Below are 57,671 nucleotides of genomic sequence, written 5' to 3'. Positions count from 1 at the left end.
GCCGCCGCCGATTGCGCGTCGAAAATCAGGCCTTTCATTTCCGCGTCAGTAAAGCGAATCCACTGATCTGCAAAACGCGGCAACCGGAGCGATGGCAGGAACACGACGTCACCAGGCTGAAGCTTCTGGAGCATGTCCGCCAGTGCAACCTGGGTATTGGCTTTGCAGTTTGCGTCATTTTCGCGCCAGGGTTGCAGGCTGAGGAATGGGCAACCTCCGTTGTTATAGAGCGTAACCTGCGCCCCCGTCGCCATCGCGTAGCTTCGATAGAGGCCTTCATAGCCGACCGCGTGCGAATCGCCGATTGCGAAGACTCGCGGCCCCCTTACTGGTTCGGAGCAGTTTGCGCGCGCATAGGTCGCGAAATAGCCCGTGCCGATCGGAGTCATTGTCGTCGCGATCACACAGTTGGGATGGTCGGGGCTAATCGCATCGCCGTATGGATACCAGTCTGCAGCATTGCGCGTGACGGTACTCATGGAAATCCGGGGCTGATGCTTGTCGAGTGCCGACGAAGCTGCGCAACCTGAGGCGATCAGGGCGAGCCCGAAACCGATCGCTGCAATGCGGGGCAGCCTGCGCGCGGCGCGGCGCGGCGGCGTTTCGATGAAATAGTACGACGCGACGGACAACGCGGTCACGAGCACGACAGCACTGACAATCTGTACTGTGCTCTCAAGGCCCGTTGTCCATCGATACATTACGAATACCGGCCAGTGCCACAAGTAGAGTGAATATGAAATCTTGCCGATGAAGCGTGGTACTCGATGCGTCAGGATGGTGCGGGCGATGCCGCCCTTCCGTCCGTGCAGGCAGCCCAGTACCGCAGCCGTTGCAAGGACGGGCAGCACGCAGGTCGGGAAGGGCGCCCGTTGAGACTGGGCGATTGCCAGTCCGACAATGAGCGCAATGGTTGCGAGGTCGCCAACGAGTGCCAGGGGGCGTGAAGCTGCACTTTCCGTTGTGAAGGAGTGTCCGCGCAACGACATGAACTGGTAAAGCAGGACGCCAACGCCCAGTTCCCAGAATCGGCCCCAGGTCAGGTAGAACGCTTTTGTCTGGTCGACGTGTGCAAGCCAGATCGCGCACATAAACGAGGCGATCAGGCCAGCGACGAAAAGGAAGACCGAAATGCCCTTGCGGTTATGCAGCCACGCGAAGAACAGGACCGGAAACACTACATAGAACTGCTCCTCGACTGCGAGCGACCATGTATGCGTGAATGGATTGAATTCGGAAATCGGGGAGAAATATCCGCTTCCCTGTGCGAGTATGAAGTTCGATAGTCCGAAGAACGCGTAAAAACCCGTCTCCTGATTGGAATGGGAGAGCCAGGCTTCCGGCACCAGAATGGCAAGCGCTGCTGACGTTGCAATCAGGCACGCTACAAGCGCGGGCGTGATCCGCACCAAACGACGCGAGTAAAAATAAAGGAAGAACTTCGGCAGGCTGATACCTTGCAGCGAGCCTACCGACCCGGCAACGACGAATCCCGATATGACGAAAAAGACATCGACGCCGGCAAAGCCGCCTGGCAGCCAATGTGGATTCAAGTGGTAAACGATGACGGACAGCACGGCGATAGCCCTGAGTCCGTCAATATAGGGAGCGTAGAGAACCTTGTTATCCATGTGTGGGATATCGTTGGAGAGCCGCCGAATAATAGCGCATTAGGGAGCGTGCCAGGCCGGCAGGCTCCGGGCGAGGGCTCCTGGTGATGCTAACCAAAGACGTAGGCACATGTTCGTCGCGAAACCGCGGTGCGGTATCATGTCTGATTAAGGTCGTCGGCGACAACGCTCGTCTGGCGCTGGATTTTGTGCCTGACGTGCGTGTGCGAAAACGCCATGGTTGGCCGGAAACAGGGCTGTCGGTGGGGGCGAACCAAAGATGACATGGCCAAAGTCCTGTTGTCCGGGTTTCGGTGCGACTCTCGCTATACGCGCAAGGAAGCCAGCGGTCGAGCCACTGCTGCATAGGCCCCAACCCGAGCGGACGACCCGGTTGGCGCCTTGGACGATACCCCGGAAGCATGAAGCTCATGAACGTGATAGATACCGCTACGATGCACAAACCAAAAGTCGCAGTTCTTTTGCCTTGTTACAACGAGGAAAGCGCCATCGTCAAAGTCATCCGCGACTTTCGCGCGGCGCTTCCCGATGCGAGCATTTACGTCTATGACAATAACTCGCGCGATCGAACGGCGGAGCTTGCACGCGCAGAGGGTGTTATCGTTCGTACCGAAGTTCAGCAAGGCAAGGGTCACGTTGTGCGGCGCATGTTTCGCGACATCGAAGCAGATTTTTATGTCATGGCCGACGGGGACGACACCTACGAGGCGAGCATTGCTCCAGAGATGCTGCAACTTGCGATTGACGGCAATCACGATCTCATCAATTGCGTGCGTCGTGAAACCGAAGATGCTGCATATCGCGGCGGCCATCGCTTCGGCAATCTGATGCTGACCGGCGTTGTGCGCCGTATTTTTGGCGATCGCGTGCAAGACATGCTCTCCGGCTATAAGGTCTTTTCGCGTCGATTCGTCAAGTCGTTTCCTGCGCTCTCGCAAGGTTTCGATATAGAAACTGAATTGAGCGTGCACGCGCTTGAATTACTGATGCCGGTCGCGCATGTGGACGGGCCCTATCGAGGCCGCCCCGAGGGGTCCGAGAGTAAGCTCCGTACTTACCGGGACGGCTGGCGCATTCTTATGCTGATTTTCAAGCTGGTTCGCCACGAGCGCCCAATGTTCTTTTTCAGTCTTCTGGCAGGGTTGCTCGCCGTCATTTCGCTCGTGCTGATTGCTCCGATCGTCGAGCACTATCTGGCGACGGGTCTGGTGCCGCGCTTGCCGACCGCGGTGCTGTCCATGGGCGTCATGTTCATGGCAGGCCTGAGCGTAGCGACCGGCACGGTGCTTGATACTGTGACACGTGGTCGCCGCGAGGTACGTATGCTCGCATACCTGCAATGCCCGCGCTTTCCTGGGGTGATCGCCGAGGATCGCCACAGCCCGCACAACAAATTCAACGCCTCGGCCTGATCTCATGCCGACTCAGCAGGCCGCCAGCTATCGCATGCTTCAACAGTTCTTCCGGTTTTTTCTTGTCGGGTCGGCCGGTTTCGTCGTCAATGCTGTGCTTGTCGAGTTACTGGTGCATCTCACCAAGCCGGTGACCGCTCAGCTATTGGCGTTCCCGGTCGCGGTGACAGTGACGTGGTGGCTCAATCGTCGTTATACGTTCGGAGCGAGCCGCCATGCGTTGCATTACGAATGGCTGCGCTACGTGTTTGGCAATATTTTTGGCTGGATCATCAATAACGGTGTTTACATCTGGTTCGTTTTGCACGTGCCATTGACTGCCTTGCATCCGGCGATCGCTGTTGCGGTGGGATCCGTGGCAGGGATGTTTCTGAACTTCGCCATGTCGCGCTGGCTCGTTTTTCGTCAATGACACGGGACAGCCATTGACGGCACGCGTGAGCACATTTTTATTTATCAGTCGCCCGGGGAATGAGTGTGGAAATGATGCAAGGCCAAAAGGGCAGCCCTGGCAAGCTGTATTACTGCCTGGCACTGGTGGTGGGCGCGGCTGCGATCTACCTGTTCTTCTACAAACAGTTCAATACGGGCTTCGAATGGATTTTCGGAGAGGAATACGACGCTGTTATTTCTGCAATCCTGATTTCCCATTGGTATCACGTCTTCACGCTCCAGCATATCTGGAACGAACCGCTCTATTTCTATCCGTATAAGGACATCCTGGGCTACAACGACGGGTATTTTGTCTATGGTCTTATCGGCATTCCGTTCAGATTGATCGGCGTTAACCTGCTTGTGACGCAGGAACTCGTACACATTACAGTCAAGGTTATTGGTTTTGTTTCGATGGCGGCATTGCTTTCCCGATTCCAGAAGGCAAGTCCCGCGCATCTGCTGGGAGCGGCGCTGTTCACGCTGAGTATCAGTTCGTCGACTCAGGCAGCCCACGGCCAGTTGCTGGGTGTCGCCTTCGCTCCACTTCTCGGCCTTTTGCTGTGGGGATTCTTCTGCCATCTGCGGGCGGGGGATAAAAAGAGAACGCTGTTGTACGGGGTGTCCTTTTCAGTGCTCTATGGCGCCTTGTTGTTAACGGGCTTCTATATGGCATGGTTCTTTGGCCTATTCCTGATTGTCTATCTTGCAGTGTTCGGTTTGCTTGCGCTGGACCAGGTACTTCATTACTGGCGCGCTGCGGTGCGGTTGAAAATTCAGGTTGTCGTGACCATGCTGAGCTTTGTCCTTGCGGCATTGCCGTTCGGCATGGTGTATTTCCCCAAACTGAAAGAGACCGGTGGCCAGGATTTTGCGACACAGATGTTCTATAGCTTGCGCTATATTGACATCCTCAACTACGGCCCTGGCAGCTTGCTATGGGGCGATCTCTACCGAGCCGTACAGAGCCGCGCGCCTGATCTCATGCGGGCGGGCGAATTCGTCGTGGGCTTCACGCCGGATGTATTCGTTCTGTGCATCGCTGCATTGCTCATGGCATTCTCGGGGAAGACGAAGGCCCCGACTGGGGTTAAAGCGTTAGGTTGCGCAATAGTGGTTGGATTACTGTTGCCGCTGTCGATCTTCCGCCACTCGCCGTGGTTCTTTGTGAATGCGCTGATTCCTGGTGCCAAAGGCCTGCGTGTCATCGCCCGGTTTTATCTTTTTCTGGCTTTCCCGATCACGCTTTTCCTTAGCGTCTGGTTCGCTGATCTCTGGAGTAAGGTGCCATCAGCGCGTTGGCTGATTGCTTTCGTGCTTTGTGTGGCGTGTCTCGGACAAGTCAATGTTCACAAGATTGTCAATCTGAACACGCATACCGAAATGGCGATCGTCAATGACGCACCGCCCACTCCATCGGAATGCGAAGCGTTCTTTGTTCAGCATCCGCTGCCCGATCCGACCGACTACGTGTCTGCGCATTATCGTCAGAACATTCAGGCAATGTTGCTTGCTGACAAATTTGGCAAACCCACGTTGAATGGTATCGCGACATTCAATCCACCGGACTGGGTGTTCGGATACGATCCCGCCTATCTTGCTCTCGTCGGAAAATACATTGGGAAGTGGGGGTTGAACGGTGTGTGCAGATATGACGTAAAGGCCAAGCAGTGGTCGACGCCCAACCAAATCGATTTTGCTGCTCAACAATAACAAATAGCAACGCCCGGAATGCCAGTGGATCATTCCGGGCGTTGTCTATATTCGGTCGGGAGGTTTTTTACTTGGCCGGCGCCCGTCCATAAACATCCTCGAAGCGAACGATATCGTCCTCGCCGAGGTATTCGCCGCACTGCACCTCGATCAGCACGAGGTTCATCACACCCGGGTTGATCAGGCGATGTTTGTGACCCGCCGGAATATAAGTCGACTCGTTCGGTTGGAGAGAGATGGTCTGGTCGCCGTTGACGATTTCGGCGCAACCACTCACTACGATCCAGTGCTCGCTGCGGTGATGATGCATCTGCAATGACAGCGCGGCACCAGGCTTTACGACGATGCGCTTCATCTTGAAGCGTTCACCTTCTTCCAGAACCGTATACGTGCCCCACGGACGATGGACCGTGCGATGCAGGCGATAGGCGTCGTGGTTCGTACGCTTGAGGCTCGCGACGATCTGCTTGACATCCTGCGCACGATCGCGGGCGGCGATCAGCAGCGCATCAGCCGTATCGACGACAATCATGTCGCGCATGCCGACCACGCCGATAAACCGTTCGTCACCGCGCACGAAGCAGTTGTCGGCATCGAAGAGTTCAGCCTCGCCTTCAACGCGATTGCCGCGAGCATCTGCTTCAGTTAGTTCGCTGATTGCAAGCCAGGAGCCGATGTCGCTCCAGCCCAGTTCGCAGGGCACGACATTGACGTTCGACGAGCGCTCCATCACTGCATAGTCAATGGAGATATCCTCGGCTTTACGGAATTCCGCCGCGTCCAGTTCCACCGTGAATCCGTCTGCCGAATGGCTGACCTTCGCGGCTTCGACGGCCTTTTGGGCAGGCTGCGCAACGTTGGGCGAATACTGCTCGAGTTCCGCAACCAGCGTCGCGGCCGTGAAGCAGAAGATGCCTGCGTTCCACAGATGGCGGCCGTTGGCAACCAGACGCTGTGCGACCTCCAGTTGGGGTTTCTCGACGAAGCGCACGACGCGATGAACGGCTTGCGAACCCGTGATCGAAGCCTCATCGAATTCGATGTAGCCGTAACCTGTTTCAGGTGCCGTCGGTTTGATGCCGAATGTCACAATGCGGCCGTTTTGCGCCGCCGTCGCAGCATGCTGGACGGCTTGTGCGAAGGCCTGTTCGTCTTCGATCAACTGGTCAGCCGGCATGACAAGCATGATCGTGTCTTCGCCGTGTTCCTGCCGCACAACCTGAGCTGCGACGCCGATTGCAGCGGCTGTGTTGCGTGCGGCGGGTTCGAGTACAAACCCGAGACGCGTGATCTCACTTTCCACCTCGACGCATTCGTCTTTTGTAAGGAAGTACGTTTCCCTATTCGTTACTACGAGGACTTCCTGTTCTGTTGCGACGCGCGCCGCCCTCAGGAATGTTTTTTGCAACAGGCTTTGACCGTCGGCAAGTTTGAGGAGTGGTTTGGGAAATGCTTCGCGTGAGACGGGCCACAGACGGGTGCCTGCGCCACCGCAGATGATGACGGGAATGATCTTCATGTAGTCGTTTACAACGTAGCGCGTCTAATGGGAGGAGATTATTCTTACCGAAGTTGGGGGCGTTGTCATCGTTATGCGTACATCTCGTTACCAAACTTGCTCATCTCACGTAGTTTTTTGCTCGCGATCGGTGGCGGCATTCGGTATCTTTCCCGTTTCCCGAACGTTCCTGCCATTTTCCGATCTTTTGGCGCGAATATTGCGGGAATTTGCGGCCCACGGAGCACCAACGGCATAATGTGTGCTGTCCCATGGTTTCCAGCTACGTAGGTGATCGTGTTGCAACTACCACGTGTGTACGCTTCCGGGAGATTCGGGGCCAGACAGTCAACTTAATAGCCGGCTTGGCAGGAGGTATTGCATGTTCCGGTTGAAGTCGTCGTGGCTGTCATTTTGCGTGTTCTTGTTCGACACGTGTTCCGTGGTGGCCGCGTGGCTGGCCGCGTATGCCATTCGCTTCAACGCATCCGTCCCTCCAGAGTTCTGGCGGGGCGCCGTCACCGCGCTGTTCGTCGTGGTGCCTATCTACATCGCGATGTTCCGCATCTTCGGTCTTTACCGCGGCATGTGGGCATTTGCGAGCCTGCCGGATCTGCTTCGCATCTCGAAATCAGTGGCGGTTGGTGCGCTGCTGGTAATCATTGGATCGGTGATGATCCAACCCCAACCCATCGTGCCGCGCTCGGTGTTGCTTGTTTCGCCGATGTTGTTGCTGCTTACGATGGGGGGCTCGCGTGCGTTATATCGCGCGGCCAAGGAGTTCTATCGATACGGTGGTCTGGTCGGACAGGGCAAGCCTGTAATCGTACTGGGTGCGGGTTCCGCCGGGGCGACCCTTGCGCGCGAACTGTCTCGCTCCGCTGAGTGGCGCCTCGTCGGCCTGCTTGACGACGATTCGTCCAAGCACGGCCGTGAAATTTATGGCTACAAAATCCTGGGCGCTATTGAAGATTTGCCGCGCTTCGCGGCGCAGCTCAAGAGCGAGTACGCGATTATCTCGATTCCATCGGCGCCCGTAGAGGTGCAACGTCGTGTCGCGTCGGTGTGCGTGCGCGCCGGTGTGCGTGCGATGGTGCTTCCGGCTTTCACCCCGCTCACTCAAGGCGAGGTGTCGCTTGCGCGGGTGCGCCAGATTGACCTTGAGGATTTATTGGGGCGGGAGCCGGTGCGCATTGACGCCCCGCACGTGGAAGCGCTGCTAGGCGGTCGCATCGTTATGGTAACGGGCGCGGGTGGCTCAATCGGTTCCGAATTGTGTCGCCAGATCCTGCGATTTCATCCAGCGCAGCTAATCGCGTATGACGTATCCGAATATGCGATGTACCGGCTCACCGAGGAGCTTGCCGAAAAGTTTCCTGACCTCGACGTGATTCCGGTGGTTGGCGACGTGAAGGATTCTCTGCTGCTCGACCGCGTGCTCGCAACGCACACTCCGCATATTGTCTTTCATGCGGCGGCCTACAAACACGTTCCTCTGATGGAAGAACTGAACGCGTGGCAGGCCGTGCGCAACAATGTGCTCGGCACCTATCGGGTCGCGCGCGCAGCGATGCGTTACGACGTGAAGCATTTCGTCCTGATTTCGACGGACAAGGCGGTCAATCCGACCAATGTCATGGGCGCCAGCAAACGTCTAGCCGAGATGGCGTGTTCCGCGCTCCAGCAGACTAGCGCCCGGACGCAGTTTGAAACGGTTCGATTCGGCAACGTGCTTGGCAGCGCGGGCAGTGTGATTCCGAAGTTCCAGCAACAGATCGCGAAGGGCGGTCCGGTCACGGTGACGCACCCGGAAATCACGCGTTTTTTCATGACGATTCCGGAAGCGTCGCAGCTAGTGCTTCAGGCGTCCAGCATGGGCCACGGCGGCGAGATTTTTGTGCTCGATATGGGGCAACCTGTTCGTATCGTTGATCTCGCGCGTGACCTGATACGTCTTTACGGTTTCACCGAAGAACAGATACGAATTGTCTTTACCGGCTTGCGTCCCGGAGAGAAGCTCTACGAAGAACTGCTTGCGGACGACGAGGCCACGACGCGCACGCCGCATCCGAAACTACGCGTCGCGAAAGCGCGCGAGGTGCCGGACAATCTAATCGATGAACTGCTGCCGTGGCTCATGCAGCAGCGCATTCTGTCGGACGTCGAAGTACGCCGTGATCTGCGTCGCTGGGTACCTGAGTATCAGGGCGCCTCGCTCGCGCCGTTGCAAAGCGTGCCGAACAGTAATCGCGGCGCAATTGCCAGCTAAGCCGCCGCGTTGCGGTGTTGGTCCGGGTTCTGGCCGCTGCGAGTGGTATTGAGCAGCGGCCATTTTCATTGACTGCATGAAGCTTCTTTTCGATCTTAATTCCCTGCGTTTGCCACGGAGCGGCGTGGGTTACTACACGCAACATCTGCTCGAAGGCGTACTCGATGATCCAGATGTCACGGATGTGGCGGGCTGGATAGGGCGAACGGTGGTGCGCGGAGACGACTTGCGCGCCATGCTCGGTGCGCAGCCGCAACGCGGCTCTAGGGCGGTCGCGCGCGATGGTCGCGCGATGCAACTGCTCCAAAAAGCGCGTGCCTTACCGGGGCTTTATGCTGCACGCACGATGGCGCGTGGCCTGGCGTCCCATTCGATCCGCAACGCTTTTGCGCGCGAGGGCTATGTCTATCACGAAACAAACTCTGTCGCGTCCCGTTATCGTGGCCGCAAGGTCGTGACTATTCATGATCTTTCGCATCGTCGGTACCCGGCGTTTCACCCCCGCAGCGCCGTGAACTTCCTTGAGCGCGGCCTGCCGCGCTCGCTGAAACAAGCGGATATCGTTATTGCGGACAGTTTTTACACGAAGAAAGAGATCGTCGATATCTACGGTATCGACGCCGACAAGATCGTGCCGATCCATTTGGGTGTCGAGCCGGCCTTCCAGCCGCGCTCTCCCGAGGTCTGCGATCCAGCGTTGCGGGCGCTTGGTCTGAAGGCGAAAGGCTTCGTGCTCTCCGTATGCACGTTGCAACCGCGTAAAAATCTGCGGCGCCTCGTAGAAGGTTTTGCGCGCCTCACTCCCGATTTACGCGAGGCGTTTCCGTTGGTGCTCGTCGGCGCAGACGGTTGGGACAACAGCGAACTCAAGCGCATGATCGAGCCGATGGTAAGGGCGCGAGAAGTGATTCCAGCTGGTTACGTTTCACGAGCGGATCTGTTGCAGCTCTATTCGTCCGCAGCCGTGTTCGCGTATCCGTCACTCTACGAAGGCTTCGGATTGCCGGTCGCCGAGGCGATGGCAAGTGGTGTGCCGGTGCTGACGTCAACCGCGACGTCGATCCCGGAAGTATCGGCGGGCGCCGCCTGGGAAGTCGATCCGTTTTCCGTCGAGGCAATCACAGACGGTCTCGAGCGCCTCTTAACCGATCAATCGTTAAGAGCACAATTGATCGGGAAAGGTCTGCGCCGCGCGGCTGAACTCAGCTGGGGTGAGACCGTCCGCAAGACCTGCGAGGTCTATCGCAGGCTCGCGCCATAGTATTTTCACGGAACTTGCGCGGCAAGGCGCGCGGCACGTACACGAAATCATCATCTGATCAGGAACATATGCGAATCGCAATCAGCGGCGCCAACGGTTTTGTCGGAAGAGCCTTGTCGGCTGCACTCTGCGAAGCTGGCCATGAAGTGACGGGACTCGTGCGGCGTGCGAATGTATGCGAAGGGCGCGTGCGTGAGGTGGTCGTCGCCGATGATAATTTTCAGAGCCTTGCGACGGGAGCACCGGCGTTCGGTCCGTGCGACGTGCTCGTCCATCTTGCTGCGCGGGTGCATATGATGAAGGAGTCCTTAGATGATCCCCTGGCGGCCTATCGTGCCGTGAACGTCGATGGTGCGTTGAACGCTGCTGAAGCGGCGCGCCGGGCTGGCGCGCGCCGCGTGGTGTTTATGAGCAGCATCAAGGCGCTTGGCGAAACCGAACAGGGGCGGCCCTGGCGCGAAGACGATGAGCCGGCGCCGGTCGATCCCTATGGCATTTCCAAGCGGGAGGCGGAACTGGCACTCGATACGTGGGGGCGGGCTCATGGTGTCGAAGTGGCCAGCGTGCGCGCGCCGCTCGTCTATGGACCCGGCGTGCGCGCGAATTTCCTCGGGCTGATGAAGGCTGTCGAGCGCGGCATTCCCTTGCCGCTAGGTGCAATCGACGCGCGGCGCAGCATGGTCTACGTCAGAAACCTTGCGGACGCGCTTGCGGCTTTGTGCGTGTCGGCTCGCGCCGTGCACGGTGTCTATCACGTGAGCGACGGCGATGACCTGTCGGTTGGCGGCATCGTTCGAGCGCTCGCTACGGCGTCTGGACGCCGGCCGAGGCTCGTGCCGGTGCCCGTGTCGTGGTTGCGCGCGCTAGGCAGACTCACAGGAAAATCCGCGCAGATCCAGCGTCTCACGAGTCCGTTGCGGCTTGAGTGCGTCCGCTTGCGTGATGAACTCGGCTGGGCGCCGTCCTCAAGCGTGTCGGACGGCATCAAGGCGACAATGCTCGCGTTCCACGAGGGACGTTGATATGGCCGGATCTCTGCATTCGCTGATCGGATTAGGCGCCATGGCGGCACTCTTGAGCCTTGCAATCCTGCTCATGTTGCTGAAGACGGGGTGGGCGTGGTCGATCGCCATCGATATGCCCAATCACCGCTCGTTGCATGTGCGGCCGGTGCCGCGTGTGGGCGGCTGCGGCGTCATGCCCGTCGTGGTGGCCATGGTCCTGCTGGTCGCGCCGTCGCTGCATTGGCTTGCGATCGGCGCTGGCGTATTGGCGATTGTTTCGCAGATCGACGATCGACGCGGGCTATCGGTGCGGGTGCGCTTCGCCGTGCATATCGGCGTTGCCGTGCTGGCGGTATTGGGTGTGGGCCACGGTGTTGTGTGGCCGCTCGCGGTGCTGGCGGTGATTACACTCGTCTGGCTAACCAATCTCTATAACTTCATGGACGGAATCAACGGCATTGCGGGCGGGATGGCGGTTGCCGGATTCGCGGCCTTCGCACTTGCCGCCGTGAACGCGCACGCGTCGCTCGCGGCGGCGGCCGCAATCGTCTCGGGGGCGGCGCTGGGCTTTCTTGCACTTAACTTTCCCCACGCGAAAATCTTCCTGGGAGACGCCGGCTCGGTGCCTCTTGGCTTTCTTGCGGGTGCGCTAGGTTTCTGGGGATGGTGCGAAGGAGCGTGGCCAGTCTGGTTTCCTGCGCTGGTTTTCTCGCCATTCATCGTCGACGCGACCGTGACGTTGTCGCGTCGTGCATTGCGGGGCGAAAAAATCTGGCAGGCTCATCGTGAGCACTATTACCAGCGTCTCGCGCAGATGAACGGCTCGCATGTTAAGGCGTCGCTGATCTACTACACGGTGATGCTGGGCGCCGCAGTGCTTGCGCTAATCGCCTTGAGGCTGGATGGCGCACTGCAGTGGGTGGCCGTGGTGGCGTGGCTGGCTGTGCTGGCGTTAGCGGGGTGGATGATTGACCGACGTTGGCGAGAGCATCTGCGCAGTCAGCCTGCAGGTTGACGCGATTTCGTGTGCGTTGGCGTGAAAACGGGCTGCCATGCAGCCCGTCGATAATATTCCAGCTTGCCTCACTCAAACCCGCGCGGATTATTCTCCTGCCAACGCCAGTGATCGACGCACATGCGCTCGATGCCAAACTGGGCCTTCCAGCCGATCAGCTTCTCCGCCGTCGCCGGGTTCGCATAGCATTCAGCGATATCACCGGGGCGACGCGCCACGATCTCATACGGCACCGGCTTACCCGAAGCCGCTTCAAACGCTTTCACCACTTCCAGCACGCTATAGCCGCGACCCGTGCCGAGATTCACCGTGAAACCCGCATCGTGCTTGACCAGCGCATCAAGCGCCTTGAGATGGCCTTGCGCCAGATCGACGACGTGGATGTAATCGCGCACGCCCGTGCCGTCCGGGGTCGGGTAATCGCCGCCGAACACGCGCAGCTTCTCCAGCTTGCCCACCGCGACCTGCGCGACGAACGGCATGAGGTTGTTCGGAATGCCAGCCGGATCTTCGCCGATCAACCCGCTTTCATGCGCACCCACCGGATTGAAATAACGCAGCACGGCAATACGCCACGACGGATCCGAAATCACGACATCGCGCAGAATCTGTTCGGCGATCAGCTTGGACTGGCCATACGGATTCGTCGCGGAAAGCGGGAACGTCTCGTCGATAGGCGAGCGCTTGGGCACGCCATACACCGTCGCCGACGAGCTGAACACGAACTGCTTGACACCGTGCTGGCGCATCACGTCGAGCACGACGAGCAGACCGTCCAGATTATTGCGGTAATACTCGATGGGCTTGGCCACCGATTCGCCCACGGCCTTGAGCGCCGCGAAGTGAATCACACCGGTGATCTTGTGCGCTTCGAAAATGCGCGTGAGCGCCTGCGCGTCGCGCACATCCGCGTTGTAGAACGTGACCGGCTTGCCCGTGATGCGTTCGACGCGGGCCAGCGACTCCTCACGGCTATTGACGAGATTGTCGACAGCGACCACGTCATAGCCGCCATTGAGCAACTCGACGCAGGTGTGCGAGCCGATAAAGCCCGCGCCGCCCGTGACGAGGATCGTGCCTTTGGAGTGAGTCGCTGCCATGCTGTATTCCCTATGCTCTCAATCTAGTTAGAAGGTCGATCCGGCAATGCCCTGGATCAAGTCCCGGTAGCGTTGTACCACAACCCGTTCATCGAATTCTTTCTCGATTTTTTTCCGGCCGCGCTGCGCCATGGCCGCGCGCGCAATGGGTTCCATATCGAGCATTCTTGACAGCGCCGCCGTAAGCGAAGCGGCGTCGCGCGCTTCGCAAAGCAGGCCGTTTTCGCCATCGGCGACGACTTCGCGGCAGCCAGGTACATCGGTGGCGACGATCGGGCGGCCCATTGCGCTGGCTTCCATCAGCGTGCGCGGGACGCCTTCGCGATAAGAGGGCAGGACCACGCAATCGGCGTCGGCGATATAGGGACGCACGTCGGCGGTTTCGCCCAGATATTCGATCATGCCTTCGCGCTCCCACGCGGCGACTTCTTCGCGCGTGATGGCGCTGGGGTTGTCTACGCCTACCGGGCCGAGCAGTTTGAAACGCGCTTGCGGATAGCGCGCGCGCAGTTGACGCGCGGCTTCGACATATTCGCCCACGCCCTTGTCCCACAGCAGACGGCCGATCAGCACGAAGGCGAATTCGTTGCGCTCCGGCAGCGGCGTGACAGCGAAGTCTTCGAGGTCGACGCCTTCGCCGTGCAGCAGGCGCGCGCGCTCGGGGTGCGCGAGCAGGTTTTCTTCGCGGAAGGCGGTTTCGTCGTCGCGATTCAAAAACCAGACTTCGCGCGGGAAGCGGAACGCAAAGCGATAAAGGCGCTTCGCGACCTGCGCGGCACGGCTCTTCTGGATGAAGACGTAGCCAAGACCCGTGGTGACCGCCACCGACGGCACGCGCGCGAGCCACGCCGCGACCGAGCCATAGATGTTCGGCTTGATCGTGTAGTGGAAGACGACGTCGGGTTTGAGCGCGCGATAGTGCTTGAAGAGGGCGAGAAGCGTGCGCAGATCGTGCAGCGGATTCGTGCCTTTCGAAGCGACCGGCAAATCGATGCACTCGCAACCCATTTGCTGGAGCGGCTCGAAGGTGCGGTCGCGTGGCGCGATGATGCTCACGCGCGCGCCGCTTTGGGTGAGCGCGCGTAAAAGCCCGCGGCGATAGGTGTAAATCGCCCACGCGGTGTTGCAGACGAGGGCGACGTGGAGAGCGTTGTCTTTGGCGCGGAAATTCACAGGCGGGACGATCCGAAGGCGTGGCAGAGTGCGTGCGATACGCGCAAACACGCTGTGAAAGGCGGGTCTGCTGCGGCGTGCAGCATTCTAACCGACGGTGCGGCGTGATCGAGACGCTGGACGTCCTATGTCAGGCGTGGGGGAACGGCCGCCTTTCGTTCACCGCAACGATTGCGCTTTTAGTCGAATGCCATGGCGGGGGCAATACCCGATTGAGCATCTGTTTTGGTGCGCCGGGCAAAGCCTTAGAAGTTAAATCGGGCCGTATATTGCGGCGCGAATCGTTCGGATAGAATGCAGAGCGTCACGCCCGACGCTGGGCACGGGGAGCCCCGGGGCGTTCGCGAAACAGGCTGTCCGTCACCTTGAGTCATCCAGACGGCAGCGCCATCCGTCGCACCACGAACGAATATCGGCGGCGCCACTTGGTCAGCCGCACTTCGCGATCCAATCGATAATGACCATCCATCCGGTAATTCTTTGCGGCGGAAGCGGCACCCGCCTGTGGCCGCTCTCGCGCGGCGGTTATCCCAAACAGTTCCTGAGCCTTGCCGGCGAACGCACGCTCGTTCAGCAAACCGCGCTGCGCGTACGCGATATCGATCGCATGGCGGCGCCGATCATCATCGCGAACAATGACCAGCGCTTCCTGGTCGCGGAGCAACTACGCGAAGCCGATGTGAAGCCTGCGGCCATCGTGCTCGAACCTGTCGGTCGCAATACCGCGCCGGCCATTGCCGTGGCGGCGCTGATCGCGCTCGGCCACTCGCCCGACGCGCTGCTGCTGGTGCTGCCGTCCGACCACGCGATCGGCAATGACGCGGCTTTTGCGCAAGCGGTGCAAGCCGCCGCACACGCTGCGAGTGACCACTATCTCGTCACATTCGGCATCGAGCCGACCGAGCCGCACACCGGATATGGTTACATCCGCCGCGGCGAATCGCTTGGTTACGACGCGCCCGCCTGGCGCGTCGACGCTTTTGTCGAAAAGCCCGATGCGCAGACCGCGCAAACGTTCCTCGCCGATGGCGGCTACCGCTGGAACAGCGGCATGTTCATGCTCAAGGCGTCCACCTTCATGGAGGAATTGCGCCGGCATCAACCGCAGGTTGCCGAACACGCCGAACAATCGCTGAAGCTCGCACGCGCCGACCACGATTTCCTGCGCCTCGACGAAACGGCGTTCGCGGCCTGCCCGAGCATTTCGGTCGACTATGCTGTGATGGAAAAAACCGACCGCGCCGCTGTGATTACCGCGAACGATCTGGGTTGGAGCGATATCGGCTCATGGTCCGCGCTCGCCGAACTCGCAGAAACCGACGATGCCGGCAACGCCGCGCTGGGCGATGTCTTCCTTAATGACGTCTCGAACAGCTATGTGCGTGCGGAGCATCGTCTGGTCGCGGCGATCGGTGTGGCCGATCTCGTCATCGTCGAAACTGCCGATGCCGTGCTTGTGGCGCATCGCGACAGTACGCAGGACGTGCGCAAGGTTGTCGAGCATCTGACGAAGGCCAGGCGCAGCGAATCGGTCACGCATCCGCGCGTCGTGCGGCCTTGGGGCTCGTATGAAGGCGTCGATCAAGGCGAGCGCTTCCAGGTCAAGCGCATAGTCGTCAATCCAGGTGCGCAACTGAGCCTGCAGATGCACCATCACCGCGCTGAGCACTGGATCGTCGTGAAGGGTACTGCGCTGGTGACGAATGGCGATCAGCAGGTCCTGCTCAGCGAAAACCAGTCGACCTATATACCGCTTGGCGTCACGCACCGGCTCGCGAATCCCGGCAGGATTCCGCTAGAGCTGATTGAAGTGCAGTCCGGCGCTTATCTCGGCGAAGACGACATAGTGCGGTTTGAAGACAACTATGGCCGGACGGGTTTGTAATTTCTTCCAAGGGCGTTTCATAAACGCCATTTTTTACGTCGATACGTAAACGGATTGTATGTTTCAAACCACACTCGCTCTAGTGCAAACGTTTTGCATGTTATCTTTGTAAAATTATGTAACATAATTGCGGAGAAATCATTTACGAAACCTTACAGCCGCTTCTAAAATATTTCGGGCAAGAAACTATCGCCCAATTGAAGAGGCGTTTGTGCCAGCTTAAGCGATTCGAGTTCATTGCTGGCTTTGCAAGATCGGATCTCAGCGAGTGCGAAGGTGCAGACGTGGGCAGGTGTAAGAACTACGAGACCAGATGAAGCGAGAGCCAATGCAGACCATCGTGCAAAGCCCGATTCGCATCCAGCCATCGGATTGTGTGCCCCCTGGGGGCGGGCACGTGTTCGTCGTCTGGTTGGCAAGCGTGTTGAATGTGAGCCAAGCTCTGATCGAGCAAATCATCCCGAGCGAACCCAGTTGCGGCTTCTGCGCTGGCGAGAATAGCCTGCGTCTCGACGGACGCAAAAGTCTCGAATTCGCCACCAGGCCGGTAGCGCGCGCAAACAATCGCCGTGCGCGAGCTTGTGTGTCGGCAATGCGCCCCACTGGCCCATCAGAATTCCCGCAAGACCCAATATCGTCAATTCCGCGAGGAGCATGCTTGAACCGGATTACTGTGTCGGCTGGGACTGCACCTCAGCATTTAAGTTTATTTCATGTTAACTGAGAGTGTGCGAGGTATTAATCCCGCATATGTTTAGCCCATATTTTAAATAATAGCTCGATTGAATCGCAGGGTATGTCTAATATTTTCAAGGTTGGCATCGGTCAACTGACGGGGACGACGACCGTTCCGCAAGGAAGGCTCGCTGGGAGCGGTGACCCGAAGATCCAAAAGCCCAGGATCATGAGCATCGGTGGTTGTGTAACGGATGTGATATGTAACCGACTGGCGAGGCTGGCGGACACCTCACATATCTGGCGCATTACCGTGCCGTGCTTGATGTCCCCTGCGATTGAGGGGCGGAGCTATTATCGATCCGATAATCCTCACGTATCTGAACGGCTCAATCTGGAACTGACAAAGCAGACTCTGAAGAAATTAGAGACTGGCGGGTTCGATCTGCTTGTCTTCGACCCGACAAGTGACTTCAATAACGAATACTACGAGAAAGACGGATGCATCATTAATGATGTGGCATCCGGTAGATTTGGAAATGATTGGCACTGGCCTGAGGGCTTTCTGGGTGATGGGTGGACGCACCTGGATCCGTGCACACACCGCTATATTGATCTCTACATACATTACCTCAAGGAACTTATTGAGGTATCTGAACGAATCGGCGTACCAATCATCATTTTGAGGCGGACGCTTTGCACGAATCGACTTGATTGCCACGGTTTGCACAGTCTTGGTGATCCCGTTTCGACTGAAGCTAATTGGTGGATCGACCTGCTGTGGAGCAAGATCTCAGGCATAAAAGGGCTGAATGTTCTGGAGTTGGATGGGCGTTACTCCATTACTAGCTTTGATGCGCCTTGGGGCGAGAATCGATTTCATCCGATCGACGAATTCTACGACTACGCCATATTCAAGCTCATGTATATGATGGGTCTGGGCGATGATCTGGTTTCTGACGTGATGGTCGATGTCTACAAAGGACGAGCCATCCGCCGGCATGCGATGCACGTCGAGCGCGATAACCTGGTAGGTGAGCGAGATGGTCTACGGACAACCCTCGCTCAAATGACTTCGGAACGGGATGCAGTTGCCGGAGAGCGCGATGGCCTGCGAGACTCCCTCTTTCACGCTACCTCGGAACGGGATGGTGTGATCGGTGAGCGGGATGGTTTGCATGCATCGCTCTCGTATGTGGTCTCGGAGCGAGATGCCGTGATTTGCGAGCGGGATGCCGTGATTCGTGAGCGAGAGGCCCTGATTCGCGAGCGCGAGACCCTGGAGGAAACGATAAACAGGCTCACCGCGGAGCGCGATGCTTCGTTCCACGAGCGTGAAGTTTTCAAAAACGCCAGCGAACAGCTTTCGGCTGAGCGGGATGCTCAGCAAATGAAATTGGCTGAAGTGTCGGCTTCTAATGCTTTGGGCGCGTCATCGTTGAATGAGATATTGCGCCTGGATGATCGAGGGCTGATTCGTGCCGTTTTCAGGGAATTTATCTGTCGAGAGCCACTCAAGGTAGATATGGATCGTTACCTGGCTCTTTTGCTCAAGAACCGTCCGCGGTTAGTTGTGGTCGGTGCGATCCTGCGGGAATGTGGGAGCGAAGCGAATGTCCGCGATGATGCCAGTTCCAGCGACGCGCAAATAGCCATACAAGCGCATCATCGCTGGAAGAGCGTCCCGTACTCGTATTTGGGCTACAGGGTCGGCTGGCAGCGCAACCGTGCTTGACCGGTTCTGCTGAATGGCGAGATCGCTAACGGGCAAAAAGGTGCGAGTTTATGATTAAAGCGCCCCAGATTGTATGGGGCGTTGAACTTTTCCCGTATTCAAACACGGCCTATTTGTCGAGGCTTTTCCCGATTAGCAGTCGATAATGTGCGTATTGCGTTAGCGGGCGAGAGGACATATCTGAGGCTTTACTTGCGTCGCCTTTCGTTCACTCGCCAAACAAGATGCAATAGTGCGTTGCGAGTCCAGCGAAAGATTTTGCGTGTTAGGCGCATCGGGCCGCTTCTCACAGGCGCAAGCGGACGCCCCGCATGCGGAGCGAGATCGTGAACGACTCGTTCGGGCGTCGTGAATAGCCGCAGCTTCCAGTCCCAGTACAGCGGATAACGCAGCAGTACGCCTGCGATCAGCATGTCGAGGGTCAAAGTGCGTTCACGCCATGGCATAGGCTCGATGGCATCGTGTGTGAGACCCCAGCCCGCGTAAAACGGCAAGCCGTAGGTGAAAACGGCTTTGCCTCGCAGCAAGGCTTCGAAACCCGATAGCGACGAAAGAGTATGCACTTCGTCAGCGGCTTCGATCAGTGAAATCAAGTCAGCTTCGATGTCGACCACGTTTGCCAGTGCTTTGGCGTGGACCAGTCCCTGCCTGTTTCCCGACAGCACGTCAGGGTGAGGCTTATAAACGATCCACGCGTCTGGTCGTGCTGCGCGCACTTCTCGAAGCAAGGCGTCGGCAGTGGTGATTGCGCGTGTGCCGAGTCTGATCGATGCGTCGTCGGCTACCTGGCCGGGAACGAGAATCACGCGTGCGGCCGCAGGCGCCTTCCATCGCGGGCGCTGGCGGCCCAGGTTGTACTTCGTGAGACCTCGCTTGACGATCGAGTCGCGCAGGGTCACGGCGCGACTCAATTCGTCCGGCTGAAACGTTGCCTCATTCAGGAGAACGGAGAGGTCACTGGGTCGGCTGGCGTCGAAATAGAGTCCGCGTGTATCGATGACCTGGCTGTGAGGCGCAACCATGTCCGAGCCGAGACCGAGCGAATGAAGGAATCCGTCTTCGATACGAATTCGGCGCCTGTCGTCAGGAAGATTTGGCGCGCTGCGGCCTCCCCAGATCACTGCACATTCATCTGCGCGGATAGAGGCCACATCGTCCGTCCAGCGCAGCGTCTCGCCGCACGCACTCAAGAACGGTGTCGCGAACGGACGTTTCCACCACTGAAAACCTATGGATGCCAGCGGACCCGTATTGGCGAATCGGCGGGCGACTTGCCGTTGCAGCGCAATCGCGTCGAGCAGCGCGCCCAGATCGCCGGGCCTGTGCGTGGCTGGATCGAGATAGCGCGTGATGCGCAGAAAAAAAACATCGAAAAATGTCGCCAGTGACGGACGGGCGCAGCGATGGGGAAATCGGTGGGCATCGTGCGTCAATCCCCAGCCTGCGTAATACGGGGCACCGAACACGTGAAGCGGGATACCGGCGAGTAAGGCGTGCATGCCCTCGGGCGCGCAAACTGTATAGACATAATCGACGTGATCGATGCTCGCACTGAGCGTTTCTCGATCCCGCAACCGCCTGATGGACGGCGGTATCAGATCAGCAGCGTACGTTGACAGCCACTTCCCGCTTCCACCGTGAGTCGAGTCGCCAATCCAGAAGGTCGCGCTAGGATGCGCGGCAATGGCTTGCCGAACCATGGTGCGAAACGCTTGTTGGCGTTCTGTGCGCGTCAGCGAAGAAAATGGGTTGCGCTCACGTTCGTTGATAATCAGGACGTGCGGACCATGGCTTTGCTCGCGCAGCTCGTCGGGACAAGCGGGCAACCGGTGCAGTGGATCGAGTGCATGCTGCTCACGCATTCTTCGCATCAGCGAAGTAACGTCGCAAGCAATGCTTGTTTGAGCGTCATGCGAATACTCCGCGAGTGAGCGATCGAGAAACTCGGAAAACGATTGCGGAGAACACGCTGCGATGGGAACCACGGACCAGCTGAGTGCTGGCGTTCCGGTCGGCCGGCAATTTGCGATCGGACCGGGCCATGACGCCTGCGTATTGATCCTCAACGCCGCAGCAATGCGCGCGGCCGCTCTTCCGATGCTCGAGTCGAGCCAGACGCATTGTATATCGCCGCGCAGTGAGTAAAGCGAACGCCAGCCAGGTTTGAGCGATCGTAAGTCGAAAGTAGTTTGCCGATTGTCGAGCGTTGTGCTGCCAGAATCGTCGCTCATTGCGCCAAAGCTTCCACGAAGGGATCGACACGGGCGAAATGCTCTTCCCATGTCGGTTCCCTGAAGCCTTCGATGCGCTTGATCTGCGCATCGCGTTCCGGTGACCTAGCTTCGGCGTAGGCACGAATGCGCCCGATCCATGCGGGCCCATCCAAGGGATCAAGATAGTCCGGGATATCGCCGGCAATTTCCTCGAAAACTTCCAGATTGCTGGCAAGAACGGGCGTCTTCAAGGCAAGCGCCTCGACCAGTGGCATGCCGTAACCTTCCACGAACGCAGGGAAGAGCAGGGCGCGGGCATGCTGTATCCATCCGTGCAGTTCATCATCGCTGCAATCGGAGCGTTCGATGACATGCGTGCGAAGCAAATGGCAGCGCTCGAGCATATCAATGACGTTTTCGCATTCCCAGCCGCGGCGGCCAACAATAACCAGTTTGGGCGCAGATTCGCCCAGTAATTCGATGATGCGGCGCCAGACATGCAGCATGAACCAATGGTTCTTGCGCGGCTCGATAGTGCCCAACATCAGAAAATATGGGGCGGTGAGAGGCGCAGGCATCGGAGCGTGCGCAATCACTCCAGAGGCGAGGTGTGCAACGACAGACGCCGGCATGGGCAGGCCTGCGAGAGCGGCTTCCGATTCGAGTGCGCGAAGCGTGTCTTCCGAATTAGCGATCAACCCGTGTGCATGGGACAACGCGGTGCGGATACGTTTGCGGTGCTGAACGTCCACGGCGGGGCGACAGTACTCGGCGTGAGTAAGCGGAATCAGATCGTGGATCATGAAGACGCCGCGAACATTTCGACGCCTCATCGATTCGTGATAGCGCGCATATTCGATGCCGTTGTGGCTCGTATGCAACAGAACGCCCGAAACGCCATCGCTTTTCCTGGGCGTGTTCAGCCAATGACGGGCGATGACCTTACACAATGTGATCCGGTCGAATTTGCCAGAAAGCAGCATTTCAAATATGCGCTGTGAATCGCGCTCGCAAAGCGCGATCGAATGGCCTCGCTCACTAAGAACCGCGCGTGCTTGCCTGCTGTAGCGCTTCAGATAGGCCAATCCCACACGATCGACGCCTGTGGGCAACAGGCCGTCATGAAGTCGCGTCAACAGGCGACTGACGTCCAAAAGGATTCTCGACACAACTTGATTTTATCTGCGGTGGTGGTCTGAGTCGGCGCGTGTGGCCCGACGTACTTAGAGTCGCTTTTTATAGCATCGCATTCTATTTCATTTCATGTAACATCGTGCGACAATTGGTAAGTTTTTTTGACTGGATAAGTGTTCTACCGTCGTCAATTTTGCTTTCACTAACCCTTCGCCTTTGTGGCGATTGTGTAATCCCTAAGAATGTGTTCGGGGGGGGGGCTGGGGAAATTGCGTTGCAACAGTTGTTGATCAATCACGGGCTTCGAGCCGTGCGTACGCGGAACGGCGGCTCGGTCGAGGACGGTCCGTCCGCCTGATCGTCGGCGGCCACTCGGGGTTGCGCGGGCAGCATCTATAGCTTGTGGTGTCGTTCTTTACGCGGTGGCAATGGTGCGCGCAGGGGTACACGTCACCCGAAAACAGGGGGAGGCGTTGATTCTATCTGCGGCAATACATTCATAAGCTCGATCTGACCAGTATCGTACGTGAGAAAAAATGCCCAAGGTGACGCATGTCGCCTGAGCGAAGAGGCCATTTGCGTCAATTGTGCCGTGTTTTTATCCGGCAATGACGTCAAATTTCAAGTTAATTTTTCGTGAACACTTATTCTCTGGAAATGTCGCGCTTTTCTTGTCGTTCAATTATTTTTTCGATAGCCGGACTAACGGCAAGTTTGACAGGATGTTCGTGGGTCCCCAACTCGGGTCCAAGCACCGCGCAGATCGAACGGGCGGCGGCAAACTCATCTCAGGGCGCAGGTTCGGCCTCCGGAGTCCAGATCGTCGATGTTACGGATGATATCGCCCGCAAGCTCTTTGCTGAACGCAGCAGTGGTGACTTTTACGAGAGTCTCGGCGGTGGCGAAATTTTCCAGCAGAAGCTCGGTGTGGGCGATACGATTCAGATTTCTATCTGGGAAGCGCCACCGGCGACGCTGTTCAGCGCGGCGACCCTCGACTCGAAATCGGGCGTCAGCGGTTCGCACGTCACGGTATTGCCTGATCAGACCATCGACGGTGATGGCAATGTCAGCGTCCCATTCATCGGTGCGGTTACGGCCGGGGGGCGCACACCAATAGAGTTGCAGCGCGAAATTGCGGGCCGACTCAAGAACATGGCGCACGATCCGCAAGTTCTCGTGAAACTCTCGAGTAATGCGACTTCCTACGTGACGATTGTTGGCGATGTCGTCAATACGAACCGTATGCAACTTAGCGCGCGGGGAGAGCGACTTCTCGATGCACTGGCGAACGCCGGTGGCGTGCGTGAGCCCGTAGACAAGGTCACCATTCAGCTTACCCGCGGCAATCAAATCGTATCCATGCCGCTTTCGAGCGTCATTCGAGATCCGCGGCAGAACATCGCACTGCATGCCGGTGACGTCGTGACGGCACTCTTTCAGCCGTTTAGCTTCACTGCGCTCGGCGCCACTGGCAAGAACCAGGAAGTCAATTTTGAGGCGCAGGGAATTACGCTCGCTCAGGCGCTGGCTCGTTCGGGTGGTCTGGATGATTCGCGTGCCGACGCGCGCGGTGTATTCATTTTCCGCTTTGAAGATCCCAAGGCTTTGAACTGGCCAAATGTGCCTGTGAAGACGACGGTCGACGGCAAGGTGCCGGTCATCTACCGCGTGAACTTACGTGATCCCGATGCCTTGTTTGTCACTCAGGGTTTCATGATGGACAACAAGGACATGCTTTACGTCTCCAACGCGCCGATTTCGGACGTCCAGAAGGTGCTGAATCTCGTCTTCTCCGTTGCCTATCCGGTCGTGACTGGAGTCCAGACGTTCAAGTAAGCCGTGCCGCTTTCTACCTGGATCGCGATCGCGCTTTGATACGAATCGGTATCAGCGCGATCAACGTCGCGGGATGGCCTGAGTTCATTCTCGAGGGGCGCTCAGTTGAGCTCGTCGCCACTGGTGAGAGTGCAGGAGCAAGTGGTCGCAATATATATCGGTCCAATTTGTTGCGTCGTAGTTAGACCGCGGATTAGGGCAATAAACAATGGTGTTATATAGAAATGCTTGAGAATCAGGGGTTAGTGATTGACAAGCCGAAGTCTGGCTTGATTACTCGTTTGAAAAAGATTAATCGTCTGTTCCTGGCCACAGTCGTTATACCCACCGCGGTATCAGTGCTGTACTTTGGCGCGATCGCTTCAGACGTCTATATCTCTGAGTCTCGCTTTGTTGTGCGCAATGCGCAGAAGCAGCAGCAGAGTAGTTCCTTGGGAGCGCTATTGGCGGGAGCAGGTGTTTCCGCAGGATCTGGTGACGCATTTCCGGTCATCGACTACATCAAGTCGCGCGACGCATTGGCGGCGTTGAATAAGGGTGGCTATATTCTATCGGCCTTCGGCCGTCGAGGTGACATCTTTAATCGTTTTCCTGGCATCCTGCGGGACGATAGTTTCGAAAGCCTCTATCGATACTACGACAAACGCATCGTGGACGTCGAGCAGGACGCGGCTTCGGGAATCGTCACGCTCGAGGTTCGGGGTTTTGATGCCGATCATGCCAAGGCGCTTAATGAGCATTTGCTGGGTTTGAGCGAACAATTGGTTAACCAGATGAATAGCCGGGCTGCGGAGGACGCGGTCAAGCTGTCCGAGCAGCAGGTGGATCAAGCGACATCCAGAGCGAAAGATGCGATGGTTGCCTTGTCGGATTACCGCAATACTCACGCGGTATTCGATCCTGATAAACAATCAGCGTTGCAGTTGCAGCAAGTCGCAGCGCTTCAGGAAAAACTGTTCTCAGCGCAAAACCAGCTGGTGCAAGTCGAAACCGTTTCACCAGCGAATCCGCAGGTCGCTTCGCTTAAGTCTGAGATTGCGGTCCTGCAGAAGCAGATCGATCTTTCAGTCGGAGGGGTCGTCGGCAATAAGAGTTCCCTATCCGGGAAGGCGGTGGACTACGAACGACTGCAACTGGACGCACAGTTTGCGGAGAAGCAACTCGCCTCGGCCACGAGCACGCTTGAACTTGCGCGCGTTGAGGCACAGCGGCAGCAGCTTTATCTTGAGCGAATTGTTCAACCTAACGCTCCGGATATGGCGCTGGAACCCCACCGAATCAGGAATATCTTCGCGACGTTCATCCTGGGGTTGATTGCTTGGGGGATTCTTTCCTTGTTTATCGCGGGCGTAAAAGAGCACCGAGACTAAGATGGTAACGAGTACATCCCTGGGAAGGTCGTTCCAGATTCAGCGCAGAGTGCTTGGCGCATTGTTGATGCGTGAAATCTTGACGCGGTACGGCAGGCACAATATCGGGTTTATGTGGCTCTTCTTTGAGCCCATGACTTTTACGTTGGGGATCACGGCCCTGTGGTCGATGCTGAAAGTCGAGCACGTAACGAGTGTTCCGATCACAGGTTTCGCGTTGACCGGTTACTCTTCGGTCCTTGTTTGGCGAAATGCCGTGAATCGCTGTTTGTTAGCCATCGAACCTAATCAGAGTCTCCTGTATCACCGCAATGTACGCGTTCTCGATATTTTTCTGGCTCGTGTGTTGCTTGAGATATCAGGAGCGACAATCTCATTCATTGTCCTGACCTTTATTTTTGTCGCGGTTGGTTGGTGCAATATGCCATATGATGTTTTGATCGCTATGGAAGGTTGGTTCTTGCTCGTCGGATATGCCTTGGGACTGGGCCTATTGATGGGATCTCTCTCGGATTTGTCGGAAACAATCGACCGGGTATGGCACACGATTACGTATCTAACCTTTCCTCTGTCGGGGGCTGCCTACCTGGTTGACTGGTTGCCCCAGAAATTTCAAAAATATGCGCTCTATTTGCCTATGGTTAACGGTGTTGAAATGGTACGAGAAGGTTTTTTTGGTCCTCCTCTGAAGTTTCACTACAACTGGCCATATTTTTTGATCTTTGATGCCTTTCTCATTCTGTTTGGACTTTTTATGGTGGGAGAGACCGGCAAGAGGGTGGAGCCAGAATGATTGTTCTTGATAACGTCCGAAAGACGTACCAAACCAGAAATGGCCCGCGCGAGGTTTTAAAGGGCCTCAATCTGGAAGTGGCACCTGGCCAAAAAATCGGCATCTTGGGACGAAACGGTGCGGGGAAATCTACGCTGATCCGTCTTGTGAGCGGAGCGGAATTGCCGACATCGGGCAACGTGCAGCGGAGTATGTCAATTTCGTGGCCCCTCGCATTCGGTGGCGCTTTTCAGGGGAGTCTGACCGGATTGGATAATCTGCGATTCGTGTGTCGAATCTATGGAGTGTCTGTTCAGAGAGCAATCCCGTTTGTCGAAGAGTTTTCCGAACTTGGCGCTTATTTAAGAGAGCCGGTCAAGAAATATTCATCGGGGATGCGGGCGCGCCTTGCTTTTGCTATATCAATGGCTGTCGAATTCGATTGCTTCTTGATCGACGAGATTATTGCGGTCGGCGATAGACGATTTCATGAAAAGTGCCATCGCGAACTGTTTGAGAAAAGGGCCGATCGCGCGATGATCATCGTCTCACACGACCCGGGTTATATACGGGAGCATTGTGACACTGCGGCTTTGCTTGTCGATGGGCAGTTGACGTCGTACGCCAATGTAGACGATGCATTTCATGTCTATGACGCAGCGGTATAAAATTCGCGAAACGTTGGATAGAGTCACGTATTTTAATAAGTTGCCACTAGAGAATTGGAAGCCTCGGTTGCGATCAGGGAAAATGGATTGAATTCAGCAAATATCAGTCCACTACTTTGTGATGGTGTATGTTTGGAGTGTCGGTGAAAAAACGTCGACGTTTCATTGAGGTAACTGCGTTAATCGGACGGCCAATATATTGTCCCGTTTGCATTCGATGTTGCGATTGAATCGAGATGAGCTACGTTTATGGAATTTAAAAATCTGTCTGTTGTCCTTCAGGGGCCTGTAGTGCCGCTTGGTTCTGGCGAGCGATTTGATACTGCCGACAACATCAAGAAGATTCGAGAAATATTTGGCGGATGTGAAATCGTATTGGCGACTTGGGAGAATTCCGACCTAAGAGGCATTGAAGTCGATCGATTGCTGCTCCTTAAAGATCCAGGGGCGTCCTTGTTTATTGATGGTAAGGGTAAATTAAACAACATCAATAGGATGATTCATTCGGCAAAGATGGGGGTTGCCGCGGCGACGAAGCCTTTTGTTCTGAAAATACGGACAGATTTGATGCCAATGTCGGCAGATTTCATCAAAATATGGGAACGATTGGCCGTTTCACCCAGAGAGTTCGGTATTTTCAAACGGCAGGTAATGGCTTATCCGATATATTCACTCCTCTTTGAAATGGCTGATGGGCAAAAGATGCGAAAGCCATTCCATGTTTCTGATTGGGCGTTCTTTGGGCTGGCAGAAGATATTGAGCGACTTTTCGATGTTCCGTTAGTTGATGAGCCTGTTTATTCGGATTATTTTAACGCAAACAAATCTGATGCATTTGATGTGCATTCGGATGTTAAATGTCAATATGATCCGGAGCAATATTTGATATATATGGCATTGAAGAAGGCTCATCCTGGAATACCCGAGTTTAAAGATAAACATGACTATCGACGGGAAGTGCAGCACGTGTCTGATGTAGCTACATTTCACAATTTCTTATTTGCTGATGTTGAGATGTGGGGATTGCGACATAATAAGAAAGAATATGATCGACCTATTTGGAAGTATGATCCAGTTTGTTTTCCTGGTCTAATAGGATTCGGTAAGTGCATGAGATATAGAAGAAAGATGGGTTTGAAATTTTATTATCGCGATTTGATTTATTCTGCTGTCAGGGATTTTTTCAATGAGAGAAAATTCAGAAAGTTTTGGAAGGGCGAGTGGCATGATTTTTTTAAATAATTGAGTCGATATTTCGTGTGAAATTGTAGTTTGCATGTTGAGTATGGGTTTTGCGGTTTTTTTGCTGCTCGCGACTATTTAATTTGCTAATTGGTGATGTGCCGAATTTGAGGCGCAAGATTTAAATTAATATGATTATGAAGAATTCAAATTTCAGAGAAGATCTTGCTGCTCATGGGGCTTTGAGTATTGTTGTGCAAGGTGGGGTTTTTGAGGGTAATGTGACGGATGTGGCTAACATATGTGCTCATTGGCGCACGCTTTTCCCTCAATCGGAAATTATTTGCTCTATCTCCAGCAGTGACGTATTTTTGTCTGGAGGAAATCCGATCGGGTTGACAAAGAAAGGGCAAAATAACTGGTCCGTAGGTGTTGCATTAAATAAGCTGCAGGCCTCGTGCAATAAAATAGTGTTCGCTGAGGCGATGTTGCCACTCCCGGCGATTAAACTCAATGATCCTCCTTGTAACGGTAATTTGCAGATCGCCGCGGCACGGAAGGGCTTGGAAGTGGCTACTGGGAAGTACGTATTGAGAATGCGAAACGATGCATTTTTCGCAAATGATTCATTTGTCGATGAATACGTCGATTCGTTGGCGTATGAGCGGCGCGAAAATTCATTTTTCGAGTCTCGGGTTTTGATCTCTGATTATTTTACGCTGAATCCATATGGAAATTACGAGCGTCTTCCATTTCATTTTAGCGATTGGTTTCATTTTGGATTGAAGGTCGATGTTGAGAAAATTTGGGGGGCTCAATATCTGACGTTGCAGGACATCACTTATTATAAAAGTCATTGTCATGTGCCAGGCTCCACAGAGAATGAGAGAAGATTTTTTACCCGGATCGCTGTTGAGCAACACATCATCTTCGAGTGTTTTAGAAAGAATAATTCATCTATTAAATTGGATTATGTGAATGATCTCTCCTCTCGAGAGGGAAGTATCCAAATTCTATTGGATAATTTTTCGATTTGCGATACCAAGAGGTGTGGTTTGGTTTTTGATAAGTACCGGAAAGTCCACGAAGAACACATTACGAGATTTAAGATTATTACGGCTAGTGATTTTGCCGATCTGGCCAGAAATAGAGATGTGAATCCAGAGAAGCTTCTGAGGCGGACATTTGCGGGTCTGACGGCAATTGGAGAAAACGATTTTCCGAAGGTATTTCAGTATGACTGGCTCCATTCAAAGGTAGGGTATCGAAATAGCGATGGCCAGATTGTCCTGGAGCATCCGATGGTAAATGGTGTCCTGGTTTTTGGGCCATTTATTTCGCTGCCAATTGGTGACTATGCGGCAGACGTATATGTGACGACGCTAGAGGGAAGCAAGCGAGGTAGGGTCACTTTGCGAGCGACGTTGTCTCACGGCCGGACGCATCTCGCCGAAAGAAAAATCGATGTGATCGACTATGCGGAAGAACCTATGACGATTCTGTTCTCGAACTCGATGAAAGATGCTCATGATTTTGAGGTCGTCGTCGAGGTTGAAGGGGTTACCGAAATGGCAGTAGAAAAAATAATAATCAGAAAGCGGTAATACTTCGAGCGAGTGTCTCAGGAAGAAACGTCACGACCGCGTTGCCTGGACGTGGCGCTACGCACGGGTAATCTGGTTTCCGGGAGAGTGTAGTGGGAACCAGATTGCTATGCGGAAGTGCATCAGTGAGAATGGGAGTACCATGCAGAGATTCTGCGACACGAAATTCGACGGCCCAATTGTTTGGGCGTGCGGCGATGTGAGCGAATACGACCGCGGGTGAACCTGGGCGAACTGTTCTGAGTTTAGATTTATTAGCCGAGTTGCAAATTACAACAGCACGTTTGCGACTGCGCAGACATCCGTGACTGGAAAACTCTGTTGCCTAATTGGCCTTACGCAGAACGCGCGATCGATTGCAGTAGTGAATGAACGACTGTCGTGCTCAAGTGCGTTCAGGGGGCTTTGGGGCGCTGAAGACGGTCATGCGCGGTCTGTTGCGCGCCAGATAGGAGCTATGTGGCGAGAGTCGTCAAGGCTCGCAGGGATGAAGTCGATCTCGCTCGTTTGCCCGGCGGCCGCAGGTGGCGAACTGCTGTAGCAATGCGTTCCAGCACAAGTGCGTGACCGGATTGCCTGCCAGACGCGGTTCAGGGGGCATTGACTGCATCGGCGTATCGCGCCTCGTGCTCGAACTATTCTGGCGGGAGTTCTGCAACCGTCAGCAACTCGGTGTCTGCGTACGTAGGCCTGTTGCCCCATGCGTATGGCAGTGGGCAGTCCCGTGAACATAATCGATCGGCGATTCGTTCACTTATCCACAGGAAATGCGACTACCTATCGGTTTCGATTTTTCGCTTGACAAAGTAGCGAAGATCGCCAAAAGGCGAAAGGAATGGAAGAAGGTGCGAATAATATTGCTGAACAATGGTACCCGAGAACTATTTGATCGACGCAACATCAGGCTTGAGCCATATTTCGATCGTCAGCACTGGCGCGGCCGGGTAAGCATCGAGGAATATGCTTCGTTCAAAACGGATTTTCTGCACACGAGCGGGGCGTTCAGCTACTCGTTCTCCACCCTTCCCGCCGATACCGTCGTCGGTCGCTACTGCTCTATTGCGCATGAGGTGAGGGGATTCGCCGACTCCCACCCGACAAACTACATCAGCACGCACCCGTTCCTGACGGACGGCGGCGAGTGGCACGATAAAGCGCATCAGAATGGTTCAGATTGGGCCGAAAGACTGCACCACACGCGCGACTATGGGCCAATCGAAATTGGTCATGACGTCTGGATCGGACGCGGTGCCCAGATTAAGGGGGGGGCGTCAAGATCGGAACTGGTGCCGTGATTGCAGCCGGGGCCTTTGTCACTAAGGATGTCGCGCCGTATACGGTCGTCGTCGGCGTGCCGGCAAAGATAATTCGAGGTCGGTTCGATAATCACACGATCGAGCTGATGCTTGAAACCGAATGATGGAATTACGCGTATTGGGATCTGAAGGGCCTTCCGTTCGATGATCTGGCCCGGTTCGCGCGGCAGTTCCTCGGCGAGATAAAGCTGACGCTTAAGCCACTCGCTCCGCACATCTGGAGTGTGTCGGAAATTCTTTCCGCGTAACGCGCTCAGACAGGAGTCACCGCCCGCGAGCCGCTCGACTCGTCTACCACCGAGGACGAAGTTTGATGTCGCGTTGAGCCCTCCGACTCCACATCGCCAATTTCAAAAGTCGGCTACCAATCGGATCAAATTTCTTCGAAAAAATAATCGCTGCGATCGGGTTCAGAAGTCTGTTGCCGAGGCCAACGCGTATCTTTTGATGATATCGTTTCTTTGCGGCGGCCGAGAGTTCAGGATCGAAATCTCTTTCAGGATGTAGCTTCGCGCAGAATCGATACCAATCGAGGAACATGATGCAATTCATCGATTGCATGTTCGACTTATACGCCCAGTTATACTTCGGTAGCCTGAACCCCGCCTGCCAAGGGTCCAGAATCATGAAGTGATTCGCGAGGAAGTGCTGGAAATCCTTGAGCACTTCTTTCCTGCAATCGTTATGAAACGCCGGCGTGTCGTATCCAAACCGCTTTGCATAGGCGCCACACAGATATTGCTCCACGGCCAGCATCGTGCGGAATTTCTTGTCCAGATACGAGGAATGCCGAGCGTGGCGATTGTTCTCGTAGAACGTCGCCTCCTCCAGCGTCACAAGCGGTCTCGACCAATAGTTGATCAATGCGCTGGTCGTCGAAAACTGAAACCAATCGCTCGTGTGAAACGGCATGTGCTCGAACACGAACGGATCGATCGTAAAAAACGAGCTCGTCAGGATGCGATCCGATTTGCTCCGAAACTGCTCGTTGAACTTGACGTAGTTCTTCAGAAATCCGTCGTGCTCCAAGAAAGAGTCAGTTCGGAGCTTGATCGCATATTGTGTTTTGACTTTCTGCAGTCCGGCCAGCGTGCTGACGATCTGCCGATTGATGTTGTTGGACCCCACGTCATCGAATTTGATCGGGGGGAGGGTGCCCGGATCTTCGGAGCGCACCACTTCATCAACGTCGATCGATTTCGGGATCTTGGTATCTTGCCACGTGGACAGGATGACGCGCGCGCCTGGCAGCGCGGCGCGAGTGATCTCAAGGCAATTGCGGAAGGAATCCCCATCCGTGCTGGCTGAAACATTTCCTTGGAAGACAATCGTGATTTCGGACGGGGAGATCATGGTTTCTAGCTGGTTTTGCGGATCAACTTGAGAACTTCTTCTTGAGCGCCTCGAACTCGTCCGGAGTTCCGCAGAAGTCGATTTCGGAGAGCGCGATTTCTTCGTATTTGATCGAGGCACCGGATTTGATCAACGTGTTGTAGAGCGGCGCTATGTAGAATTCGCCCTTGGTGGTCTCGTTCTTCGCTCGTGCTTCGCTCAAGGCTGTCTCGAAGAGATCGCGCGTCTTGAAGTAGTAGAGACCGTCGCTGCACAAAGACGAAATGCGCTCCTTCTCCGTGGTACGCAGCACGCTGTTTTCAGCGCCGGGCTCGACGAAAGACCAATGATCGCCCTCGCCGGAGAAGACCTCCAGATACCCATCGCACGTATCGATAAAATCGGGCTTCCGATAGTCATACCGGAAGGTATCGATATTGAAAATGAGCAGCGGTTCGCTACCCGCCGTGTCCTTCAGGCCGAGCGACACCGTTTCAGCCTGTCCTTGAGTGTCGTGAGCAATCGTCGTCACGGACGCGTTGGCGATGCCGAGCCGCTCAAGCTCGGAGCTCACGAACGCCGGCGTGTCGTAATCCGGGCGCGTGATGAACAGAAATCGCTCGCTGTCGAAGTAGTGTTCGAAGCTGCGGACCGCGCGTGAGAAGACGGTTTCGCCCGAAAGCTCGAGCTGGAATTTCGGTTTCGTGAAGCCTGCTTTGAAGAAGCGGCTGCTCAGACCGACCATCGGGATAATGATCAAGATTAAGGCTCCAAATCTTACAGATATTTGCTGTATAGGCGCAGTGCATTCGCAAACAACGCCTTTTGTCTCTGCGGATGGTCCGCGTGCAGCGGCAGCATCGAGAGAAACAGCAGAACTGTGAGCGGAATGATGTCCGAAAACGTGACGCCCGGAATCAGTTCAGTCTTTTCGAAGAGTTGCTGAATGGACTTCAGGCGGTCGTCGAGGTCGAAGCTGAGATGGAAGCCGTTGCTGTCTTCGGTGAGATTGTAGCGACCGGAGATGATGAAGTCGTACAAACCAATGAAGGAGTGGCAAAGTTTCGCGAGGTCGTACTTCTGATCGCCGACGATCGTCAGTTCCTGGTCCTGGTTCAGCCCCCGGGGGTCAATCACCTTGATATGACCGCCGCGCGAGTCAAACAGGACATTGCTGAAGCACAGGTCACCATGCGCGATGGCGGGTGTGCAAGCCGACTTCGTCGCCAGTTCGATGCATCGCTCCGCGATTGCCATGGTGGAAGGCAGCGCCCGGCCATCGAATCGCAGCTTTTTCTTGAGGTCGAAATCGTTGGCCTCCGAAAATGCCTGAAGGCGGGCGATCGTTTTGTCCTTGTACAGCGAAATCGCGTCTTCGGAGATTTTCTCGATGTCCGTGTCGGGCGGCAGATTGTTGCGAGATGCCTGCAGGTAATCCTGAAACAACTTCAGGATTCGCCCCCAGAAGAAAGGTGGGTTATGGCCGTGAACGAACAACTCGTTCAGGGGACTCATCGGCAAATATTCGAGGGAGTAGTACGGTTTCCCGTCCGCACCGGAACCCGAATCGATCAGTTGCGGCGTGAAGCGGCGCATGGAAATCGGCAGATTCTTAAACCACTGCGCTTCCGCTTCAATCTTGATGCTCGGTTCGCCGCGCTTGGTCAGAACGCCGGACTGAATATCGAGAGAATTGAACGAACGCTGTGTCGTGATGCTTGCACGCGACTTGAAATACGTATTGACGTGGCCGAGATCGTGCCAGGTCGGGATGACGCGTCGCTGCAGGTCGCGGACTTCGGAGTATTGGCGTACCGCACTGGGGAAATCGCCTTCCGAGAGCGTGAGCGCGCGAATCAACGTACGCACGTTGGAGAACGAGAAATAGCCGCACCAGACCATCTGGCTATTGTCGGGCATGAGTTCCCGCTCCCACCGATAGTCGTCGTCGGTTTCCGCGATGCCGATGACGTCGAGATCCTGGGGCAGTTCGTCGATCAGCGTGTCGCCGTGCAGCAGGACGACGCGATCGTCTTCGGTCTCGCGAATGTTCAGCGCGTAGAGAATGGAGTCGGTGAGGCGGAAGTTCGGCGGCACGGGGATGCACTGCACGCCGAGGGCGTTCAGCAATGCCTTTTCGTTGATCGCCGGCGTGAACGTGCTGGGAAGCGTCAGAAAAATGTCTCGCCCCGGAAGCGCCGCTTTGAGGCGCTGAACCTGGTGTTCGATCAGCTTCTTGTTCCCGATAGGAAGCATGCAGGGCGGAATCTTGCCGAACTCAGCCTGAAACTCCGGTGTGACGTAGGCGCCCGAGTTAATGATCAGCATTTTCGATTCCTACCAGCTTTTTGATTTCGTTGTAGCTGAGCTTGGCGAACTCGTCGGGACGAATCGCCTTGTCGTCGACGTAGAAGCCTTCTTTCCCGCACCACGGCTTGCCCGTATAGATCTCGTCGTAGGGGACTTCGTGCTTTGCAAGCCACTCGAGGATGATCGGCAGCGTGTTCGCGTTGATCTTCCCGACATTCCCTTCGTAAGTCCGCATGTTGCGGCTCGTCGAGATGACGATCTGAAACCCCATTTCGCGATACTGACGCAACTTCTCAATGACCTGGCCGTTTGGAGTTGACTCTGCATAATTTCCATTACTCGTCGAGCAAATGGTCTCATCCAGATCCATAATGATTCGTTTCATGAGCTTGTTTAGTTAGAGCTTGTCAACTTGGCAGGCATTCGCCAGCAGGCTGAATCGTGTTATGAATGCGCGAATAGTCCCGGGATGCTGCGATGCGCCGTCGGAGCCATTTATGCTGTTTTGGATATTGGAGCGACGGGCTGATCCAATTAGCGGCCTGTATTGGCAGCGCAAACGTTTTTCTGGGAATTGTCGAACATCCGGTCGAAAGAGCATTCGTCCCGGGGGAGTCAGCGTAGTGACAGGTGGTCGCTTGATGGTGGGGAAAAAATACCACTCGACAATACGTGCGGGATCTGGCACACAAGGCTTGATTTGTTACGAAGTTCTTACAAGGCAATTGTCGTGACGCCCGCCATAAATTTCCGATGTAACATCGAGCCAGGCATCAACCCTCGGCATGCGTCCTTTTAGGGCGCTGGGACGCGATTGTAACGGGGTTCGTGTAACAATGCGCGAAAATATGTAAGAATGTGTGCGTTTTGCAACGTGCACTTAACGGGATTTATGCCGATGTCCCGAATGTCGTATCATCGCTTAATTCGTTGCAGCGCACGGTAAAAATTGCTGTATTTTTTGTCGATTTTGTGACAAGTCGCGCGGCTTTTTCATTTCTCCTCGATGCCCCGATCATTCCTGGCCTTGCAAGGCACGGCCTCGCATTTTTTTTCGCGGCTCTCGACGGGCTTGATCGAAAATGGCCACTCAGCTCACCGCATTAATTTTTGCGGTGGCGATCTGCTCTATTCCGGTTCAGCGCACTGTTGGAACTACGATGGTCAGGTTTCCGGCCTCGATGGTTGGTATTCTGAAACGCTTAAATCCGGCGATTTCACCGATATCCTGTTGTTTGGCGATTGCCGGGCTGTCCATCAGCCTGTACACGCGCTCGCAGAGCAATTCGGCGTCCAGGTGCATGTATTCGAAGAGGGCTATGTTCGCCCCCATTGGCTCACGCTCGAAAAGCACGGCGTCAATGGTCGATCGCGGCTCCCTCGCGATCCCGCCTGGTATCTCGAGCATCGTACTTCGGCGCCTTCTCCCGCATTAGCTACCGGCTACAACCTGTACGAACGCGCATGGCATGACATCCGCTATCGCATGGGTAATGCACTGTACGCGTCGCGGTTTCCCGGCTACCGGAGTCACAGGCCATTCAATGGGGCGAAGGAATACGCGGCGCTCGCGAAGCGCTTCGCGCAGCAAAAGCGCCATCGCGATGAAGCTGCGCGAGCGACCTCGCAGGTATTGAAGTCGCGCCGTTCTTACTATCTATTCCCGCTGCAACTGAATTCTGACTCGCAGATCATCGTTCATTCGCCGTTTAGCGGCGTGCGCGAGGCAATCGAGCGAGTGATGCGTTCTTTTGCGAAAAATGCGCCGCGCGACGCCTCGCTCGTGATCAAGAATCATCCGCTCGACACGGGCATCGTCGAATATCGGCAGTTCTCGCGGGAACTAGCAAAAACACTGGATCTGGACGATCGCCTGGTTTTTCTTGAGGACGGTCACCTGCCTACTTTGCTGGAGCACTCTCGCGGCGTCGTCGTTGTGAACAGTACGGTTGGGCTGTCGGCGTTGCATCACCGGCGCCCGCTGATTGCATTGGGTCACGCGATCTATGACATGGAAGGCATGACCTGGCAAGGTGGTCTGGACGACTTCTGGACTCAGGCCAGCAGGCCAGACATGAATCTCTATTACGCGTTTCTCGACTACGTGATTCATCACACCCAGATTAACGGCGATTTCTACACACGGACCGGCATCGAGATGGCGGTGCAAGGTGCCATTCGCCGACTGGAACAAACGGATGATTAAGTCGCGCCCGAGCCACGTCGTCATCACCGGAGCCAGCACCGGCATTGGCCGCGCGCTTGCGCTTGCCTTTGCGGCGCCCGGTGTGACGCTCGGTCTCGCCGCCCGCAACGTGGAGCGCCTCGACGTTTGTGCTCAAGCCTGCCGTGAAAGGGGGGCGCAAGTGATCACGGCCACACTCGACGTTCGCGACGCCGCTGCCGTGGAGCACTGGCTCAACGATTTCGACGAAAAGCACCCAATCGACCTCCTGATCGCCAACGCGGGCGTCGCGAGCACGCTCGCGCACGCCAACGACTGGGAAGGGCGCGAGCGCACCGCGAGCATCGTCGACACTAACTTCTACGGCGCGCTCAACGCGGCACTGCCGGTCATCGAGCGCATGCGCACGCGTCGCCGCGGCCACATCGCGCTCATCAGCTCGATCGCCGCGCTACGCGGCATGGCGATCTCCCCAGCCTACTGCGCAAGCAAGGCCGCGCTTAAAGCCTGGGGCGATTCAGTGCGCCCCGTCCTCGCACGCGACAACATCCGCGTCTCGATCGTGCTGCCGGGCTTCGTCAAAACGGCGATGAGCGACGTATTCCCCGGCGAGAAGCCTTTCATGTGGACCGCCGAAAAAGCCGCGACCCACATCCAGCGCAAACTCGCCGCCGGCCGTGCCGAAATCGCCTTCCCCAGCCTGCTCGCCTTCGGCATGCGTCTGCTCACGCTGATGCCGGCCGCGCTCGCCGACGCCATTCTCAGCCGCATGTCCTATCTGCCGCGCGAGGAACGTTAGCGTGGTGTCACCGGTTTCGATCCCGCTAGCGTTTGTGTGTGCCGCTGCGCTGTCTTTCGCGGCCGATGCAATCGCATTTCCGCGTGTCGGCTTGCGCCGCACGCCGGGTGCGCTCGCGCTGCATATCGTGAGCGTGGTATTCGTTGCCTGTCTGATCTGCGCGCTCACGCGTCGCCCGTTCTTTTCGGCGTTCATCGCCGTGGCGGTCGTCGGCCTGATGAGCGGCGTTAGCAATGCGAAATACGCTTCGTTGCGCGAGCCTTTCGTTTTCACCGATCTAAGCCTTTTCAGCCAGCTATTCGCGCATCCGCGGCTTTATTTGCCATTCCTGAGCGTGCAGACGGTGATTGCCATCGTCGCTGGCGTGCTTCTGCTTGCGGGCGGTTTTTTCCTCGACGCAGCCGCGCCCGCACACGTCGCGGCATTTTGCGCGCTCGCCGCCGCCGCCTTTCTGATCGTCGGATACGCACTCGCTGCACGTCTGCACCTCACGCTCGATCCAATCGAAGACCAACGCCGTCACGGTTTCTTCGCGGTTTTCGTCGCCTATTTGCTCAACGGCATGCGCCGCGCGACGTTCCGCGGCTTTGAAAGCGCGATGTCGGTCAGCCCATTCGCGCAAGCATCCGAGTCGCATTCGCGTCCCGACATCATCGTCATCCAGAGCGAATCCTTCTTCGACGCGCGTGAGTCAAGCAGCGCAATCGAGTCTTCGCTCTACACACATTTCGACACCGCGCTGCGAGAATCGACGGCACACGGCCAGCTCGACGTTCCTGCGTGGGGCGCCAACACGATGCGCTCGGAATTCGCGCTCCTTAGCGGGATTTCGTCTGCAAAACTAGGCTACGCGCGTTTCTACCCCTACGCCTTCGTGCGCCGCGCCTGCGCCTCGCTGGTAAGCTGGTTCCACCGCGCCGGTTATGAAACGCTTGCGATCCATCCGTACTACGCCGACTTCTTCGGCCGCGATCGCGTTTTCCCGCTGCTCGGTTTCGACCGGTTTCTCGACATCCGGGCCTTCGCCAATGCCCATCGCGCCGGCCCGTATATTTCAGACGAAAGTGTTACCGATCGCATCGTCAAGGAACTCGATTCGTCGCGCTCGAAACCCGCATTCATCTTCGCGATGACGATGGAAAATCACGGTCCGCTGCATCTGGAAACTGTAGAAAAGGGCGAATCCAGCCGTTATCACAATCTTGGGGAAGATCCCGCATTTGACGATCTCACCGCGTATCTGCGGCACATCGCGAACGCGGACGCCATGATCGGCCGTCTGCTCGCGCATTTGCGCGCGCGCCGGCGCGACACCGTGCTGTGTTTCTACGGCGATCATGTGCCCGCGTTACCGCATGTATTCGAACGGCTCGGCACTGTACCGAGCCGCAGTCATTACTTCATCTGGCGGAATTTCGGAGATCGGCCGGCCAGGAAGCAAGACAGAGCCGTCGAGGATCTCGGCGCCGCGCTGCTCCACACAATGGAGTCGGCGGACCGGCGCGAGGTCGCGACAGGCGAGTCCGAGAGAACAGAGCAGCTATGAAGAACAGCAAGATCGCAATCGTGGGTATGTCGTGCCGTTTTCCGGGTGGGGTCACCGGGCCGGACGAATTCTGGAGTCTGCTCGAAAACGAGAAAGACGCTGTCACGCAGATTCCCGCCGATCGATTCGGCACGGAGTTCTATCAGCATCCTTCGAAGCGTGAGCCCGGCAAGAGCTACACGTTCGCCGCAGGCGTGCTCGACGATGTCGCGGGCTTCGACGCGGCCTTCTTCGGCATTTCGCCGCGCGAAGCGACGCAGATGGACCCGCAGCAGCGTCTGCTGCTCGAACTCACCTGGGAAGCGTTCGAGGATGCGGGCGTGCGTCCCGAGGCGCTGCGCGGCAGCGATTGCGCGGTCTATGTGGGCGTGGCCAGCACGGACTACGGCAACCGCAATATGGATGACCTGAATACGGTCGATCCGTATTCGGCCACCGGCAACACGCTTTCCATCGCATCGAACCGCATTTCGTGGGTCTACGACCTGCGCGGCCCGAGCATGTCGATCGATACGGCGTGCTCGTCGTCGCTCGTCGCGCTGCATCAGGCCGTCAAGGCGCTGCAAACCGGCGACGCCAGCATGGCGCTCGCAGGCGGCGTCAACCTGCTGCTGCATCCTTACGGTTTCGTCGGCTTCTCGAAGGCGTCGATGCTGTCGCCGCGCGGTCGTTGCCGCGCGTTCGACGCAACGGGCGACGGCTATGTGCGCGCCGAAGGCGGCGCGGTCGTGGTGCTGAAAACGCTTGAGCGCGCGCTCGCGGACGGCGACACGATCCACGCGGTCATCGCAGGCAGCGGCGTCAATTCGGACGGTTTCACGCAAGGCGGCATCAGCGTGCCGGGCACGCCCACGCAGGCCGCGCTGCTGCGCGAGGTCTACGCGCGCGCGCAAATCGATCCGCGTACCGTCGATTATCTGGAAGCGCACGGCACGGGCACAGCGGTGGGCGACCCGATCGAAACGCGCGCGCTCGCCGATGTTGTCGGCGCGGGCCGCGATGCGGAGACGCCGCTGCTGATCGGCTCGGTCAAGACCAATATCGGCCACCTGGAAACCGGTTCGGGCATGGCGGGTCTGCTCAAGGCCGTGCTGTGCCTGAAGCATCGCGCCGTGCCGCGCTCGCTGCACTTCGAAAAGCCGAATCCCAATATCGATTTCACGGGCGGTCATCTGCGCGTGGTCGAGCGCATGACGCCGATCGGCGGACATGGCCGCGAGTTGGTGGTGGGCGTCAATTCGTTCGGCTTCGGCGGCACGAATGCGCACGTTGTGCTGACCGAAGCGCCCGCGCTTCAAGTCGAAGCCGGTAAGACCGCGCAAACTGCACAAGCGCAAGAATTCGCGCCGCTCGTGCTCACCGCGCGTTCGGAGCGCGCGCTGGCGACGCTCGCCGCGCGCTATCTCGCGCGTCTCGACGGGGGGCAGCCGTGGGATTCGCTCGCCGCTGCCGCCGCGCATCGCCGCCAGTGGCTCGAACATCGCGCGATCATTGCGCCCGCAACGTTCGACGAAGCGCACGCGGCGCTCGTCGCCCTGGCGCGTCCGGAGGAGGTCGCGGCGCAAGGCGATATCGCGCCCGCTGCGCTCGTCCATGCGCAGGTGGTCGCGGAGGACGCGCCCGTCGCGCTGGTGTTCTCGGGCAACGGCTCGCAATGGGCGGGCATGGGCCGGCAACTGCTCGCCGAAGACGCCGTGTTCCGCGCGGCCGTGGAAGAAGTGGACGCGCTCTGGTGCGCCGATGGCAGTCCGTCGCTTCACGCGATGATCGCAACCGGCGCGGACGCCGACACGCTCTCCGCCACCGAACACGGACAACCGCTGCTGTTCGCGATTCAGGTCGGCATCGTGCGCGTGATCGAAGCGCATGGCGTGGCCTATGACGCCTGCGTCGGCCACAGCGTCGGCGAAGTCGCGGCCGCGTGGGCTTCGGGCGCACTCACGCTTGCGGATGCCGTGCAGGTCGTCAAGATCCGCAGCCGCGCCCAGGCGCTCACGCGCGGCACGGGCCGCATGGCCGCCGCCGGGATCGGCGAGGCCGAAGCGCGCGAAATGATTCTCCAGCAGGGCCTGACCGGCGATGTCGAAGTCGCCGGCATCAACAGTGTGCAGTCGGTCACGCTGGCCGGTTCGCTCGCGGGTCTCGACGTGATCGGCACGGCGCTCAAGGCGACGGGCCGTTTCTACCAGTTGCTCGATCTCGACTACGCGTTCCACAGCCGTCACATGAACGGCATCGAAGCGCCGGTGCGCGAGGGTCTCGCCGATATCGCGCCGCAAGCCGCGACGCATCGTTACGTCTCGACGGTCACGGGCGGCCCGCTCGATGGCAGCGCGCTCGACGCGCAGTACTGGTGGCGCAATATCCGCGAGCCGGTGCGTTTTGGCGATGCGATTGCGCATCTGGTGGGCGAGGGCGTGCGCCTTTTTGTCGAAGTCGGCCCGCACTCGATCCTGCGCACGTATGTGAAGCAGACGCTCGCCGCACTCAAGGAAAGCGGCGCGCCGCTGCCGACGCTCAAGCGCCAGCACGATAGCGCCGCGACGCTGCATCGCGCGGTGCTCGCCGCCGTGGCGCATGGCGCGCGCGTCGATCGCGAGCGCCTCGTGCCGCGCGCCGCCGATACCGATGCCGTCACGCTGCCGGTCTATCCGTGGCAGCACGAGCGCTACTGGCTGGTGCCGACGATCGAAGGCTACGGCCTCGCGAACCGTCATCGCGTGCATCCGTTGCTCGGCTATCGCCTGCATGAGCACGCGTTCGGCTGGGAAAACCATATCGATCCGGCGCGTTTGCCGTATCTCGCCGATCACGTCGTCGATGGCGGCGTGACGTTTCCGGCAGCGGGCTTCGTGGAAATGGCGCTGGCAGCAGCGCGCGTGTTCTTCGCGACCGAAACCTGCGCGCTCGAAAACGTCGAGATCCGTCAACCCGTCGTGTTCCAGGCGAATCACGCCAAGCTATTCCGCCTCGTCATCGACGTGCGCACGGCCGCGTTCACGATCGAAACCCGCGAGCGCATGAGCGACGACGCGTGGTCGGTCAACGTCGTGGGCCGCTTGCTGTCGAGCGGCAATACGCTCGACGCGAACAGCACGATCGATGCGAGCATGTTGCAATCGTTGTCCGCGCAACTGGCCGTCGATGCGCCCACGCTCTACGCCGCGACCGAATCGATCGGCCTGACTTACGGCCCGCAATTTCGCCGCGTGCAATGCGTGCGTGCCTCGGGCGAAGCGGTGCTGGCAGACCTGGCCGCCCCGCAACTCGCTGACGACGCCGATCTCGCGCGCTACAGCCTGCATCCTTCGCTGCTCGACGCGGGTTTCCATCCGCTCTTTGCGCTTACGGCCGCTAACAACGGCGATCGCGCCGCCTGGCTGCCGGTGCAGTTCGGCCGTATCGACTATCTGCGCGGCGACACGATCCGCCAGGTGCTGGCCGTGGTCGAGCGCCGCAGCCCGCATTCGGTGGTGGTCTCGTTCCACTTCCTGGACGGCGCCGCGCGCGTGGTCGCGCGTCTCGCGCAATGCCGCTTCCGCCGCGTCGATCTGCAGGCGCGCCGCCATGCCGCGCCGTCGCGCTATACGTATCACCTGGAAGCGCGTCCGCTTGCGGGCGGCTTCGACGCGTCGGCGCTGCCCGCGCCCGCCGCGCTGCTCGAAGAAGCGCAGCGCGTGCTCGCCAGTCACGAAGGGCCGGAGGCGCAAAAGCGCCGCGCGATGCACCTGACCGAAGTGCTGCCGCTCGTCGATGTGCTCGCCAGCGGCTATGCGCTGCGCGCCTTCGAAAAGATCGGCGCGTTCCGCACGCCGGGTCTGGCCTTTGGCCCGCTGCCGGAACTGGCCGCGCGTCTGGCCGCAATGCTCGTCGAGGACGGCCTCGCGCGTCATGAAGGCGATCTGCTCGTGCGCGAGCCGGAAGCCTGCGAGGCGATGCCGGGCGTCGATGAACTCTGGCACAGCCTGCTCGAACAATCGCCCGCGCACGTCGCGGAACTGACGCTGCTCGCGCATTGCGGCGCGGCGCTCCCGGCGCTGCTCGCGGGCGAGATGGCGCCCGAAAAGCTGATGTCGCCGACCAGCAAGAGTCTTGTCGAGCATTTCTTCGAAGCCTCGCCGACGTGGTCGCACGTGCGTGCGCTGATCGCCGCGTTTGCCTCGCGCGCGGTGGCTTCGTGGCAGGCTCCGCGCCGGCTGCGCGTGCTGGAAATCGGCCGCGCCGATGTGGACGTGCCGCGTCCGCTCGAAGTCGCGCTGCCGCTCTCGCGCTGCGATTACGCGATCGCCTGCACGGCGCCGCAACAGGCCGCGCTTGCGGCGGAAGGCGGCCATAGCGCGCGTCTCGTCACGCTGGTCGCGGGCGAGCGTCTGGCGATCCAAAGCGACGATGACGCGCCTTATGACCTGGTGATCGCCAATTGCCTGCTGGCCGGTCAAAGCGATCCGCTCGCGGCGCTGACCGCGCTGCGCGGCTGGCTCGCGCCGGGCGCGTTCGTCGCGCTCGCCGAGCCGCGCCGGGGCCGTTTCGCCGATATCGTTTTCGGGCCGGTGCGCGGCGATGCCGCCACGTCGTTGAGCGCGGCCGATCTCGTGCGCCTGCTGGAATCCACAGGATTTACCGACGTCGTCTCGTTCTCGGAGCAAGGCTATGAGATCGAGGGCACGCCGGCGCTGATCGTTGCGCGCGCACCGATACGTCTGACGGCGAGCACAACCGCAGCCGTTGAAGCGAAAAAAGCGCCGTGGCTCCTCGTCCATGCCGATGAAGCGGCTGACGTGCGCGTCGCGGGTTTCGCCGATGCGCTGCGTGCACGCGGCGGCGACGTCGAGCTCGTCGCGCAGTCCGGCGTGGGGGCGGCTCTGCACGCGCTCAGCGCCGCACGCGATGGCGCGCCGCTGCATCTCGTGTTCGTCGCGCCCGACGCGGCGTTGCCCGCCGATGCCGACGGCGCCGCGCTGATGCAGGCGCAACGCGCGACCTCGGTTGCGCTCGCGCGCCTCGTGCGCGAACTGGGTGCGTCCGCGCTGCCGGTGCAACTGAGCATCGTGACGCAGGACGGTTCGCCATTCGCAGTCGACGACGTTCAAGCGCCGCGCCGCGCCGAACAGGCTACGATGTGGGGCCTCGGCCGCGTGCTCTCGAACGAGCATCCCGAACTGGGTTGCCGTCTGATCGACGTATCGGCGGCCTGCGAGAACGCCTTCGAAGCGCTCGCGCAGGAACTGCTGGCGGGCGACGTCGAAGAGGAAGTGCTGTTGAACGCGCGTGGCCGTTTCGTGCCGCGCATGCTCGATGCGGCACAAGCGCAACGCCGCGCATCCGGGCAAGGCACAAGCGCACAAGGCTCCGTCCTCGCCTTCGACACGCCGGGCTCGCTGCGCAACCTCGAATGGTTCGCGCAAGCGCCGCGCGCGCTCGAAGCCGATGAAGTCGAAATCGAACCGGTCGCGACCGGCCTGAACTTCCGCGACGTCATGTACGCGATGGGCCTGCTCTCGGACGAGGCCGTCGAAACCGGCTTCGCGGGCGCGACCGTCGGCATGGAACTGTCGGGCTGCGTCACGCGCGTGGGCGCTGGCGTGACCCACTTTAAAGCGGGCGACGCCGTGCTCGGTTTCGCGCCGGCCTCGTTCGCCACGCGCGTCGTCACGCGCGCGGGCGCCGTCACGCGCAAGCCCGCGTCGATGACGTTCGAGGAAGCGGCAACGGTCCCGACCACTTTCTTCACCGCCTGGTACGCGCTGGTCGAACTGGCGCGCGTGCGCGAAGGCGAGCGCGTGCTGGTGCACGGCGGCGCGGGCGGCGTGGGGATCGCCGCGATCCAGCTCGCGCGTCTGCTCGGCGCGGAGGTCTACGCCACTGCGGGCAGTCGCGAGAAGCGCGAATTCGTGCGCCTGCTGGGCGTCGATCGCGTGTTCGATTCGCGCAGCTTGGCGTTCGCGGATCAGGTTCGCGATGCCACGGGCGGCGCCGGTGTGGACGTGGTGCTCAACTCGCTCGCGGGCGAGGCGATGGTGCGCAGCATCGATACGCTGCGCCCGTTCGGCCGCTTTCTTGAGCTGGGCAAGCGCGACTTCTACGAGAACAGCCGTATCGGTCTGCGGCCGTTCCGCAACAACATCAGCTACTTCGGCATCGACGCCGATCAGCTCATGGGCGCGCTGCCCGAGCTGACGACGCGTCTGTTCGAAGCCGTCATGCAGCGTTTCGCCGATGGCGTGCTGCATCCGCTGCCGTATCGGCTGTTCCCGGCGGCGCGTGTGGAAGAAGCGTTCCGCTACATGCAGCAGGCGCGCCAGATCGGCAAGGTGCTGGTCGGTTATCCGGCGGGCACGCCTGCGCCGACGCGCGGCGCGACCCAGGCGGGCGCGCTGCGTTGCGACGGCAGCGGCGCGTATCTCGTGATCGGCGGCACGGGCGGTCTCGGTTTCGCGACGGCGCGCTGGATGGTGGCGCGCGGCGCGCGTCATGTGACGCTCGCGAGCCGCAGCGGCAAGCTTAATGACGCCGCGCTCGCGGAAGTCGCGCGCTGGCACGACGAATTCGGCGTCCAGACGCATGTGGTGTCCTGTGACGTGACGAACGCCGCGGCGGTGCAGGCACTGGTCGCGCAAATCGCCGCGCGCGGCACGCCGCTCAAGGGCGTGCTGCATTCGGCGATGCACATCGACGACGGCCTCGTGCGCAATCTCGACGACGCACGTTTCGAAGCCGTGCTCGCGCCCAAGCTCGCGGGTGCGTGGAATCTGCATCGCGCGACGCTGGATTGCGCGCTCGACTTCTTCGTGGTCTATTCGTCGGCGACGACGGCGCTCGGCAATCCGGGCCAGTCGAGCTACGTGGCGGCGAACAGCTTCCTTGAAGCGCTGGTGGAAACGCGCCGCGCGGCCAACCTGCCGGGCACGTTCATGGCGTGGGGGCCGCTCGACGATGTCGGCTTCCTCGCGCGCAACGAGAAGACGCGCGAGGCATTGCAGTCGCGTATTGGCGGCGCGTCGATCTCGTCGGATGAGGCGCTCGTTGCGCTCGAACGCGTGCTGGTGGCTGGCGGCGCGGGCGAAGCGGTGGTGCGCCTAGACTGGCAGGCACTCTCGCGCGGGATGCCCGCAGCAGGCGCGCGCCGTTATGCGGCGCTGCGCACGCGCAATGCGAACGAGCCGGCGAGCGATGGCGGCCAGCCGCTGCGTGGCCGCGTCGCGGCGCTGCCGCACGCCGAAGCCCTGGCGCTAGTCGAAGAAACCCTGCGCACGCAGATCGCGCGTATCCTGCACCTCGCGCCTGAGAAGGTCGAACTGGAGCGTTCGGTGCTCGACATGGGGATGGACTCGCTGATGGGCATGGAACTGGGTCTCGCGGTCGAAGAGGCGTTCGAGGTCAAGCTGTCGGTGATGGCGATCGCGGAAGGCGCGACGGTGCGTACGCTCGCGGTGCGTATCGTCGAATCGATCGAGGGCGATGCCGAATCCGCCGATTCTCCGCTCGAAGCGCAAGCCGATGCACAGAACGCCGCGCAGGCTGAAACGGCGGCTGCTGCGGCGGCACTCGCGCGCAAGCATGCGATCGACGTCGAAGCGACGCCTGCGGTAGCGGGCGAGCGCGCCGAGGAACTGGTCGAATGAGGGCGCCCGAAGGCTGGCGCGACACGCAGGGCACGCTCGCGCACGAGCTGACGCTCACGGGCCACGGCCTGCACACGGGCCGCCGCGTGAACGTGCGCATCCTGCCGGTGCCGGATGCAACGGCGGCGCACGGTATCGTGTTTCGCCGCGTAGAGTCGGGCCGCGAAGTCGCCACGCTGCGCGCCGATCCGGCGTTGCGCGAGGCGCAGCCGCTTTGCACGATGCTGCGCACAAGCGAAGGCGTGAGCCAGGGCAAAGGCAAGGGCGAGGGCGTGCGCACGGTCGAGCATCTGCTTGCCTCGCTGCTGGTGTGCGGCATCGATCACGCCATCGTCGAACTCGACGCCGAAGAAGTGCCGATCCTCGACGGCAGCGCCGCGCCCTGGATCGAGGCGATCCGCGCTTGCGGGCGTACGGCGCTCGCGCAGCCGCAGCGTTTTATTCGCGTGACGAAGCCCGTTGTCGTGACTGATGGCGTGGGTTCGCAACGCCGCGAAATGCGCATCGAGCCGTGCGAGCGTTACGAAGTGAGCGTGCGCAACGACCTCAAGGGTTTCGGCGACATGCATTGGGAAGGTGCCCTCACGCCGGACGTGTTCGCGCGCGAGATCGCACCGTCGCGTTCGTATGGTCGCGTGAAGTGGGCGCTGCCCGCCATCGCGGCGGGTTACGTGAAGCGCACGCCGATCCTGCGCGGCGCGCGTCTGTCGTGCACGGCATCGATCGTGGGCAATCGAGTGATCGGCGGCATGCGTCTGCCCGATGAGTTCGTGCGCCATCGCGTGCTCGATCTCGTGGGCGATCTCGCGCTCGCCGGCGCGCCGCTGCTGGCGCGAGTGAGCGCCTTGCGCCCGAGTCATGAAATGAACTGGCGGCTTTTGTCCGCGCTGCTCGCCGAGCGCGACGCGTGGACGTGGGCCGAGTGCGACGCCTGAGTGTGAAAACTGAAGGTGCGCACACAACCCAACAAGGAATCGCGTGAGCGTAGGTGAAAAAATCCGGCAGCAACTGGCTGCCGCGGCGCTCAAACGCCAGCTGGAGCGCGTCTCGAACGAGGCGGCGCAACCGTCGAAAGGGCGTGTGTCGCCAAAGGCATCGGGCGCGGATGGGGCACCGTTCGACCCGCGCGCGCGTTTCGAGGCCATGCCGCTTTATCAGCAGGTCAAGCTGATGAAGGAGATGGGCGAAACGCTGCGCGTGCAGTCGCCGTTTTTCCGCGTGCACGAAGGCATGGCGGGTGCCACCACGACGATTGGCGCGCGCGAGTACATCAACTACGCGAACTACAACTACCTGGGCCTCGCGTCCGATCCCGCCGTGATGGCGGCGGCGCAGGGCGCGATCACGCGCTACGGCACGTCGGTTTCCGCGAGCCGTATGGTCGCGGGCGAGCGCCCCGTGCAGCGCGAACTCGAACGCGCGCTGGCCGACTTCTACGAAACCGATGATTGCGTCGCTTTCGTGAGCGGCCACGCGACCAACGTCACGGTGATCGGCGCGTTGTTCGGTCATGGCGATCTGATCGTGCACGACGCGCTCGCGCACAACAGCATCGTGCAAGGCGCGCAGTTGAGCGGCGCGAAGCGTCTCGCCTTCGCGCACAACGACTGGCAGGAACTGGACAGCCTGCTCGCGCGCGCGCGCCACGAATATCGCAACGTGCTGGTGGTGATCGAAGGTCTCTACAGCATGGACGGCGACTATCCCGAACTCGAACGCTTCGTGGAAATCCGCCGCCGTCATGGCGTGTTCCTGATGGTCGATGAAGCGCATTCGTTGGGCGTGCTGGGCGAAACGGGGCGCGGCATTCGCGAACATGCGGGCGTGGCGCCGCAAGATGTCGATCTCTGGATGGGCACGATGAGCAAGACGCTGGCGGGTTGCGGCGGCTTTATCGCGGGCTGTCAGCCGCTGGTCGATATGCTGCGTCATCTGGCGCCGGGTTTTCTCTATAGCGTGGGACTTGCGCCGACGCTCGCGGCAGCTTCGCTCGCGGCGCTCGAACGCCTGCGCGCCGAGCCGCAACGTGTGGCGTCGCTCAAGGCGCGCGGCCATCAGTTTCTGCAAGAGGCGCGCGCGGCCGGTCTCGACACGGGGACGAGCGCGGGTTACGCCGTCGTGCCGGTCATCACGCGCAGCTCGCTCAAGGCCGCGCAATGGGCCAATGCGCTCTTTGACGAAGGCATCAACGTGCAGCCGATCTTCTATCCGGCCGTGGAAGAGCGCGCCGCGCGGCTGCGCTTTTTCATCTGCTCGACGCACGAGCCCGAGCAGATCACGCGCACGGTCGCCGCGCTTGCGCGGCTGGCGAAGGCATAGAGGAAGGTTGCGATGACAACGGTATCGACTTTCGCCGCGCCGCAAGCGCAGACGCTTACGTTTCGTCCCGCGCGCGCAAGCGATGCACTGGTATGCGCACCGCTCGTTTTCGCATCGGGTGAGCACGAGTTCGAGTTTTTTCTCGGCGTGTCGCCCGAGCGGTGCATTACGTTTCTCGCCTTTGCGTTCGGGCTAAACGGCGGGCGCTTCTCGTGGCGCCGTCACGAAGTGGCGGTCGATGCCAATGGCGAGGTCGTCGCGGTGCTGGCGGCGCACGATGGCCGCCGTATTGTCGCCGACGATCCGCATGTGGTCTTCACGCTGCTGCGCCACTTCGGCGTGTTGCGCACGGTGCCGATGCTGCTGCGCGGCCTCGTGCTGGAAACCGAATTGCCCAAGCCCAGGCGCGCCCAGACGCTCGTTGCCCATTGCGCGACGCGTGAAGAGTCGCGCGGAACCGGCACGTTTAGCGCGCTGTTTGCGCACGCGCTCGGCAATGTCGAACGTGGGCTGGACGCGCCCGCGCGCGAGATCGTGCTCGACGTGCTCGTGAGAAATACGCGCGCGGCGGCGCTCTATCGGCGTCTGGGTTTTGTCGATCTGCCGCGCCGCAAGCCACGCTCGAAGCGCCTGCCTGCGGAGCTTGAATCGATCCGGATGCGTTTCGAACCGCGCAAGCAGCGCTGATTAGGCGGGGAGGTTGGAGAGCACGGCTGCCGACCGTGCAACGTTCCTGTAAACTTGGCGACGCATGGCAAGCTTCCACGTTGCCAGCATCCCCAGTCCAGCAACGCCCTGACCATGCTCCGATCCCTTGCCGCCCTGCTGATTTTCCAGTGTCTCGGCGAGAGCGTTTCCTACGTTTTCTCGCTGCCCGTTCCCGGTCCCGTCATCGGCATGTTGCTGCTGTTTGCCTTTGCGATGATGCGGCCCGCCGCCGCCACGGCGATCGAACCCACCGCGCTGGAACTGCTGCGCCATCTCTCGCTGCTCTTCATTCCGGCTGGCGTAGGCATCATGGTCTCCGCCCAGGCGGTGCGCGGCGAAGCCCTGGCCGTCATCGCGAGCCTCATCTTGAGCACCACACTCGGTATTGCCGTCACCGCGCTCGTCACGCGCGCATTGTTGCGCCGGCAACGACGTCATGCCGTCGAGGAGGGCGCATCGTGAATTCGCATCTGTCGATGGGCAAGCTCGACGCCATCTGGGTTTATCTCGCCGCGTCGCCGCTGCTCGGTCTTACGCTCACGCTCGTCGCGTATCTGATCGCGCTGAACGTCTATGCGCGCGCGAGGCACAATCCGCTCGCGAACCCCGTGCTGATCGCCGTGGCGATCGTGGTGATCGCGCTCAAGCTCACCGATACGCCGTATCGCGTCTATTTCGAAGGTGCGCAGTTCGTGCACTTCCTGCTCGGACCCGCGACGGTTGCGCTTGCGCTGCCGCTCTATCGTCAGTGGGACAAGTTGCGCCGTACCGCGCTGCCTTTGCTGGGCGGTCTCGTGGCCGGGTCGCTGACGGCGATCGTGTCAGCAGTTGGGATTGCTAAATTATTGGGCGCGACGCCGCAGACGCTTGCTTCGATTGCGCCAAAGTCGGTGACGACACCCATCGCCATGGCCGTCGCCGAAAAGGTCGGGGGCATTCCCTCGCTCACGGCCGTGCTGGTGATTTCGACGGGCGTGTTCGGCGCGGTGACGGCGCGCTGGATTCTCAACGTCGTGGGCGTGCGCGAAACCGAGGTGCGCGGTTTCGCGATTGGTGTCGCGTCGCACGGCATCGGTACCGCGCGCGCGTTTCAGGTCAGCGAGGAGATGGGCGCGTTTGCGGGACTCGGCATGGGGCTGAACGGCGTGTTCACGGCGTTTGTCGTGCCGGTGTTGCTGCCGGTTCTGTTACGCTGGATTTAGGCGCGCGCGAACAACGCGCGCTTTACCTTCTGCAAGGCGCCATAAGGCGTCACGAAATGCAGCAGGTTTTTAGCGATGCCAGCCCAGTCGCGCCAGTTCAGCACGTTCAGATAACGCATCTGCAAACGCAGGGTGGAAACGATCTGCCTGCGCCGCTTCGTTGCGCTGATGCCGCCTTCGTTCAGCTCGTAATACAGCCCAAGCTCGGGCAGATTCGCGCAGTCATAGCGCTCCATCAGACGCAAAAACAGATCGAGATCTTCCGCCGCCGGATACTGCACGCGATAGTTGCCCACCTCCAGCACCGCATCGATCCGCAACATCACCGAAGGATGCACGAGCGGCGATCTCAACATGCGCGTCTTGCGTAACGTGCTCGCATCGGCGGCGGGGCGCAGCATGAAAAGCGGCGCGCCCGCACGATTCACCACTTGCGTCCAGGTGCCGAGCGCAGCGAGTTTCGGCTCCGCCTCCATGCGCGCGCGCTGCTTCGCAAGACGCTCAGGCACGGTGAGATCGCCCGCATCGATACGCGCGGCGTAACGAAACCCGCGCGCGGCCAGCGCTTCGATACCGGCTTCAAGCGCGCGCTCGATGCCGCCGTTTTTCGCCATGCGCAGTACTTCGATCTGCATGCCTGGCACGTCGGGCGCGACGATGGGCGGCGTGCTGCCGTCATCGACGATCAGTGCGTAAATAAGGGCATTTTCCGCGAACGAGGCCAGCGTGCGCTCGACATCGGCCTGGCCGTTGTAGGCGGGCATCAGCACGGCCACGTCGGCGAGTGCGCCAGTGCGAGCCACGTTCGGAGCAGCGGGGGAATTCATCATGAAGCCAGCTTGAAGCGGATGTAATAGAAGTTCACGCAGGCCGCCGCGAGATAGCCGATGGCCAGTCCCACCAGCGCGCCATACGCGCCCATGCGAGGGATCGCCACCAGATTGACCGCAAACGCCACCGCGAGCGCGAGCAGCCACTTGGCGAGCAGTACGAACTTTGCCTGATACTTGAGCACGACCAGATTGCCGATCGCCTCGATGCCGGCGGGCAGCGAGAGCCACACGGCCCAACGGAAGATGCCGATCGCGCCCGCGTAATCCGGCCCGAACACGCGATGGATGATGAAGCCCGCGAGCGCGTCGAGCACGAGCGCGCCCGCGACCATGAGCGCGGCGGTCATCGCGAACAGACGCACAAGATTGCGCTTGAGCTGTGCGGCCTGCTGCACGCGATAGACGAAGGCGGGCGCGATGGTCTGCGAGAGCATCAGCGCGAGCGTGATCCAGTTTTCGTTGAGCTGTTGCGCGGCGGAATAGCGCCCGAGATCCGCGAAGGAAATCGTGCGTTCGAGCATCAGCCGGTCGAGCTTGAGGAACAGATACATGCAGATCAGACCCAGCCAGAACACCGTGCCCGCCGTGGCGAAATGCCTGAAGAGCGCGCGATCCACGTGCCAGCCGAGCTTGCCGCCGTGACGGCTGCGGTAGTAGAGCACGAGCGCCGCGCCAATTGCCGCCGATTCGATCGCCCACAGCCAGCCGAAGCTGCCGGGCACAAACGCCGCGCGCGCCATCAGGAATACGAGCAGCGCCTTCACGACGGCCGTGCTCATGCTCGCGAGCAACTGCGGCTTGCTATACGTCATGCTCTGCAGCCACGCATTGATGACGCCGACAAACGGCTCGCGAAACAGCATGGTGACGGCCAGACCCGCGAGCATCGCGCCCACCATCGGATCGGTCGCGCCCATCGCGATCCCGCCCCATGTAATGAGCAGCGCCACCGCCGATACGCCGATGCGCAACGCGAACGCGCTGCCGAGCACCGTGCCCGTTTCCTCGCGCGGTTTGTTGACAATAGTGGGCACCAGAATCTCGGCGCCGCAGACCCAGGTGATCGGCGCGAGCACGAGCAGCAGGGTGTTGGCGTACTGCCATTTGCCGAACACGTCGGGGCCGAAATAGCGCGCCAGCACGCCGCTGATGACGATGGCCACGGCGATCTGCGTGATGCGCTCCAGCCCCAGCCAGACGATGTTGGAGAACGCGCGCGTGACGTCGGGGTTGGCGAAGCGTTTGAGGCTCAGCATGCGGGTCTTGCGCCGATGAAAGACCGGGCACGCCGCGTGCGCACCGGTCGGGTCGAACCTGGCCGCGATGCGACTCGCAACGCGGGTCCCGGAGAACCTGGAATAGCCGCCAGAGCGCGCGCGGATTTTGTCTTCTGGAAGAAACGGCGGGGCATTAAAATGGGTGCGTAACCTTCGGCGGACGCCGAAAACCCGCAATTATAGTTTGTAACGGATCCCTCTTTTCGTAACTGCCGGTGCCGTTCCGGTATCAAATCGTGTTACGAATAGACCCCCCGACTTTCCATCGCACGGTGAGCCTCATCATGATTTCTCAATCGATTTTCAAGGCCTATGACATTCGCGGCGTGATCGGCAAGACGCTCGACACGGCTACGGCGCGCGCGATCGGTCAGGCATTCGGCAGCGAGGTGCGTGCGCAGGGCGGCGACGCCGTGGTGATCGCTCGCGACGGCCGCCTCTCGGGTCCCGATCTTTCGGCGGCACTTGCCGACGGCCTGCGCGCTGCGGGCGTGGACGTCGTCAACGTGGGCATGGTCCCCACGCCGGTTGGCTATTTCGCGGCCAGCGTGCCGCTGAATCTGCCCACGGGCGAGCGCAGCGTCGATTCCTGCATCGTCGTGACGGGCAGCCACAACCCGCCCGACTACAACGGCTTCAAGATGGTCCTGCGCGGTAAGGCCATTTACGGCGAGCAGATCCAGGCGCTTTATCAACGCATCGTCGACCAACGTTTCGAAACCGGCGCGGGCACCTATGCCGATTACGACATCGCCGATGAATACATCGCGCGCATCGTCGGCGACGTGAAGCTCGCGCGGCCGCTGAAGATCGTGGTCGATACCGGCAACGGCGTGGCGGGTGAACTCGCGCCGCGCCTGTTCAAGGCAATGGGCTGCGAACTGGTCGAGCTGTTCACGGAAGTGGACGGCAACTTCCCGAACCACCACCCGGACCCGGCGCATCCGGAAAACCTCCAGGACGTGATCCGCGCGCTCAAGGAAACGGACGCCGAAATCGGCTTCGCGTTCGACGGCGACGGCGACCGTCTGGGCGTGGTGACCAAGGACGGCCAGATCATCTATCCGGATCGCCAGTTGATGCTGTTCGCCGAGGAAGTGCTCTCGCGCAATCCCGGTAAGCAGATCATTTACGACGTGAAGTGCACGCGTAATCTGGCCAAATGGGTGAAGGCCAAGGGCGGCGAGCCGCTGATGTGGAAGACGGGCCACTCGCTCGTGAAGGCGAAGCTGCGTGAAACCGGCGCGCCGCTGGCGGGCGAAATGAGCGGCCACGTGTTCTTCAAGGACCGCTGGTACGGCTTCGACGACGGCCTCTACACGGGCGCGCGCCTGCTGGAAATCCTCGCGCGCGTGCAGGACCCGAGCAAGCTGCTCAACGATCTGCCGAACTCCACGGCCACGCCGGAGCTGCAACTGAAGCTGGAAGAAGGCGAAAACTTCGCGCTGATCGCGAAGCTTCAGCAGAATGCGAAATTCACGGGCGCCGACGAAGTCATCACCATCGACGGCCTGCGCGTGGAGTACCCGGACGGCTTCGGTCTCGCGCGCTCGTCGAACACCACGCCGGTGGTCGTGATGCGTTTCGAAGCGGACAACGACGCGGCGCTTGCGCGTATCCAGTCCGACTTCAAGCGCGTGATCCTCGCCGAAAAGCCGGACGCGAAGCTGCCGTTCTAGGTTTTGCAGGCGCTTGATCGTCAGTCAAGCGTTTGATTTGAAGTCAAAGCGGCGCCGTGCGGTTTCCCCGCCCGGCGCCGCGGCGTTTGCAGCGCCCGCTTTTTGCCGTGAAAGGGTGAGGAAGGCAGTTCTGGCGGTGATATCCGCACATTCTCCCCGCTTTTTCGCCTAACTCCCTGCGGCGCGCTAAAATTGCGCACCTTTTAACCCGTCCGCCTGAATCAGCCCCGAGTTTGCCTTGAGCGTGCAAAAGATCCTCATCGTGCGCGTGTCGTCGCTTGGCGACGTCGTCCACAACATGCCCGCCATCGCCGACATCCGGCGGCGGTATCCCGACGCGCAGATCGACTGGCTCGTCGAGGAAAGCTTCCAGTCGCTCGTCGAGCTGGTCCACGGCGTGCGTCGAGCGATTCCGTTTTCGCTGCGGCGCTGGCGCAAGCGGCTGCTGTCGGCAGCCAACTGGCGCGAGATTGGCGCGTTCCGCCGCGCGCTTGCCGCCGAAAAATACGACCTCGTGATCGACTGCCAGGGGCTTATCAAGACCGCGTGGGTCGCGAGCTGGGCACGTGGTCCGCTCGTCGGTCTGGGCAACCGCACCGACGGCGCGGGCTACGAATGGCCCGTGCGCTTCTTCTACGACAGGTCGATTCGCATCGAGCCGCGCACCCACGTGGTCGAGCGCACGCGCCAACTGGTGGCGGGCGCGCTCGAATTGCCGCCGCCGTCGATCCAGGACGACATCGACTTCGGTATCGACACTTACCGCGCCGCGCAGGCGCTCGCGGGCGTCGGCCTGAACCTGCCGGTGCCCTATGTGGTGTTCGTGCACGCAACGTCTCGCGCCGACAAGCAATGGCCCGACGCCCACTGGATCGAGCTGGGCCAGGCGCTGGTGCGCCGTGGCGCCTCGCTCGTGCTGCCGTGGGGCAGCGACGCCGAGCGCGCGACCAGCGAGCGCCTCGCGCGCGAGTTCGGCGAAGCGGCCATCGTGCCGCCGAAGCTCTCGCTGCCCGCCGTGGTCGGCCTGATCGACGGCGCGGCTGCGACCGTGGGCGTCGATACCGGCCTCGTGCACATCGCGGCGGCGCTGAAGCGCCCGACCGTCGAGTTGTACAATTTCGCGACCGCCTGGCGCACCGGCGGCTACTGGTCGCCGAATGTCGTCAACCTCGGCACCGCAGGGCAGCCGCCCACGCTGGCCCAGGTCAAGAGCGCGCTCGCGGGCTTCGGCCTGCTGTGAGGCGCGTTGCGCTGTGAGGTTAGCGTGCGGGGTGCGGCAACGTGCTCCAGCTTCATCGTCGGAAAGGCCTGACCGGCTGCGGCGCATCAAGGCGCGCCGTGTTGCTCGCACGGTATAAGGGTCGGCGCGCGCGGCGCCCGGCCTGCACGGCTTGCGTGAATAGCCAGGCATGACGCAACAGCGGATGCCGCAGCGCGCACTAGAGCCTCGGGCGCAGTGAGCGTCGCACGCGACGCCGCGCCGGACCAGACCGGAGCCGCCCGCCAGGCATCCAGATCCATCGCTTCCAGGGGCGACCATGAACGAATCCCAGATCATCGAAATCACTTCCGCCGACTGGCAAGGGCAGTCTTTGCCGATGCCGCGCGAGCAACTGCTCGACGCCGTCGAGCAGGGCAAGGTGCTGTACTTCCCCAAGCTGGAATTCCCGATCGAAGGCGGCGAGCGCGCGCTGCTCGATCCGGCGATCGCCGATCCCAAGCGCAAGAACATCAGCCTCGATCCGAACGGCGGCGCGCTGCATGGCGTGCTCGGCGACACCGTGCAGCAGTCGGCGGTGCGCGCGCTGATCGCGCGTTACCAGGCCTGTGCGCGCTCGCTCGTCGACGGTCTCTTTCCCGAGTACACCGGCAAGCTGCGCGTCGCGCCCACGAGCCTGCGCCTGCATCAGGTGGAAACGCGCGAGACCTCGTGGCGCAAGGACGATTCGCGCCTGCATGTGGACGCTTTTCCGTCGCGCCCGAACTACGGCGAGCGCATTCTGCGCGTGTTCACCAACGTGAACCCGAACGGTGCGCCGCGCGTGTGGCGCGTGGGCGAGCCGTTCGAGGACATGGCGAAGCGCTTCCTGCCCAACATCAAGCCACAGATGCCAGGCTCGGCGTGGCTGCAAAACCTGCTGCACATCACCAAGTCGCCGCGCAGCGAGTACGACCACCTGATGCTCAATCTGCACGACGGCATGAAGGCCGACCTGGAGTATCAAAAGGTCTGCCCGCAGGAGACCATCGGCTTTCCGCCCGGTTCGGTCTGGGTGTGCTTCTCCGATCACACCTCGCATGCGGTCATGTCCGGCCAGTTCATGATGGAACAGACCTTCTTCCTGCCCGCGAAAGACATGGTGCATCCGGAATGGGCGCCGCTCGGCATCCTGCAACGCCTCAAGGGCAAGGAACTGGTTTGATATCGACGATGAGCACGAGCGCACCCGAAGCCCGCGCGGAGGCCCGATGCTAAGGGCCATTTATCGCGCGGCCTGGTGGCTGATCGCGCCGCTCGCGGTGCTGCGTCTGATGATCCGCTCGCGGCGCGAGCGCGGTTATCGCGAGCACGTCTGCGAGCGCTTTGGACACAGCGCCGGGCGCCTGCCCGAGGACGACACGCCGCTGATCTGGGTGCATGCCGTGTCGGTGGGCGAGACGCGTGCCGCGCAGCCGCTCGTCGATGCGCTGCTGGCGGCGCGTCCCGACGCGCGCATCCTGCTCACGCACATGACGCCGGGCGGGCGTGCGACCGGCGAGCAACTGTTCGGCGAGCGCGTGCTGCGCTGCTATCTGCCCTACGACATGCCGGGCGCCGTGCGGCGCTTTCTGCGCACGTGGCGTCCCTCGCTCGGTCTCGTGATGGAGACCGAGGTATGGCCGACGCTGATCGACGAATGCAAACGCGCCGACGTGCCGCTCGTGCTGACCAACGCGCGCATGTCGGCGCGCTCGTTC

At 59.6% G+C, this 57,671-nt stretch carries 41 protein-coding genes (2 of these 41 only partly in view); 29 read left to right on the top strand and 12 right to left on the bottom strand.

The annotated features are described in order from the left end of the window. A protein-coding gene (locus B0G62_RS01550) for an acyltransferase family protein (protein WP_103701848.1) crosses the window boundary here: on the bottom strand, positions 1 to 1,631 show its 5' portion. Its footprint begins 436 nt before the window's first position; 1,631 of the gene's 2,067 nt are visible here — the first part of the coding sequence; it begins with the start codon at positions 1,629 to 1,631; the stop codon falls past the left edge of the window. Positions 1,632 to 2,065: 434 nt separating this feature from the next. Here B0G62_RS01550 and B0G62_RS01545 point away from each other — a divergent pair, with 434 nt between their 5' ends. The 3 genes from B0G62_RS01545 to B0G62_RS01535 all read left to right on the top strand — a co-directional run bounded on the left by B0G62_RS01545 (position 2,066) and on the right by B0G62_RS01535 (position 5,188). After that, positions 2,066 to 3,043 carry a glycosyltransferase family 2 protein gene (locus tag B0G62_RS01545; protein WP_103702879.1) on the top strand — a complete coding sequence of 326 codons (978 nt, stop codon included), beginning with the start codon at positions 2,066 to 2,068 and terminating at the stop codon, positions 3,041 to 3,043. A 4-nt stretch (positions 3,044 to 3,047) separates the two neighbouring features. Beyond that, the gene (locus tag B0G62_RS01540) at positions 3,048 to 3,455 is read left to right on the top strand and encodes a GtrA family protein (RefSeq protein ID WP_103701846.1); all 408 of its coding nucleotides are present in this window, start codon (positions 3,048 to 3,050) and stop codon (positions 3,453 to 3,455) included. 71 nt (positions 3,456 to 3,526) lie between these two features. Continuing rightward, positions 3,527 to 5,188 (top strand): hypothetical protein, encoded by a 1,662-nt coding sequence (locus B0G62_RS01535; protein WP_103701844.1) that lies wholly within the window; start codon positions 3,527 to 3,529, stop codon positions 5,186 to 5,188. 67 nt (positions 5,189 to 5,255) lie between these two features. Here the strand turns inward: B0G62_RS01535 and B0G62_RS01530 are convergent, their stop codons facing one another. Continuing rightward, positions 5,256 to 6,707 (bottom strand): mannose-1-phosphate guanylyltransferase/mannose-6-phosphate isomerase, encoded by a 1,452-nt coding sequence (locus B0G62_RS01530; RefSeq protein WP_103701842.1) that lies wholly within the window; start codon positions 6,705 to 6,707, stop codon positions 5,256 to 5,258. A gap of 361 nt (positions 6,708 to 7,068) precedes the next feature. Here B0G62_RS01530 and B0G62_RS01525 point away from each other — a divergent pair, with 361 nt between their 5' ends. The 4 genes from B0G62_RS01525 (at position 7,069) to B0G62_RS01510 (ending at position 12,235) form a co-directional block, all read left to right on the top strand. Then, positions 7,069 to 8,955, top strand: coding sequence for a polysaccharide biosynthesis protein (locus tag B0G62_RS01525; RefSeq protein WP_103701840.1), 1,887 nt, complete (start codon positions 7,069 to 7,071; stop codon positions 8,953 to 8,955). Between the two features lie 76 nt (positions 8,956 to 9,031). After that, positions 9,032 to 10,216 carry a glycosyltransferase family 4 protein gene (locus B0G62_RS01520; RefSeq protein ID WP_103701838.1) on the top strand — a complete coding sequence of 395 codons (1,185 nt, stop codon included), beginning with the start codon at positions 9,032 to 9,034 and terminating at the stop codon, positions 10,214 to 10,216. A 68-nt stretch (positions 10,217 to 10,284) separates the two neighbouring features. Next, the gene (locus B0G62_RS01515) at positions 10,285 to 11,238 is read left to right on the top strand and encodes an NAD-dependent epimerase/dehydratase family protein (RefSeq protein WP_103701836.1); all 954 of its coding nucleotides are present in this window, start codon (positions 10,285 to 10,287) and stop codon (positions 11,236 to 11,238) included. A gap of 1 nt (position 11,239) precedes the next feature. Next, entirely contained in the window at positions 11,240 to 12,235 is a 996-nt protein-coding gene (locus B0G62_RS01510; RefSeq protein WP_103701834.1) for an MraY family glycosyltransferase, read from the top strand. Between the two features lie 68 nt (positions 12,236 to 12,303). Here the strand turns inward: B0G62_RS01510 and galE are convergent, their stop codons facing one another. Together galE and B0G62_RS01500 are read right to left on the bottom strand one after the other, a co-directional pair. Then, positions 12,304 to 13,335: a UDP-glucose 4-epimerase GalE gene (gene galE / locus B0G62_RS01505; protein ID WP_103701832.1), complete on the bottom strand. Its 1,032-nt coding sequence runs from the start codon at positions 13,333 to 13,335 to the stop codon at positions 12,304 to 12,306. A 27-nt stretch (positions 13,336 to 13,362) separates the two neighbouring features. After that, positions 13,363 to 14,508, bottom strand: coding sequence for a glycosyltransferase family 4 protein (locus B0G62_RS01500; RefSeq protein WP_103701830.1), 1,146 nt, complete (start codon positions 14,506 to 14,508; stop codon positions 13,363 to 13,365). A gap of 457 nt (positions 14,509 to 14,965) precedes the next feature. On the opposite strand from B0G62_RS01500, the gene B0G62_RS01495 reads away from it, so the two are divergent. Together B0G62_RS01495 and B0G62_RS01490 are read left to right on the top strand one after the other, a co-directional pair. After that, positions 14,966 to 16,393, top strand: a complete 1,428-nt coding sequence (locus B0G62_RS01495; RefSeq protein WP_103701828.1) for a mannose-1-phosphate guanylyltransferase/mannose-6-phosphate isomerase — start codon at positions 14,966 to 14,968, stop codon at positions 16,391 to 16,393. 796 nt (positions 16,394 to 17,189) lie between these two features. Beyond that, complete coding sequence (locus B0G62_RS01490) at positions 17,190 to 18,803, top strand: hypothetical protein (protein ID WP_103701826.1); 1,614 nt, start codon at positions 17,190 to 17,192, stop codon at positions 18,801 to 18,803. A gap of 188 nt (positions 18,804 to 18,991) precedes the next feature. Here B0G62_RS01490 and B0G62_RS01485 read toward each other — a convergent pair whose 3' ends face one another. Continuing rightward, positions 18,992 to 21,034: a capsular polysaccharide biosynthesis protein gene (locus B0G62_RS01485; RefSeq protein WP_103701824.1), complete on the bottom strand. Its 2,043-nt coding sequence runs from the start codon at positions 21,032 to 21,034 to the stop codon at positions 18,992 to 18,994. Next, on the bottom strand, positions 21,031 to 22,185 hold the full coding sequence (locus tag B0G62_RS01480; RefSeq protein ID WP_103701822.1) for a glycosyltransferase family 4 protein: 1,155 nt from the start codon (positions 22,183 to 22,185) through the stop codon (positions 21,031 to 21,033). The genes B0G62_RS01485 and B0G62_RS01480 overlap by 4 nt, the downstream gene beginning before the upstream one ends. Before the next feature lie 622 nt (positions 22,186 to 22,807). Between B0G62_RS01480 and B0G62_RS01475 the strand changes: the two genes are divergently transcribed. The 7 genes from B0G62_RS01475 to B0G62_RS01440 all read left to right on the top strand — a co-directional run bounded on the left by B0G62_RS01475 (position 22,808) and on the right by B0G62_RS01440 (position 30,880). Next, positions 22,808 to 23,989: a polysaccharide biosynthesis/export family protein gene (locus tag B0G62_RS01475; RefSeq protein ID WP_103701820.1), complete on the top strand. Its 1,182-nt coding sequence runs from the start codon at positions 22,808 to 22,810 to the stop codon at positions 23,987 to 23,989. 224 nt (positions 23,990 to 24,213) lie between these two features. Continuing rightward, positions 24,214 to 25,359 carry a KpsE/RkpR family capsule polysaccharide export protein gene (locus B0G62_RS01470; protein WP_103701818.1) on the top strand — a complete coding sequence of 382 codons (1,146 nt, stop codon included), beginning with the start codon at positions 24,214 to 24,216 and terminating at the stop codon, positions 25,357 to 25,359. A gap of 1 nt (position 25,360) precedes the next feature. Then, positions 25,361 to 26,152 (top strand): ABC transporter permease, encoded by a 792-nt coding sequence (locus B0G62_RS01465; RefSeq protein ID WP_103701816.1) that lies wholly within the window; start codon positions 25,361 to 25,363, stop codon positions 26,150 to 26,152. Further along, positions 26,149 to 26,799 carry an ABC transporter ATP-binding protein gene (locus tag B0G62_RS01460; RefSeq protein ID WP_103701814.1) on the top strand — a complete coding sequence of 217 codons (651 nt, stop codon included), beginning with the start codon at positions 26,149 to 26,151 and terminating at the stop codon, positions 26,797 to 26,799. The genes B0G62_RS01465 and B0G62_RS01460 overlap by 4 nt, the downstream gene beginning before the upstream one ends. Before the next feature lie 249 nt (positions 26,800 to 27,048). Continuing rightward, positions 27,049 to 28,041 carry a WavE lipopolysaccharide synthesis family protein gene (locus tag B0G62_RS01455; RefSeq protein WP_103701812.1) on the top strand — a complete coding sequence of 331 codons (993 nt, stop codon included), beginning with the start codon at positions 27,049 to 27,051 and terminating at the stop codon, positions 28,039 to 28,041. Positions 28,042 to 28,172: 131 nt separating this feature from the next. Beyond that, positions 28,173 to 29,585, top strand: coding sequence for a WavE lipopolysaccharide synthesis family protein (locus B0G62_RS01450; RefSeq protein ID WP_103701810.1), 1,413 nt, complete (start codon positions 28,173 to 28,175; stop codon positions 29,583 to 29,585). Between the two features lie 767 nt (positions 29,586 to 30,352). Then, positions 30,353 to 30,880, top strand: coding sequence for an LbetaH domain-containing protein (locus tag B0G62_RS01440; RefSeq protein WP_146055188.1), 528 nt, complete (start codon positions 30,353 to 30,355; stop codon positions 30,878 to 30,880). Between the two features lie 312 nt (positions 30,881 to 31,192). On the opposite strand, the gene B0G62_RS01435 is transcribed toward B0G62_RS01440, so the two are convergent. The 4 genes from B0G62_RS01435 to B0G62_RS01420 are packed head-to-tail and all read right to left on the bottom strand — an operon-like array spanning position 31,193 to position 34,928. Then, complete coding sequence (locus B0G62_RS01435; RefSeq protein WP_103701806.1) at positions 31,193 to 32,254, bottom strand: WavE lipopolysaccharide synthesis family protein; 1,062 nt, start codon at positions 32,252 to 32,254, stop codon at positions 31,193 to 31,195. Between the two features lie 22 nt (positions 32,255 to 32,276). Continuing rightward, the gene (locus B0G62_RS01430; RefSeq protein ID WP_103701804.1) at positions 32,277 to 32,993 is read right to left on the bottom strand and encodes a glycosyltransferase family 2 protein; all 717 of its coding nucleotides are present in this window, start codon (positions 32,991 to 32,993) and stop codon (positions 32,277 to 32,279) included. A 17-nt stretch (positions 32,994 to 33,010) separates the two neighbouring features. Further along, entirely contained in the window at positions 33,011 to 34,561 is a 1,551-nt protein-coding gene (locus tag B0G62_RS01425; protein ID WP_103701802.1) for an aminoglycoside phosphotransferase family protein, read from the bottom strand. Next, the gene (locus B0G62_RS01420) at positions 34,548 to 34,928 is read right to left on the bottom strand and encodes an HAD-IIIC family phosphatase (protein WP_103702877.1); all 381 of its coding nucleotides are present in this window, start codon (positions 34,926 to 34,928) and stop codon (positions 34,548 to 34,550) included. Before B0G62_RS01420 ends, B0G62_RS01425 begins: the two co-directional genes overlap by 14 nt. 621 nt (positions 34,929 to 35,549) lie before the next feature. On the opposite strand from B0G62_RS01420, the gene B0G62_RS01415 reads away from it, so the two are divergent. The 9 genes from B0G62_RS01415 (at position 35,550) to B0G62_RS01375 (ending at position 50,924) form a co-directional block, all read left to right on the top strand. Further along, complete coding sequence (locus B0G62_RS01415) at positions 35,550 to 36,749, top strand: capsule biosynthesis protein (protein WP_103701800.1); 1,200 nt, start codon at positions 35,550 to 35,552, stop codon at positions 36,747 to 36,749. After that, the gene (locus tag B0G62_RS01410) at positions 36,742 to 37,527 is read left to right on the top strand and encodes an SDR family NAD(P)-dependent oxidoreductase (RefSeq protein WP_103701798.1); all 786 of its coding nucleotides are present in this window, start codon (positions 36,742 to 36,744) and stop codon (positions 37,525 to 37,527) included. Before B0G62_RS01415 ends, B0G62_RS01410 begins: the two co-directional genes overlap by 8 nt. A 19-nt stretch (positions 37,528 to 37,546) precedes the next feature. Further along, positions 37,547 to 39,073, top strand: coding sequence for an LTA synthase family protein (locus B0G62_RS01405; protein ID WP_103702875.1), 1,527 nt, complete (start codon positions 37,547 to 37,549; stop codon positions 39,071 to 39,073). Beyond that, positions 39,070 to 46,695, top strand: a complete 7,626-nt coding sequence (locus B0G62_RS01400) for a type I polyketide synthase (protein ID WP_103701796.1) — start codon at positions 39,070 to 39,072, stop codon at positions 46,693 to 46,695. The genes B0G62_RS01405 and B0G62_RS01400 overlap by 4 nt, the downstream gene beginning before the upstream one ends. Continuing rightward, the gene (locus B0G62_RS01395) at positions 46,692 to 47,630 is read left to right on the top strand and encodes a UDP-3-O-acyl N-acetylglycosamine deacetylase (protein WP_103701794.1); all 939 of its coding nucleotides are present in this window, start codon (positions 46,692 to 46,694) and stop codon (positions 47,628 to 47,630) included. The genes B0G62_RS01400 and B0G62_RS01395 overlap by 4 nt, the downstream gene beginning before the upstream one ends. Before the next feature lie 43 nt (positions 47,631 to 47,673). Further along, the gene (locus B0G62_RS01390; RefSeq protein WP_103701792.1) at positions 47,674 to 49,014 is read left to right on the top strand and encodes an aminotransferase class I/II-fold pyridoxal phosphate-dependent enzyme; all 1,341 of its coding nucleotides are present in this window, start codon (positions 47,674 to 47,676) and stop codon (positions 49,012 to 49,014) included. A 12-nt stretch (positions 49,015 to 49,026) separates the two neighbouring features. Next, complete coding sequence (locus tag B0G62_RS01385; RefSeq protein ID WP_103701790.1) at positions 49,027 to 49,701, top strand: GNAT family N-acetyltransferase; 675 nt, start codon at positions 49,027 to 49,029, stop codon at positions 49,699 to 49,701. A 114-nt stretch (positions 49,702 to 49,815) separates the two neighbouring features. Next, the gene (locus B0G62_RS01380; RefSeq protein WP_103701788.1) at positions 49,816 to 50,184 is read left to right on the top strand and encodes a CidA/LrgA family protein; all 369 of its coding nucleotides are present in this window, start codon (positions 49,816 to 49,818) and stop codon (positions 50,182 to 50,184) included. A gap of 14 nt (positions 50,185 to 50,198) precedes the next feature. Next, on the top strand, positions 50,199 to 50,924 hold the full coding sequence (locus tag B0G62_RS01375; protein ID WP_103702873.1) for an LrgB family protein: 726 nt from the start codon (positions 50,199 to 50,201) through the stop codon (positions 50,922 to 50,924). Here B0G62_RS01375 and B0G62_RS01370 read toward each other — a convergent pair. Both B0G62_RS01370 and B0G62_RS01365 read right to left on the bottom strand, forming a co-directional pair. After that, complete coding sequence (locus tag B0G62_RS01370) at positions 50,921 to 51,751, bottom strand: glycosyltransferase (RefSeq protein WP_103701786.1); 831 nt, start codon at positions 51,749 to 51,751, stop codon at positions 50,921 to 50,923. The genes B0G62_RS01375 and B0G62_RS01370 overlap by 4 nt on opposite strands. Then, complete coding sequence (locus tag B0G62_RS01365; protein ID WP_103701784.1) at positions 51,751 to 53,013, bottom strand: oligosaccharide flippase family protein; 1,263 nt, start codon at positions 53,011 to 53,013, stop codon at positions 51,751 to 51,753. The genes B0G62_RS01370 and B0G62_RS01365 overlap by 1 nt, the downstream gene beginning before the upstream one ends. Positions 53,014 to 53,318: 305 nt before the next feature. On the opposite strand from B0G62_RS01365, the gene B0G62_RS01360 reads away from it, so the two are divergent. The 4 genes from B0G62_RS01360 to waaA all read left to right on the top strand — a co-directional run. After that, positions 53,319 to 54,713, top strand: coding sequence for a phosphomannomutase/phosphoglucomutase (locus B0G62_RS01360; RefSeq protein ID WP_103701782.1), 1,395 nt, complete (start codon positions 53,319 to 53,321; stop codon positions 54,711 to 54,713). A 238-nt stretch (positions 54,714 to 54,951) separates the two neighbouring features. Beyond that, positions 54,952 to 55,953 (top strand): lipopolysaccharide heptosyltransferase I, encoded by a 1,002-nt coding sequence (waaC, locus tag B0G62_RS01355; protein WP_181315532.1) that lies wholly within the window; start codon positions 54,952 to 54,954, stop codon positions 55,951 to 55,953. A gap of 298 nt (positions 55,954 to 56,251) precedes the next feature. Next, positions 56,252 to 57,136, top strand: a complete 885-nt coding sequence (gene kdoO, locus B0G62_RS01350; RefSeq protein ID WP_103701780.1) for a Kdo hydroxylase KdoO — start codon at positions 56,252 to 56,254, stop codon at positions 57,134 to 57,136. Between the two features lie 46 nt (positions 57,137 to 57,182). Beyond that, positions 57,183 to 57,671, top strand: partial view of a lipid IV(A) 3-deoxy-D-manno-octulosonic acid transferase gene (waaA, locus tag B0G62_RS01345; protein ID WP_103701778.1) — the 5' portion only. It continues 837 nt past the right edge of the window; the window shows 489 of its 1,326 coding nt (coding positions 1-489); it begins with the start codon at positions 57,183 to 57,185; the stop codon falls past the right edge of the window.

The sequence above is a fragment of the Paraburkholderia eburnea genome (assembly GCF_002917095.1).
Lineage (GTDB): Bacteria > Pseudomonadota > Gammaproteobacteria > Burkholderiales > Burkholderiaceae > Paraburkholderia > Paraburkholderia eburnea.
The sequence above is the reverse complement of the archived record's forward strand: the minus strand, read 5'-3'. Positions and strand labels throughout refer to the sequence as shown.

Excerpts from the sequence above, each read along its gene's own strand:
- B0G62_RS01545 (WP_103702879.1), top strand. The coding sequence starts at position 2,066 with ATGCACAAACCAAAAGTCGCAGTTCTTTTGCCTTGTTACAACGAGGAA.
- B0G62_RS01540 (WP_103701846.1), top strand. The coding sequence starts at position 3,048 with ATGCCGACTCAGCAGGCCGCCAGCTATCGCATGCTTCAACAGTTCTTC.
- B0G62_RS01535 (WP_103701844.1), top strand. The coding sequence starts at position 3,527 with ATGATGCAAGGCCAAAAGGGCAGCCCTGGCAAGCTGTATTACTGCCTG.
- B0G62_RS01530 (WP_103701842.1), bottom strand. The coding sequence starts at position 6,707 with ATGAAGATCATTCCCGTCATCATCTGCGGTGGCGCAGGCACCCGTCTG.
- B0G62_RS01525 (WP_103701840.1), top strand. The coding sequence starts at position 7,069 with ATGTTCCGGTTGAAGTCGTCGTGGCTGTCATTTTGCGTGTTCTTGTTC.
- B0G62_RS01520 (WP_103701838.1), top strand. The coding sequence starts at position 9,032 with ATGAAGCTTCTTTTCGATCTTAATTCCCTGCGTTTGCCACGGAGCGGC.
- B0G62_RS01515 (WP_103701836.1), top strand. The coding sequence starts at position 10,285 with ATGCGAATCGCAATCAGCGGCGCCAACGGTTTTGTCGGAAGAGCCTTG.
- B0G62_RS01510 (WP_103701834.1), top strand. The coding sequence starts at position 11,240 with ATGGCCGGATCTCTGCATTCGCTGATCGGATTAGGCGCCATGGCGGCA.
- galE (WP_103701832.1), bottom strand. The coding sequence starts at position 13,335 with ATGGCAGCGACTCACTCCAAAGGCACGATCCTCGTCACGGGCGGCGCG.
- B0G62_RS01495 (WP_103701828.1), top strand. The coding sequence starts at position 14,966 with ATGACCATCCATCCGGTAATTCTTTGCGGCGGAAGCGGCACCCGCCTG.
- B0G62_RS01490 (WP_103701826.1), top strand. The coding sequence starts at position 17,190 with ATGTCTAATATTTTCAAGGTTGGCATCGGTCAACTGACGGGGACGACG.
- B0G62_RS01485 (WP_103701824.1), bottom strand. The coding sequence starts at position 21,034 with ATGAGCGACGATTCTGGCAGCACAACGCTCGACAATCGGCAAACTACT.
- B0G62_RS01475 (WP_103701820.1), top strand. The coding sequence starts at position 22,808 with ATGTCGCGCTTTTCTTGTCGTTCAATTATTTTTTCGATAGCCGGACTA.
- B0G62_RS01470 (WP_103701818.1), top strand. The coding sequence starts at position 24,214 with ATGCTTGAGAATCAGGGGTTAGTGATTGACAAGCCGAAGTCTGGCTTG.
- B0G62_RS01465 (WP_103701816.1), top strand. The coding sequence starts at position 25,361 with ATGGTAACGAGTACATCCCTGGGAAGGTCGTTCCAGATTCAGCGCAGA.
- B0G62_RS01460 (WP_103701814.1), top strand. The coding sequence starts at position 26,149 with ATGATTGTTCTTGATAACGTCCGAAAGACGTACCAAACCAGAAATGGC.
- B0G62_RS01455 (WP_103701812.1), top strand. The coding sequence starts at position 27,049 with ATGGAATTTAAAAATCTGTCTGTTGTCCTTCAGGGGCCTGTAGTGCCG.
- B0G62_RS01450 (WP_103701810.1), top strand. The coding sequence starts at position 28,173 with ATGATTATGAAGAATTCAAATTTCAGAGAAGATCTTGCTGCTCATGGG.
- B0G62_RS01440 (WP_146055188.1), top strand. The coding sequence starts at position 30,353 with ATGCGACTACCTATCGGTTTCGATTTTTCGCTTGACAAAGTAGCGAAG.
- B0G62_RS01435 (WP_103701806.1), bottom strand. The coding sequence starts at position 32,254 with ATGATCTCCCCGTCCGAAATCACGATTGTCTTCCAAGGAAATGTTTCA.
- B0G62_RS01425 (WP_103701802.1), bottom strand. The coding sequence starts at position 34,561 with ATGCTGATCATTAACTCGGGCGCCTACGTCACACCGGAGTTTCAGGCT.
- B0G62_RS01420 (WP_103702877.1), bottom strand. The coding sequence starts at position 34,928 with ATGAAACGAATCATTATGGATCTGGATGAGACCATTTGCTCGACGAGT.
- B0G62_RS01415 (WP_103701800.1), top strand. The coding sequence starts at position 35,550 with ATGCCCCGATCATTCCTGGCCTTGCAAGGCACGGCCTCGCATTTTTTT.
- B0G62_RS01410 (WP_103701798.1), top strand. The coding sequence starts at position 36,742 with ATGATTAAGTCGCGCCCGAGCCACGTCGTCATCACCGGAGCCAGCACC.
- B0G62_RS01400 (WP_103701796.1), top strand. The coding sequence starts at position 39,070 with ATGAAGAACAGCAAGATCGCAATCGTGGGTATGTCGTGCCGTTTTCCG.
- B0G62_RS01395 (WP_103701794.1), top strand. The coding sequence starts at position 46,692 with ATGAGGGCGCCCGAAGGCTGGCGCGACACGCAGGGCACGCTCGCGCAC.
- B0G62_RS01385 (WP_103701790.1), top strand. The coding sequence starts at position 49,027 with ATGACAACGGTATCGACTTTCGCCGCGCCGCAAGCGCAGACGCTTACG.
- B0G62_RS01380 (WP_103701788.1), top strand. The coding sequence starts at position 49,816 with ATGCTCCGATCCCTTGCCGCCCTGCTGATTTTCCAGTGTCTCGGCGAG.
- B0G62_RS01375 (WP_103702873.1), top strand. The coding sequence starts at position 50,199 with ATGGGCAAGCTCGACGCCATCTGGGTTTATCTCGCCGCGTCGCCGCTG.
- B0G62_RS01370 (WP_103701786.1), bottom strand. The coding sequence starts at position 51,751 with ATGAATTCCCCCGCTGCTCCGAACGTGGCTCGCACTGGCGCACTCGCC.
- B0G62_RS01365 (WP_103701784.1), bottom strand. The coding sequence starts at position 53,013 with ATGCTGAGCCTCAAACGCTTCGCCAACCCCGACGTCACGCGCGCGTTC.
- B0G62_RS01360 (WP_103701782.1), top strand. The coding sequence starts at position 53,319 with ATGATTTCTCAATCGATTTTCAAGGCCTATGACATTCGCGGCGTGATC.
- kdoO (WP_103701780.1), top strand. The coding sequence starts at position 56,252 with ATGAACGAATCCCAGATCATCGAAATCACTTCCGCCGACTGGCAAGGG.